The sequence below is a fragment of the Pseudomonas sp. S3_C06 genome (assembly GCF_054667675.1).
Genome location: NZ_CP162747.1, coordinates 863,982 through 921,652 on the forward strand (window position 1 = coordinate 863,982; position 57,671 = coordinate 921,652).

General features: G+C 60.3%; 41 protein-coding genes (2 of these 41 cut by a window edge). 29 read left to right on the forward strand and 12 right to left on the reverse strand.

The window, feature by feature from the left end; all coding sequences use genetic code 11:
• Nucleotides 1-980, reverse strand: the 5' portion of a protein-coding gene (gene pvdQ / locus AB4N44_RS03705) for a bifunctional acylase PvdQ (RefSeq protein WP_460110178.1). Its footprint begins 1,366 nt before the window's first position; the window shows 980 of its 2,346 coding nt (coding positions 1-980); it begins with the start codon at nt 978-980; its stop codon lies off the left edge, out of view.
• A gap of 1,537 nt (nt 981-2,517) precedes the next feature.
• On the opposite strand from pvdQ, the gene AB4N44_RS03710 reads away from it, so the two are divergent.
• Nucleotides 2,518-2,895, forward strand: coding sequence for a fe2+ zn2+ uptake regulation protein (locus AB4N44_RS03710; RefSeq protein ID WP_127927942.1), 378 nt, complete (start codon nt 2,518-2,520; stop codon nt 2,893-2,895).
• A gap of 18 nt (nt 2,896-2,913) precedes the next feature.
• On the opposite strand, the gene AB4N44_RS03715 is transcribed toward AB4N44_RS03710, so the two are convergent.
• Nucleotides 2,914-3,102: a hypothetical protein gene (locus AB4N44_RS03715; RefSeq protein WP_038363103.1), complete on the reverse strand. Its 189-nt coding sequence runs from the start codon at nt 3,100-3,102 to the stop codon at nt 2,914-2,916.
• Nucleotides 3,103-3,260: 158 nt separating this feature from the next.
• On the opposite strand from AB4N44_RS03715, the gene AB4N44_RS03720 reads away from it, so the two are divergent.
• The 6 genes from AB4N44_RS03720 (at nt 3,261) to AB4N44_RS03745 (ending at nt 10,736) form a co-directional block, all read left to right on the forward strand.
• Nucleotides 3,261-3,401 carry a hypothetical protein gene (locus AB4N44_RS03720; protein ID WP_007918111.1) on the forward strand — a complete coding sequence of 47 codons (141 nt, stop codon included), beginning with the start codon at nt 3,261-3,263 and terminating at the stop codon, nt 3,399-3,401.
• A gap of 277 nt (nt 3,402-3,678) precedes the next feature.
• Nucleotides 3,679-4,926, forward strand: coding sequence for an MFS transporter (locus tag AB4N44_RS03725; RefSeq protein ID WP_460110176.1), 1,248 nt, complete (start codon nt 3,679-3,681; stop codon nt 4,924-4,926).
• A gap of 12 nt (nt 4,927-4,938) precedes the next feature.
• Nucleotides 4,939-6,069 carry a LuxE/PaaK family acyltransferase gene (locus AB4N44_RS03730; protein ID WP_460110174.1) on the forward strand — a complete coding sequence of 377 codons (1,131 nt, stop codon included), beginning with the start codon at nt 4,939-4,941 and terminating at the stop codon, nt 6,067-6,069.
• 1 nt (nt 6,070) lies between these two features.
• Nucleotides 6,071-8,467, forward strand: coding sequence for an acyl-CoA reductase (locus tag AB4N44_RS03735; protein WP_460110172.1), 2,397 nt, complete (start codon nt 6,071-6,073; stop codon nt 8,465-8,467).
• 41 nt (nt 8,468-8,508) lie between these two features.
• Nucleotides 8,509-9,810 (forward strand): phenylacetate--CoA ligase family protein, encoded by a 1,302-nt coding sequence (locus tag AB4N44_RS03740; RefSeq protein ID WP_460110170.1) that lies wholly within the window; start codon nt 8,509-8,511, stop codon nt 9,808-9,810.
• Nucleotides 9,798-10,736: a GNAT family N-acetyltransferase gene (locus AB4N44_RS03745; RefSeq protein ID WP_127927952.1), complete on the forward strand. Its 939-nt coding sequence runs from the start codon at nt 9,798-9,800 to the stop codon at nt 10,734-10,736. Before AB4N44_RS03740 ends, AB4N44_RS03745 begins: the two co-directional genes overlap by 13 nt.
• A gap of 60 nt (nt 10,737-10,796) precedes the next feature.
• Here AB4N44_RS03745 and AB4N44_RS03750 read toward each other — a convergent pair whose 3' ends face one another.
• On the reverse strand, nt 10,797-11,324 hold the full coding sequence (locus AB4N44_RS03750; protein WP_127927954.1) for a hypothetical protein: 528 nt from the start codon (nt 11,322-11,324) through the stop codon (nt 10,797-10,799).
• A 380-nt stretch (nt 11,325-11,704) separates the two neighbouring features.
• On the opposite strand from AB4N44_RS03750, the gene AB4N44_RS03755 reads away from it, so the two are divergent.
• The 18 genes from AB4N44_RS03755 to AB4N44_RS03840 all read left to right on the forward strand — a co-directional run bounded on the left by AB4N44_RS03755 (nt 11,705) and on the right by AB4N44_RS03840 (nt 34,981).
• On the forward strand, nt 11,705-13,696 hold the full coding sequence (locus tag AB4N44_RS03755) for a methyl-accepting chemotaxis protein (protein ID WP_460110168.1): 1,992 nt from the start codon (nt 11,705-11,707) through the stop codon (nt 13,694-13,696).
• 323 nt (nt 13,697-14,019) lie between these two features.
• Nucleotides 14,020-14,466 (forward strand): DUF411 domain-containing protein, encoded by a 447-nt coding sequence (locus tag AB4N44_RS03760; protein ID WP_038368994.1) that lies wholly within the window; start codon nt 14,020-14,022, stop codon nt 14,464-14,466.
• The gene (locus AB4N44_RS03765) at nt 14,466-14,900 is read left to right on the forward strand and encodes a YqaA family protein (protein ID WP_460111619.1); all 435 of its coding nucleotides are present in this window, start codon (nt 14,466-14,468) and stop codon (nt 14,898-14,900) included. The genes AB4N44_RS03760 and AB4N44_RS03765 overlap by 1 nt, the downstream gene beginning before the upstream one ends.
• 87 nt (nt 14,901-14,987) lie before the next feature.
• On the forward strand, nt 14,988-16,037 hold the full coding sequence (locus AB4N44_RS03770) for an alpha/beta fold hydrolase (protein WP_127927958.1): 1,050 nt from the start codon (nt 14,988-14,990) through the stop codon (nt 16,035-16,037).
• Between the two features lie 13 nt (nt 16,038-16,050).
• Nucleotides 16,051-17,004, forward strand: coding sequence for a D-2-hydroxyacid dehydrogenase family protein (locus tag AB4N44_RS03775; protein WP_460110166.1), 954 nt, complete (start codon nt 16,051-16,053; stop codon nt 17,002-17,004).
• A 620-nt stretch (nt 17,005-17,624) separates the two neighbouring features.
• Nucleotides 17,625-19,211, forward strand: coding sequence for a glycogen synthase GlgA (gene glgA, locus AB4N44_RS03780; RefSeq protein WP_460110165.1), 1,587 nt, complete (start codon nt 17,625-17,627; stop codon nt 19,209-19,211).
• Nucleotides 19,212-19,229: 18 nt separating this feature from the next.
• Nucleotides 19,230-21,032: a malto-oligosyltrehalose trehalohydrolase gene (gene treZ / locus AB4N44_RS03785; protein ID WP_150752281.1), complete on the forward strand. Its 1,803-nt coding sequence runs from the start codon at nt 19,230-19,232 to the stop codon at nt 21,030-21,032.
• The gene (malQ, locus tag AB4N44_RS03790) at nt 21,029-23,107 is read left to right on the forward strand and encodes a 4-alpha-glucanotransferase (protein WP_460110163.1); all 2,079 of its coding nucleotides are present in this window, start codon (nt 21,029-21,031) and stop codon (nt 23,105-23,107) included. The genes treZ and malQ overlap by 4 nt, the downstream gene beginning before the upstream one ends.
• A complete protein-coding gene (locus tag AB4N44_RS03795; protein WP_460110162.1) occupies nt 23,104-25,872 on the forward strand; it encodes a malto-oligosyltrehalose synthase in 2,769 nt (922 codons plus the stop codon). The genes malQ and AB4N44_RS03795 overlap by 4 nt, the downstream gene beginning before the upstream one ends.
• 27 nt (nt 25,873-25,899) lie before the next feature.
• A complete protein-coding gene (locus AB4N44_RS03800) occupies nt 25,900-26,214 on the forward strand; it encodes a DUF2934 domain-containing protein (RefSeq protein ID WP_127927970.1) in 315 nt (104 codons plus the stop codon).
• Between the two features lie 224 nt (nt 26,215-26,438).
• Nucleotides 26,439-28,598: a glycogen debranching protein GlgX gene (gene glgX / locus AB4N44_RS03805; protein WP_127927974.1), complete on the forward strand. Its 2,160-nt coding sequence runs from the start codon at nt 26,439-26,441 to the stop codon at nt 28,596-28,598.
• A 1-nt stretch (nt 28,599) separates the two neighbouring features.
• Complete coding sequence (locus AB4N44_RS03810) at nt 28,600-29,598, forward strand: acyl-CoA dehydrogenase (protein ID WP_460111616.1); 999 nt, start codon at nt 28,600-28,602, stop codon at nt 29,596-29,598.
• On the forward strand, nt 29,595-30,353 hold the full coding sequence (locus AB4N44_RS03815) for a PIG-L deacetylase family protein (protein ID WP_460110161.1): 759 nt from the start codon (nt 29,595-29,597) through the stop codon (nt 30,351-30,353). The genes AB4N44_RS03810 and AB4N44_RS03815 overlap by 4 nt, the downstream gene beginning before the upstream one ends.
• Nucleotides 30,350-30,949 carry an SAM-dependent methyltransferase gene (locus tag AB4N44_RS03820; protein WP_460110159.1) on the forward strand — a complete coding sequence of 200 codons (600 nt, stop codon included), beginning with the start codon at nt 30,350-30,352 and terminating at the stop codon, nt 30,947-30,949. Before AB4N44_RS03815 ends, AB4N44_RS03820 begins: the two co-directional genes overlap by 4 nt.
• Nucleotides 30,946-31,632 (forward strand): glycosyltransferase family 2 protein, encoded by a 687-nt coding sequence (locus tag AB4N44_RS03825; RefSeq protein WP_150752272.1) that lies wholly within the window; start codon nt 30,946-30,948, stop codon nt 31,630-31,632. The genes AB4N44_RS03820 and AB4N44_RS03825 overlap by 4 nt, the downstream gene beginning before the upstream one ends.
• A gap of 156 nt (nt 31,633-31,788) precedes the next feature.
• Entirely contained in the window at nt 31,789-32,547 is a 759-nt protein-coding gene (locus tag AB4N44_RS03830; RefSeq protein ID WP_460110156.1) for a PIG-L deacetylase family protein, read from the forward strand.
• Between the two features lie 194 nt (nt 32,548-32,741).
• A complete protein-coding gene (locus AB4N44_RS03835) occupies nt 32,742-33,524 on the forward strand; it encodes an endonuclease/exonuclease/phosphatase family protein (RefSeq protein ID WP_123375378.1) in 783 nt (260 codons plus the stop codon).
• A 389-nt stretch (nt 33,525-33,913) separates the two neighbouring features.
• The gene (locus AB4N44_RS03840; RefSeq protein WP_160040321.1) at nt 33,914-34,981 is read left to right on the forward strand and encodes an autotransporter domain-containing protein; all 1,068 of its coding nucleotides are present in this window, start codon (nt 33,914-33,916) and stop codon (nt 34,979-34,981) included.
• A gap of 124 nt (nt 34,982-35,105) precedes the next feature.
• Here the strand turns inward: AB4N44_RS03840 and glgB are convergent, their stop codons facing one another.
• From glgB to AB4N44_RS03855, 3 genes are all read right to left on the reverse strand, one after another.
• A complete protein-coding gene (gene glgB, locus AB4N44_RS03845; protein WP_460110154.1) occupies nt 35,106-37,337 on the reverse strand; it encodes a 1,4-alpha-glucan branching protein GlgB in 2,232 nt (743 codons plus the stop codon).
• Between the two features lie 2 nt (nt 37,338-37,339).
• Nucleotides 37,340-40,681, reverse strand: coding sequence for a maltose alpha-D-glucosyltransferase (treS, locus tag AB4N44_RS03850; RefSeq protein WP_460158182.1), 3,342 nt, complete (start codon nt 40,679-40,681; stop codon nt 37,340-37,342).
• 147 nt (nt 40,682-40,828) lie between these two features.
• Nucleotides 40,829-42,826, reverse strand: a complete 1,998-nt coding sequence (locus AB4N44_RS03855) for an alpha-1,4-glucan--maltose-1-phosphate maltosyltransferase (RefSeq protein ID WP_460110152.1) — start codon at nt 42,824-42,826, stop codon at nt 40,829-40,831.
• Nucleotides 42,827-43,043: 217 nt separating this feature from the next.
• Here AB4N44_RS03855 and AB4N44_RS03860 point away from each other — a divergent pair, with 217 nt between their 5' ends.
• Nucleotides 43,044-43,202, forward strand: coding sequence for a hypothetical protein (locus AB4N44_RS03860; protein ID WP_003224520.1), 159 nt, complete (start codon nt 43,044-43,046; stop codon nt 43,200-43,202).
• Nucleotides 43,203-43,327: 125 nt separating this feature from the next.
• On the opposite strand, the gene AB4N44_RS03865 is transcribed toward AB4N44_RS03860, so the two are convergent.
• Nucleotides 43,328-43,840: an MgtC/SapB family protein gene (locus tag AB4N44_RS03865; RefSeq protein ID WP_077572699.1), complete on the reverse strand. Its 513-nt coding sequence runs from the start codon at nt 43,838-43,840 to the stop codon at nt 43,328-43,330.
• Nucleotides 43,841-43,965: 125 nt separating this feature from the next.
• Between AB4N44_RS03865 and AB4N44_RS03870 the strand changes: the two genes are divergently transcribed.
• The 3 genes from AB4N44_RS03870 to mapR all read left to right on the forward strand — a co-directional run bounded on the left by AB4N44_RS03870 (nt 43,966) and on the right by mapR (nt 47,526).
• Nucleotides 43,966-44,214, forward strand: a complete 249-nt coding sequence (locus AB4N44_RS03870; protein ID WP_455807527.1) for a DUF3203 family protein — start codon at nt 43,966-43,968, stop codon at nt 44,212-44,214.
• A gap of 195 nt (nt 44,215-44,409) precedes the next feature.
• Complete coding sequence (gene ccoG, locus AB4N44_RS03875; RefSeq protein ID WP_460110151.1) at nt 44,410-45,840, forward strand: cytochrome c oxidase accessory protein CcoG; 1,431 nt, start codon at nt 44,410-44,412, stop codon at nt 45,838-45,840.
• A gap of 276 nt (nt 45,841-46,116) precedes the next feature.
• Nucleotides 46,117-47,526 carry a GntR family transcriptional regulator MpaR gene (gene mapR, locus AB4N44_RS03880; RefSeq protein WP_034155962.1) on the forward strand — a complete coding sequence of 470 codons (1,410 nt, stop codon included), beginning with the start codon at nt 46,117-46,119 and terminating at the stop codon, nt 47,524-47,526.
• A gap of 134 nt (nt 47,527-47,660) precedes the next feature.
• Here mapR and AB4N44_RS03885 read toward each other — a convergent pair whose 3' ends face one another.
• From AB4N44_RS03885 to AB4N44_RS03905, 5 genes are all read right to left on the reverse strand, one after another.
• The gene (locus tag AB4N44_RS03885) at nt 47,661-48,407 is read right to left on the reverse strand and encodes an SDR family oxidoreductase (RefSeq protein WP_127928002.1); all 747 of its coding nucleotides are present in this window, start codon (nt 48,405-48,407) and stop codon (nt 47,661-47,663) included.
• A gap of 190 nt (nt 48,408-48,597) precedes the next feature.
• Nucleotides 48,598-50,679 (reverse strand): putative bifunctional diguanylate cyclase/phosphodiesterase, encoded by a 2,082-nt coding sequence (locus AB4N44_RS03890; protein ID WP_127928004.1) that lies wholly within the window; start codon nt 50,677-50,679, stop codon nt 48,598-48,600.
• Nucleotides 50,680-50,980: 301 nt separating this feature from the next.
• The gene (locus AB4N44_RS03895) at nt 50,981-52,453 is read right to left on the reverse strand and encodes an efflux transporter outer membrane subunit (RefSeq protein WP_127928006.1); all 1,473 of its coding nucleotides are present in this window, start codon (nt 52,451-52,453) and stop codon (nt 50,981-50,983) included.
• Nucleotides 52,450-55,557 (reverse strand): efflux RND transporter permease subunit, encoded by a 3,108-nt coding sequence (locus tag AB4N44_RS03900; protein WP_150752265.1) that lies wholly within the window; start codon nt 55,555-55,557, stop codon nt 52,450-52,452. Before AB4N44_RS03900 ends, AB4N44_RS03895 begins: the two co-directional genes overlap by 4 nt.
• A gap of 145 nt (nt 55,558-55,702) precedes the next feature.
• Nucleotides 55,703-57,671: the 3' portion of an MdtB/MuxB family multidrug efflux RND transporter permease subunit gene (locus tag AB4N44_RS03905; RefSeq protein ID WP_160040339.1), read on the reverse strand. It continues 1,133 nt past the right edge of the window; only the last 1,969 of its 3,102 coding nucleotides appear in the window; its start codon lies off the right edge, out of view; the stop codon is at nt 55,703-55,705.

Genomic DNA, 57,671 nt, shown 5'->3' on the forward strand with positions numbered 1-57,671 from the left:
ACCTGCACGGTGACGGTCTGTTTGTTCAACGGCAGAGATTTGCCATCGAGCAGATAGCGTGTGGAATCCTTCGGATCGAGTTGCAGCCGATACAACGTGAAGTGTTTCGACGAGTCGACCGTGTGCGTCCAGGCCAGATGCTGATTGAAGCCGATATTGATCATCGGCAAGCCTGGCAAGGCAGCGCCCATGACATCGAGTTTGCCCGGAATGGTCAGGTGCATCTGATAGAAGCGCATACCGCCAACCCAAGGAAAATGCGGGTTGGCCAGCAACATCCCGCGCCCGTTGAACGAGCGCTCACTGCCCACCGCGACAGCGTTACTGCCTCGATCAAGTGCAAAGCGCTGCTGACGCGCATCGGCCAACTGATAAGCCTGCACGTTGTGTTCGATCCCGGCTGTCGCTTGCGGCGGCGTGGCGCCGGCCAAAGCCTCGGCAAACTGCCCAACGCCGCCCTCGACCAACAGACGGCGGGTCAGCTTCACCAGATCTTCCGGTGCGATCTCACGCACCCACTCACCCTGACACCGTTGCGGCAAACCTTGCTGGCGACGCTCGGCCAGATAACGGTTGTAACCGGCGGTATAGCCTTCGACCAGATCACGCACCTGCGCAGGTTGCGCCTGCCAGAATGCCTTGACCGCTTCAGGCGTATTGAGCCAGGTAAAGAACACATCGCTGACCCGGTTTTCGCGCTGCTCGACGGTGAACTGATCCGGGCCGAAGTAACGGGAACGCTGGCCATTGACCGTCACAATCTCGTTGGCCAACAGGCACAGATTGTCCTGCGCATAGGCATAACCGATACCGAACCCAAGCCCACGCTCGTCCTGCGCACGAATATGCGGCACGCCAAAAGCAGTACGGCGAATATCGGCGCTGATATCCGTGGCCGGGCTGAACGCATGAGCCGAACAACTCAGCCCAAAAACCACGCCGGCCAAGGTCAGTCCGGTTAACTGTCTGGAAATAATCACGCTCGCTCCTGATCGACATGCCAAAGAGCGCATCCGGCGTTAACACGGACCCGCCCTGGAAACACCCACGCGTCCACGCGCAATGAGCCTGTCGAAGAAACGAAGTCAAAGAAAAAAATTTAGACCCTCCAAACGATCCCCCAAACGCAAAATCAAAAGCCCCTCACCCTAGCCCTCTCCCAAAGGGAGAGGGAACTGATCGAGGTGATTGCCAGAGCTACGCCGACCTGAAATACCGAGTTGAACTCAATGAACCAGATCAAAAGCCCCTCACCCTAGCCCTCTCCCGGAGGGAGAGGGCACTGATCGAGGTGACTGCCAGAGCTACGCCGACCTGAAATACCGAGTTGAACTCAATGAACCAGATCAAAAGCCCCTCACCCTAGCCCTCTCCCAGAGGGAGAGGGCACTGATCGAGGTGACTGCCAGAGCTACGCCGACCTGAAATACCAAGTTGAACTCAATGAACCAGATCAAAAGCCCCTCACCCTAGCCCTCTCCCGGAGGGAGAGGGAACTGATCGAGGTGATTGCCAGAGCTACGCCGACCTGAAATACCGAGTTGAACTCAATGAACCAGATCAAAAGCCCCTCACCCTAGCCCTCTCCCGGAGGGAGAGGGCACTGATCGAGGTGACTGCCAGAGCTACGCCGACCTGAAATACCCAGTTGAACTCAATGAACCAGATCAAAAGCCCCTCACCCTAGCCCTCTCCCGGAGGGAGAGGGAACTGATCGAGGTGATTGCCAGAACTACGCCGACCTGAAATACCGAGTTGAACTCAATGAACCAGATCAAAAGCCCCTCACCCTAGCCCTCTCCCGGAGGGAGAGGGAACTGATCGAGGTGACTGCCAGAGCTACGCCGACCTGAAATACCAAGTTGAACTCAATGAACCAGATCAAAAGCCCCTCACCCTAGCCCTCTCCCGGAGGGAGAGGGAACTGATCGAGGTGATTGCCAGAGCTACGCCGACCTGAAATACCAAGTTGAACTCAATGAACCAGATCAAAAGCCCCTCACCCGCTCCTAACCACTCAACAGGATGAGCGTTAGCTCGGCTGCAGCTTTTGATCTGCCGGCCCCTTCGGCAGGCTGAGTGGAGGGATTTATCCGGGGGTGGGAGCACAGCGACCGTTCGACGAAGTCGAACACATCGAGAGGAGGTGCAGCGAAGCAAACCGTAGGCGATGCCCCCGGATAGATCCCGGAATGAAGGAACCCGAGCCACGGCGAGGGCCGAACGCCGGGGCCCAGACCTTTGGTTCCTTTGGGGCGTTTGCCAAAGGGACTCGCTGTAAGAGCGAAACCGCCAGCGGCAACACCCATAACAACGGATATTCACCCAAACCCCCAAGAGCATGGTCGGCCCAAAGGCCGCCAAGCCCAACGCAACTTCAAGCCACAATCACAAGAAAAAGACAAACCCCCGACAAATTTTCTACATTTTTTCTTTCATGATTTGTCGTGCTGATACGTCTTGTCTTAGAGAGCGCAAAAAAACCATCCCGATCAGGCTCTGAAAAGGAGTAATCGCATGTACAACTCGCAACTACCAACGGACGGTAGCCAGGCACCCAAAGGAGTTTCCATGAGCCCCCACGCGAGCGATTTCGGGCAACGCGTCGAGCGTCACGGCAACGAACGCATCCGGCTGCTGCTGAAAAGTTTCGGCCTGCGCACCAGCCTGATTCGTCTGAAAGTCATCGACGCCCTGCTGGTTGCCGCACAAAGCGAGCGACGTCTGGGCGTGCGCGGTGTCCACAGCCAATTGCTGGATCTGGATATTCCGCTGTCCTTCCTCAGTGTGCGCGAAGTGCTCAAACGGCTGTGCGCCGAAGGTGTGATCACCTTCAATGATGACAAGAGCTACAGCCTGCATCCACAGGCTGCGGCCGTCCTCAACAACGATTGAAGCGTGCGGCAAACGCCGTCAAGGCTTGACCTTGCGGCGCATCACGCCGTTGATCACCACCACGATCACCGCTACACCGATGGCGACGAACTGGAATGTCTTCTCCGAAATCATTCCGGCGTTTTGCAGCCAGGACAGGCCAAGCATGATCGCCAGCACCGAAACGGCAATCAGAATCGAATAAATCAAGCGTTGCTTGTGGGTCATTGCGGCTTCCTGAAACGTTGAAATGTATCTGCTTTGTATCCGCTTGCATGCCATGCACTTACCGTTCTACGGGGATGCATCGTGGCAATCGGGGTCTCATGTTACAGCCGATGAAGAGTTTTGGCTTCATGACGGCGTAACCATGAGGAACTTTCAAAATGCTGCGTCGAATCACCTGGCTGATTCCCGTTCTTGCCCTGCTGACCCTGAGTGGCTGCATCATCTTCCCCCACGGTGGCTGGCATGACGATCACCACCGTTACTACCAGGGTGGCCCTGGCTACTACCAACATCGATAGAACAGGATTGTTCGCCCTGCCCGCTTGCCGATAAGCAGATGGCGGCAGGAAATCAACAAGTCCGATCAACTTCAAACAAAGCCCGCCCCGTTGCGGGCTTTTCTGTTTTTGCCGCCGGGTCTGCCACGCTGTCGTAACTAGCGCTTAGCGGCAACTCGGAACCCACAAAACAAGTTGCAAGCATTTGAAATCTAATGTCGCAGCAAAAAAATAGGCCATGCAAGCCCCTGCAACTAGTCTCTGGCAACTTTCCTTTCACTCACTAACAGGGACGTTTATGCAGAGAACACTGATACAAATCGGGCCGCGACAAGTGCTCGGATTTTGTTTTGCGCTAAGCGCTTTTGAACTTCTGACGTATATGGCCAGCGACTTGATCATGCCGGCCATGCTGAGCGTGACAACTGATCTTCAGGCCGATGTGCGGCATGTTCCCAACGCCTTCAACCTTTATCTGATTGGCGGTATCTGCCTGCAATGGCTGATCGGGCCATTGTCCGATCAATGGGGGCGACGGCGGGTATTGCTGAGCGGTTGCGCATTGTTCGCAATGGCCTGCGCCGCTGCGTTTTTCACGAAGAGTATTGAAGCCTTCAATCTACTGAGACTGCTGCAAGGCATGGGCTTGGGTTTTGTGGTCGCGGTCAGTTACCCGGCCCTTCAAGAGGTCTTCTGCGAGGCCGATGCGGTGCGCTTGATGGCGCTGCTCGGCAACATCGCCCTGCTGTCACCGCTGGTGGGGCCGCTGCTGGGCATTCTGTTGTTGCAATGGTTGTCCTGGCGCGAACTGTTCCTGGGCCTGGGCCTTGTATCGTCGCTGGTCTGGCTGGGACTGTTCGTCTACATGCCGGAAACGGTCGGGGTTACGCGCCGCGATGGACAGCTGCAACCCGCGGTGCGTTTTTCCTGGCGCCAGACCTGCCAGCGCTACCGCGTCTTGTTCGGCAATGGCCGATTCCTCGCTGCCTGCCTCGCGCTCGGGCTGATGAGCTTGCCATTGATCGCCTGGATCGGCCTGTCACCGTTGCTGCTGATGCAGTTGCTCGGGCTGTCGCCGGTTGAATATGGCTTGTGGCAGATTCCGGTTTTTTCTGCAGTGATCGCCGGCAACCTGATCCTCGACCGCTTGCTCGCGACTCACTCTTTGCCCCAGCTGATCCGCTTGGCGCTCTGGCCTTTTTGTCTGGGGCTGCTGGCGCTGATCGGCAGCGCGCTGTCTGGCGCTGGCCTGGGCCCGGTGGTCGCCAGCCTGGCGCTGTACGCCGTCGGCCTGGGCATGAGCAATGCCGCACTCTATCGGCTGGCGTTATTTACCAGCGATGACAGCAAAGGCCTGGTCTCGGCGCTGGTCGGCATGATTTCGATTGCCGTGATGGGTGTCGGCGGTTTGCTGATTGCTGCCCTCGGCGGTGGCGCACGCCTCGAACTCTTCGCGCTCTTCGCCGCGTTCAGCGGCCTGTTGAGCCTGCCGTTGGTGCAGGGATTATTAAAAGGCTTACACGCCGATTCCACCGCCGCTCAATAAAGGAATATTGAAATGAATCAGTTTCCCGCCAGCGATGCGCTCTGCGCGTTGCCACACCCCTATTGCCCGGACTCGGTGCCTGCGGGCCTGTTCGATCGGGCCATGACCGAGATCAGTCGATACCATTGCCAGCACACTCCCGGTTACGCCCATTGGCTGAATGCCAACGGTCTCGACGTGGAAGAGCTCGACGCCCTGCAAGACTGGTCAAAACTGCCACCGATTCTGGCCAACTTTTTCAAACAGCAACTGTTGCTCAGCCCGACCGGGGAGAACGCCCTGGAACTGACATCGTCCGGCACCAGTGGGCAGAAAAGTCGCATGCGTTATGACCCGCGCAGTCTGTCCGGCGCGCAATTCATGGTCGAACGAATCTTTAGCCATTACGGCTGGAACTCCGCCGATACGCCGTGCAACTACCTGCTGCTGAGCTATGAGCCGCAGGGCGCCATCACGCTGGGGACGTCATACACCGACCAGTTCCTCTGCCGGTTTGCCCCGGTCAATCGCGTCGCCTACGCCTTGCGCTGCACCGGTGACAGCCACCAGTTCGATCTGTTCGGGGTCATCGCGACCCTGCAATCGTTCGCCGAAGAAGGCTTGCCGGTGCGCATTTTCGGCTTCCCGGCATTCCTTTGGCAGACCTTGCAGCATATGCAGGCTAACGGCGTGCCTGAGCTGAAGCTGCCGGACGATTCGCTGGTGTTTTTTGGCGGCGGCTGGAAAACCCGCAGCAGCGAGGAAATCCCCAAACTTCAACTGTACGGGCGCATCTCCCGGCAACTCGGCATCCCGACAGCGCGCTGTCGAGACGGGTACGGTGCGGTCGAGCACGCGGTGCCTTACATCGAATGTGCCCACCATCATTTTCACGTTCCGGTTTACGCCAAAGCGTACGTGCGCAATCCGCTGGATTTCTCCGTGCAGCCCTACGGCCAGCAAGGCTTGCTGGGATTCGTCTCACCCTACATTTCATCCAGCCCGGCGCACGCGGTAGTGATGAGCGATCTGGCAACGCTGCACCCCGGCGCAAGTTGTGGCTGTGGCCTTGCCTGTGACTGGTTCGAACTGCATGGCCGCGCGGGCACCACTGCCGGCAGAAGCTGCGCTATGGCCGCTGCGCAATTACTGGGGAGTCACTGACATGTACCTGATCAACGGAGAACTGCACGCGGACGTCGACCTCGACAATGCACTGGCACTGCTGCATCAGACCTTGCCGCAACACCTGAACACGCCGCTGGACAGCGCCACCGTACTGACCGCAACCGCCAACTTTGCCCAACATCTGCGCAGCGCCGAGTTGCCGCTGGATGACGCGCAACGCCTGGCGCTGATCGACTTCTGCCAGCCTCGCACTCTGCAAACCAAGCTTGAAAGAGAATTGGGCGATCAAGCCGCAACCCTGCGGCGTCTCGATTATCGGCAATCGCACTTTGAACGCTGGAGTCCGCTGGGTCTGGTGGTCCATGTCACACCGGCAAACGCGCCACTGCTGGCGTGCTGCGCGATGATCGAAAGCCTCTTGGCCGGCAACATCAATTGGCTGCGTCCCAGCCGCAGCGACCACGGTTTGACGGCGCGTGTGCTGCACGCGTTAGTGCAATGCGACCCCAGCGATCAGCTGCGCTATCACGTCGCCGTGCTGCCGGTGGCAACCGAGCAGATCGGTCGTTTGTGCAAAATGGCCAACGGCGTATCGGCGTGGGGTGGCGAAGCGGCGCTGCAAGCGATCCGCCAACAGCTGCCACCCGGTTGTCGCTGGATTGACTGGGGGCACCGCATCAGTTTTGCCTATCTGACGCCGGACGCAGCCTCGCCGCAGGCACTGGAGGCGATCGTCGATGAGGTTTGTCGACTGGATCAACAGGCCTGCTCCAGCCCGCAGTGGCTATTGGTCGATAGCGATGATCCCATCGTTCTTGAGGACATCGGCTGCGCATTGGCCAAAGCGTTCGAGCGGCGTGCCGAGCACTGGCCGGCGCTGGTCCCGACGGTGCAGGAAGCCAGCGAAATCAGCAGCCACGGCATGATGACGCGTTTGAGCAGGAGTTTTTCCGGAGTCACGGCGCAGGTCTGGAGTGCGCCGGGCTGGCGCGTTGTCTGGAGCCACAATGAGATGCTCGCGCCCTCGCCGCTGTTTCGCACGCTGCTGCTCAAGCCGCTGCCACGCGAGCGCCTGTCGCAAACCCTGCTGCCTTGGCGCAACGTGTTGCAGAGCTGTGCGTTGGTGTGCAGCGAAGCACAGATCGCAGAACTGTCGCGGACACTGATTGCGGCGGGCGTCAGCCGAATTGCACCGATCGAGGCGATCCATGACGGCTATGACGGCGAACCCCACGACGGCGTTTACGCGCTGCAACGCCTGAGCCGCCGTGTGTCGGTGAGCGTCGCGGCGACGCAACTGCCCAGCCACATGACCCTTGATCGAACACCTTGTGCGCTGCACCCGACGAACGTGCCGATCACCGACAAAGAAGCGTTTATCGCACGACCGACGACAGCGGCGGCGCAGCTGTTTTTCCGCTCCGGCGGCAGCAGCGGCACACCGGCGTTGTCGGGATTCAGTTACCACGATTTTCAACGGCAAATGCAGGCGACAGCCGACGGGTTGTTCGCGGCGGGGCTCGATCCGGCCCGCGACAAGGTGATGAACCTGTTTTTCAGTGGCGGTTTGTATGGCGGCTTTTTCAGTTTTGCCAAAGTCCTCGAACTGCTGGGCGCCACCCACCTGCCCATGGGCGCCCCCGCCGATGATGACTACAGCGATATTGCACAAGTAATCATCGAGCAGCGTGTGACTGTATTGATCGGCATGCCCAGCACCCTGCATCGCTTGTTCCTCAACGAACAGCAGCGTCTGAGCCGTTATGGCGCGATTGAAAAAGTGTTTCTCGGTGGTGAACACATCAGTGATCAGTGTCGTGAGCTATTGCAACGCTGCGGCGTCTCCAGCATTCGCTCGGCGGTGTACGGCAGTGTCGATGCGGGGCCATTCGGGCATGCCTGCGTCGCCACCGGCGATGGTGTGTTTCATCTGATGGACACCATCCAGCATCTGGAAATCGTTGCCCTGGAGGAGGACGTTCCGGTCGCCGACAATGAAATTGGCCGCTTGCTGTTCACCTCGAAAGCACGCGAGGGCCAACGGGTGCAACGTTATGAAGTCGGCGATACCGGTCGATGGCTGCACGGCGCCTGCGCATGCGGACTGAATTCGCCGCGCTTCGAACTGCTGCAACGGCACGGCCGACTGTTGCGCATCGGCACCGATTTCATTTGCCTGAATGAACTCGCCAGGCACCTGCAAGCACCGTTTCAGTTGCACCTCGATCACGCCCCTGATGGTCTGGAGCGCTTGCTGATTCGCAGCTCCGGCGAGCCTGCCGACATCCTCGGCCGACTGCTGAACTACTCGACGCTGGCCGTTCTGCAGCGCACCGGACTGCTCACGGTTGAAGCGCAAACCTGCGAGCCGCAGCAGTTCTGCAGAAACCGACACAGCGGAAAAATCCCGTCAGTCATCGACGCGCGCCGTTAAGAGCACTATCGCCTACGGCGGCCATCATCCAGGACAACATCATGAACACAACACTTGAGTTAAACGCGCTGGTCGCTTTTGCCCGTGAACATTCAAAGTATTACGCCAGACATTTGCATCACGTTACAGCGCAGGTCAGCACACTGGATGAACTTCCGGTCATCGATCCGCAACACTACTGGGCAACCAGCCAGAACTTCGACCAATGGTCCGTACTGACATCAACGGTTGAGCGCGCACTGGTGTTCAAGACCGGAGGAACATCCAGCGCCGGTAAACTTTCGGCATTTACCCGCGAAGAATGGCAGACACTTGTAAAAGACTTTGGCAGCCATCTCGGCAAACAACTGAATCCCGGAGACCGGGTGGCAAATCTGTTCTTTGTTGGCGATCTGTATGCCAGTTTCATTTTTATCCATGACGCACTGGCGCAGGAAACGGCGGGTGTCACCGAGTACCCGTTTACCGGTGATGTCGACCCTTTTGTGCTGGCAGATTCCATCCATCAGCACCGGATCAACGTGCTGGCCGGTGTGCCCGCGCAATTGCTGGCGTTCGCCGGCGTGCTGGAGCGCCAGGCGCAAACGCTGGTTGAAGTCGAGACCATACTTTATGGCGGAGAAAGCCTGTTCGCCGGTCAATTGCAGTTATTGCAGCGGGTGTTTCCCAACGCGCGGATCGCCTCCATCGGCTACGCCAGTGTCGACGCTGGTTTCATCGGCGCCACAAGCCGCGATTGCGCCTTGGGTGAACACCGGATGCTGGCCAGCCACAGCCTGCTGGAAATCGTCGACGAACACACCGGAGAAGTGATCGAAGAATGCGACCGCAGCGGGCGACTGCTGATCACCAACCTCACCCGTCGGCTGATGCCATTGATTCGCTACCCCGTGGGCGACCTCGCCTGTTGGCGAGAGCCGGCCACGGCGGCCATGCGCAAGTTTGCCTTGCTGGGCCGCAGCGCAAGCAGTCAGCGCGTGCGGGTAAGCAGCCTGACCCTGCTGGTCGAGGACATCACCAGAATCGTCCAGCGCAGCACCGCCAGCGACGACTGGCAACTGGTCATCAGCCAATCGGCAAACGTCGATATCCTGCGTCTGAAGTGGGTGCCCGACGGGCACAACGCCGAAAGCACTGACGCCGGAAAAACGCTGCACCGTGAGTTGATCGAGCATTACCCGCTGATGACGCAACTGTGCGTTGAGGGCCAACTTGAACTGCAGGTTGTCCATTGCACAACCGATGAACTCGCTCGACATCCGCGCTCCGGCAAGCGGCAACGAATCGTCGACCTGCGCATCTACGACACCCAACGCCCGGAGCAACGCCCATGGACGACTTGACGCTGCGCAGCTATCGAAGCACCGACGCCGGAGCTGTCAGCCGCCTGTTCCGGGAAATCTATGGTGATCACTACGTGCAGCCCCACGTGTATTTGCCGTTGATGATCAACCAGAACCATGGCGATGGAAGCTGGCATTCACTGGTGGCGCAGTCCGGCAAAAAAATCCTCGGTCACGCCACGTTATGCAGAAACCCCGGATCGTCCACGGCGGAACTGGCATTGAGCGTGGTCCATCCGTCGACCCGCGGGCAGAACATCGCCACGCAGTTGGGCTCTCGGCTATTGATCCATGCCCAGGCGCTGGGATGCCATGGCGTGACGATCAAACAGGTGACGCAGCATCCCTACACACAGCGCATGGCTGACAGGCTCGGTTTCTGCAGCAGCGGCTTGCTGCTCGACTATTGCCCCTCGCCGTTTGGCGAACCGCTGCCGGAGTCCATCGTCATCGGCTACACGCCGATTGATGGCTACCGACGACCGCTCCCGGCACTGCCATGGCCGCAAAGCTGTGCCAGGTTCATGGAGCATTTGTGCGGGGTATACGGGACACAGGACAAAGAGCCGCCCTGGGTGGGGCCGCAGATCCATGTCGAGCCCTGTACCGGGCGCTATGACGTCATGCTGAAAAAACTCGACAGCAGTCTGCTCAAGCAGCTTCAACGACTGCCTGCCCACTGGTTGATCTCGATTCGGCTAAGACTTGCAAACGGATTTGCCTGTGCCGTGGAGAGCCTGACGGCGATGGGTTTCACCTTCACCGGGATTGCCCCGAATGACCGCTGCGCGGGTTGGCTGGCGTTGTTTCATCGGGGCTATCGCCCGCGCTCGCTGGAGTTACATTGCCCGCACATGCAGCGTTTGCATGATCAGGCGCAATCGCAAATTGCAGCGCACGCCAAGGAGGCGTCGCCGCCGTCTTGAGCAAGGGCCGGCCCATCGGTATCGCCCGTTCAAACCATGAACGGGCGACAACTGATCAGCTTACGCCTTGGCCTTGACGCCCTGATCGACCGGTTTAGGCGCGTTGCCATCACCATAGTTCTTCAGGTTCTGCAGGACGTAGATCGCTTTCTTGAACTCGGGAATCAGGTTTTTGCCGTAGGCATTGCCATTGAGACCATTGTTCTGGATCGCGTCGAGTTGGGTGGCGAAATATTCCAGTGCGTTGAATTTCGCGTCGATGTCTTTGGTCACGCCAAAACGGTCGAACTTGTCCCCGGCGGCTTTCAACGTGAACGAGGTGACCTCGGAGATCAACCCGCGGCTACGCAGCATCTCGCTCAGATTACCCAATTGTTTTACCGAAACATTCGCCGGATCGAAGCCCTTGATCGCTTTGCGCATACCCTGCTTGTCCATTTCGGCAGTGTTCAGCGCGTTGGGATCGTTGCCGACCATGTTGAGCATCTGCTGCACTTTGACGCTCTGGCTGACTTGTTTCTTTGCGCCGGTGTCGCGTACCAGAAGTCCTGCCTTGGCCTGCCAGCCGCCAACGTTACCGATCGTCATGAGAAGACTCCCTGTGAAAAACCATAAAAATTCCGTGGGCAATGCCATCAATGGCCGCGAGTATCAGCGGGCGAACTGATGGCACCAACCTCTTTCTGCACATTTTTACAATTCTTGTACATTCTCGATACAAAAGCAAAACAGCCCGTAAACCTTGACCCAGAGCTGTCATGCCAATGCAACGAAAATGACTTTTTCTCGCGATCAGGCACGTTAGCCACAGCACCTGTATCGGGTCTGATACCGACCAGTCATCGGCACCGGTGTTTTTTAGGACGCCAGTACCTAAAGGTTCCCGGCACATCGACGATACGCTGTGGATACCCGCACTGTTTTACCCCTGCCCCCTAATAAGAAACGCTGCTCAAGGACCGGTCTCCATGCCCGCATTCCGTACTATTTCGGCTCGCTACACGCTGTTTCTGGTTCTGTTCATCCTGCTGCTGTCGGTGTTGACCGTGGTCGGCATCAGCCAATTGGTTGCCCCCAAACTGCGTCAGACCGAAGAACAGGTGGTCCTCAACCGCATCGCCGAAGTGGCCGAGCAGATTCAGGGCGAGTTGAACAAAGTGCAGGCGCAACAGCGCAGCATCACCCAGACGATTCCGCTGCTCGATAGCGCCGCCATCGACACGGTGTTGCCAGGCCTGGTCGATCAGTACGGCGAGTTGAAGGTGTTCGGCGGTGGGATCTGGCCGCTGCCGGGGCAGCGTGAGGCTGGGCGCAACAAATTCAGCACGTTCTGGCACCGCGATGCCTCGGGCAAACTGGCGGTGAATACATACTGGAACAGCGACGCTGCCCCCAACTATTACGACCAGAGCTGGTACAAGGGCGGCATGGCCACACCACGCGGCCAATGTGCCTGGGCGGCCGCATACAAAGATGACGCCAGTGCCGAGCCGCGCACCAACTGCGCCATGGCCATCCAGAAAAACGGCAGTGCCTGGGGCGTGTCGACCATCGACGTCACTCTCGGCTTCTTCAACGATCTGGTGGCGCGCAAGGAAAAAGACCTCAACGCCGAAATGCTCATCGTTGAAGCCGACGGCAAGATCATCAGTAACAGTTCACGCATCAGTGGCCCGATCGTGCTGAAGAACATCAGCGAACTGGCCGCCACTTCAACCTTTGCCAGCCAGGTCAAAGCCGGCCTGCAAAACCGCGATCAGGCTCAGCGCGTCGAGTTCAACAACAACGGTGATGCCAGCACCTTCTTCATGCGCCCGATTGAAGGCACGCCGTGGTTCCTCGCCACCGCCCTGCCGACAAAAATGCTCACGGCCCAGCGTGATGACGTCCTCAGCACCCTGAGCCTGTTGCAGATTCCGCTGGTGATCCTGCTGGTGCTGTTGCAGGTCTACGCGATTCGTCAATTGGTGCAGCGCATGAAAGCGTTGAAAGCCAACATCGACTTGCTGTCCAGTGGCGATGCCGACCTGACCCGACGCATTACCATTCGTGCCGAAGATGAACTCGGCGCCATCGGCCATTCGGTCAATACCTTCATCGCCTATCTGCAAAACATGATCGGCGAAGTCACCCAGGCCACCGGGGCCATGGCGTCGAGCCTCGACAACCTGCAACGCACCTCGGCGCACACCAGCCAGATTCTGCTGCGTCACGCCTCGGAAACCGATCAGACCGTTACCGCCATCACCGAGATGAGTTCGACGGCAGAAAGCGTGGCGCAGAATGCCGCCGAAACCGCCGCGTTCACCCAGCGCGCCAATGAAAACGCCGACCGCTCGCGCGTGGTCGTAGGCGAAGCGACCAACAGTGTCGTGGCGCTGATTGACGAAGTGGCCAGCGCTACACATAAAGTCGAAAACATGCAGCAGGACGCCCAGCGCATCACCGAGATCCTCGGGGTCATCGGTGCGATTGCCGGCCAGACCAACCTGCTGGCGCTCAACGCCGCCATCGAAGCGGCACGTGCCGGTGAACAGGGCCGGGGCTTTGCCGTGGTTGCCGATGAAGTTCGTGCCCTCGCCGCCCGCACGCAGGCCAGCACCTCGGAGATCAACGAGATGTTGACGCGCCTGACTCAAGGCGTGAGCTCATCGGTCAGCGCCATGGAAAACACTCAAGCCAGTTGCCAGTCCGCCGCCGATGCCACCGCACGGGTCAACTCGGGTCTGGATGAAATGGCCGGTTCGGTCAGCCATATCAACAGCCTCAGCACCCAGATCGCCACCGCCGCCGAGCAGCAAAGCGCGGTGACCGAAGAGATCAACCGCAGCATGGTGCAGATCCGTCACATGGTCGATGAGCTGGTGCAGAGCGGCAAAGCCAGCGAACTGAATACCCGCCAATTGCTCGAAGCCAATAGCCGGGTGAGCGCGATCATGGGGCGTTTCAAAGTCCGCTGATTCATGCAGGAATTTCTGCCAACCCGATAACCCCTGTGGGAGCGAGCCTGCTCGCGAAAGCGTCCTTTCAGTCACTGCATCCAGTGCCTGACACACTGCCTTCGCGAGCAGGCTCGCTCCCACAGGGTTCGACGGCGTTCACACCATCGCCAGATTGGCCACCTGACAACTTTGTCATCTCGCGCTCAGCAACCTGTCAGCCTTGATATACGATCATCCTGCCAGCCTGCCTTGCAACAACTGGAAACATTGCGTTGATGCCTGGCGGAAAAAACCGTTCAAAATGCGTTCTTTTTGACCGTCACCCGAGCCGAGGATCCGCTATGCGAACCCACCTGCGTCTGGTCGCCCTGAGCGCCCTGTTCATTTCCTCCCTGGCCCAGGCCGCCGATCTGATCCCGATCGAAGTGCACCGCGATGCCAACTGCGGCTGCTGCAAAAAATGGATCAGCCACCTCGAAGCCAACGGTTTCAAAGTCGACGATCACGTTGAAAGCGACATGAGCAGCTTCAAGCAACAACATGGCGTTCCGCCGCGTCTGGCCTCGTGCCACACCGCAATCATCAACGGCAAATTCGTCGAGGGCCATGTGCCGGCAGAACAAGTGCTGGCCCTGAGCAAGCGTGACGACCTGCTCGGCGTGGCCGCACCGGGCATGCCGATGGGTTCGCCGGGCATGGAAATGGACGGCATGAGCGATGCTTATCAGGTCATCGGCCTGAAGAAGGATGGCGCTGATGTAGTGGTGGCGGACTACCCGGCCCATTGATCGGCGCGGCTTACTTCGGGCTGTTCCTTGCCGCGTTCGGTGCAGCGACCTTGTTGCCGTTGCAGTCCGAAGCATTGCTGGTCGGGCTGATCGCCAGTGATCGCTACTGGCTGTGGGGATTGCTGGCCGTCGCGACGCTGGGCAACGTACTCGGCTCGCTGGTCAACTGGTGGCTGGGCCGTGGCATCGAGCGTTTTCAGGATCGGCGCTGGTTTCCGGTCAGCCCCGCGCACATGGCTAGGGCGCGCAAACACTATGAGCGCTACGGGCATTGGTCGTTGTTGCTGAGCTGGTTGCCGATCATTGGCGACCCGCTGACGCTGATTGCCGGCGTCATGCGTGAACCACTCGGGCGTTTCCTGTTGATTGTCACACTGGCCAAAGGCGCCCGTTATGGTGTGCTGGCCATGCTGACCCTGGGCTGGCTCGGTTGAACGATCAGGCGCAGGCATTGCCTGTGTTTAACGTCGCCATAATCCAGCCGTTCCAGCATCGGCCGATTTCAAACGGAGTTTGACCTTATGTCTGTCACGTTTTCCCGTTGGCTCCCCTCCCTGTTCCTCTGCGCCGCCCTGCCCTTGTCTGCGCAGGCTGCCGCGCCAGCCGAAGCAACGCCTGAAGGCCCGGCCTACGGTCCCGAACTGCAAGGCTTCGAATACCCTTACACGCTTAAACACTTTGCGTTTCAGTCTCAGGGCAAATCCCTGCAAATGGGTTACATGGACGTCGCCGCTCATGGCAAGGCCAATGGCCGCACCGTGGTGCTGATGCACGGCAAGAATTTTTGCGCAGCCACCTGGGACAGTTCGATCAAGGCCTTGAGCGAGTCCGGTTACCGGGTGATCGCGCCGGATCAGATCGGCTTCTGCACCTCGAGCAAACCCGACAATTATCAATACAGCTTCCAGCAATTGGCGACCAACACCCAACAATTGCTCAAAGCGCTGGGCATTCAGAAAGCCACGCTGCTCGGCCACTCCACCGGTGGCATGCTCGCCACCCGCTATGCCTTGTTGTTCCCGGAACAGGTCGAACAATTGGCATTGGTCAACCCAATCGGTCTGGAAGACTGGAAAGCCCTTGGCGTGCCCTATCGCACGGTGGATCAGTGGTATCAGCGCGAACTGAAAGTCAGTGCCCAAGGCATTCGCGACTATGAACGCACCACCTATTACGACGGCCGCTGGAAACCGGAATTCGACCGTTGGGTAGACATGCTCGCCGGCCTGAGCAAAGGCCCGGGCAAGACGCAAGTGGCGTGGAACTCGGCGCTGATCTACGACATGATTTTCACCCAGCCGGTGTACTACGAATTCAAGGACCTGAAGATGCCGACCCTGCTGCTGATCGGCACCTCCGATACCACCGCCATCGGCAAGGACCTCGCGCCGCCTGAGGTAAAAGCGAAAATCGGCCATTACGAAGTGCTCGGCAAACAAGTGGCCAAGCTGATTCCGCAGTCGACGCTGGTGGAATTTCCCGGCATGGGCCACGCGCCGCAAATGGAAGAACCGGCGCAGTTCCACAAAGCTCTGCTCGACTGGCTGAATACATCCAATCCCGTTCGTTGATGAGGTAAGGCTGATGGCGGTGCAGATTGCAGTAATCGATGACTGGCAGGACGTGGCCCGCGATGTGGTCGACTGGTCAGTACTCGATAGCCTTGGTGAAGTGACGTTCGAGCATGATTACCCGGCCGACAACGCCACACTGGCCGAGCGTCTCGGCCGGTATCAGGTGATCTGTGTGATGCGCGAGCGCACGCGGTTCGATGAAGACCTGCTCAAGCGCTTGCCCAATCTCGAATTGCTGGTCACTGGCGGCATGCGCAACGCGGCGCTGGACATGCAGGCCGCCGCAAAACTGGGCATCAAGGTCTGCGGCACCGACAGCTACAAGCATGCCGCGCCGGAGTTGACCTGGGCGCTGATCATGGCAGCGACGCGTAATCTGGTGAATGAGGCCAACTCCCTGCGCGCAGGCCATTGGCAACAGGGTCTGGGCGGCGACCTGCATGGCAAGACCCTCGGGATTCTCGGCCTGGGCAGCATTGGCCAGCGCGTCGCGCAGTTCGGTCAGGTGTTCGGCATGCGGGTGATTGCCTGGAGCGAAAACCTCACCGTCGAACGGGCTGAACAGGTGGGCGTGACGTACGTGAAAAAGCAGGCACTGTTCGAGCAGGCTGACGTGTTGTCGGTGCATCTGGTGCTCAGCGAGCGCAGTCGCGGTCTGGTCGACGCGCAGGCGCTGGGCTGGATGAAACCGACGGCCCTGCTGGTCAACACCGCGCGCGGGCCGATTGTCGATGAAGCGGCGCTGATCAAGGCGTTACAGAAACAGCAGATCGCCGGGGCGGCGCTGGACGTGTTCGAACAGGAGCCGCTGCCGGCCATGCACCCCTTTCGCACACTCGACAATGTGTTGGCGACGCCGCATGTCGGGTATGTCAGTCGGCAAAACTATGAGCAGTTCTTTTCGCAGATGATCGAGGATGTTCAGGCTTGGGCGGCTCGGGATCCGGTTCGCCTGTTGAATTAAGTCATACCGTAATCGCGGCGGTGTCATGGCCATCGCTTTCGCGAGCAGGCTCGCTCCCACATTGGATCTGTGCCAGGAACAGATTTTCTGTCCACTGAAGATCCCCTGTGGGAGCGAGCCTGCTCGCGAAGGGGCACTCACTGTCTCCCCATCAACAAACTGCCCGCACCACAACAGTGCAACCGCCCTCCTCGCTAGCACAGAATCGTGACCGCCCAGTCACCGTTTTGGCCCTCCCTCGCAGAAAAACCTGCACTTCGTCGGTGCGTTTCCCCCTCAAAAGTTCGGTTTGCGCGGCGTGCCAACCGATTGTCGAACAATTTACCCATTTGCTCTGGCCCGCTCTAGGATCTGGCCTAGACTGGTTTTTTCGGGGTACGACCTGTCGGTCACATTGCGGAAAAAAACTCGAAACTTTTGCGCAAAGCGGCGGGTCATCTGAAAGGCAGGGCCAAAGCGACTGGTGCAATCCTTGCAACGGCCCGTTCACCCATTCTGCTTGCGCGTGTTGGGTAGCGTTTGCTCACCGATGCGTGGCGCGTTTGCGCCCGGCCACAGGATTTGGCCATGGACATCGCTTGTTCAAGACAAGAATCAGATCAACGATACGGGAGATTCATATGATCAGTGCGGCATTGGATATTCAGGGAGAGCGTGCTCAGCAGGCGGTTGGTGAATCGAGCACCGTCAGTGTTCCCGGCAGCCGACAGATCAACGTCCCCGGCACCAAAACGCTGACTCCGGTAGCGAGCCAGAACCCCAACAAGAAAAAAGTGTTGTTCGTGACGTCGGAAATCGCCGACCTGGTGAAAACCGGTGGTCTGGGCGACGTCTCCGCTGCCCTGCCCCGCGCGATGGCCCATCTGCACGATGTTCGCGTGCTGATCCCCGGTTATCCGCAAGTGATGCACAGCGAGAATCCGATCCACATCATCGGCGAACTCGGCGGCCACGCCGCATTGCCACCGTGCAAGATCGGGCGCATGGACATGCCGGACGGTCTGGTCATCTACGTGTTGATCTGCCCTGAACTCTACGAGCGCGAAGGCTCGCCCTACGGCGCCAACAACGGTCGCGACTGGCCGGACAATCACATTCGTTTCGCCCGTCTCGGCCTGGCCGCTGCCGACATCGCCGCCAACCTCGCACAAATTCACTGGTGCCCGGATCTGGTGCACGCCCATGACTGGCCGGCCGGCCTCGCCCCGGCTTATATGCACTGGCGCGGGCAGCGCACGCCGACCCTGTTCACCATTCACAACCTCGCCTACCAAGGCGTGACCAGCCTCGGTTCCTGCCCTGAACTGGGGATTCCCAACCATGCCCTGCAGCAGGAAGGCATGGAGTTCTACGGCAAGATGTCGTTCCTCAAGGCCGGCATGGCCTATTCGAGTCACATCACCACGGTCAGCGCAACTTATGCGCAGGAAATCACCACCCCGGATTTCGGCTGCGGCCTCGACGGCTTTCTCGCCGCCAAGACTCAGCAAGGCTTGCTCAGCGGTATCCCCAATGGCATCGACGAGAGCTGGGACGCCGCCACCGATCCGCACCTGTTCGCACCGTTCGCCATGGGTGACTGGGAAGGCAAAGCGGTCAACGCCGCGCATGTGCGTGAACTGTTTGAATTGAATTACTCAGCAGGCCCGTTGTTCGCCGTGGTGTCGCGACTGGTTTATCAAAAAGGTCTGGACCTGACGATAGCGGTATCCGAGTACATCGTTAAAAACGGCGGCCAGATCGCCATCATCGGTCGTGGCGAACCGGAAGAGGAACAAGCCATGCGGGAACTGGCGCTGCGCTTTCCCGGGCAGATCGGCGTGCGCATTGGCTTCAATGAAACCGACGCCCGTCGGATGTTCGCCGGCAGCGATTTCCTGCTGATGCCCTCGCGTTACGAGCCTTGCGGTTTGAGCCAGATGTACGCCCAGCGTTTCGGCTCGCTGCCGGTGGCGCGCAACACTGGCGGGCTGGCCGACACCATTGAAAACGGCGTCACCGGTTTCCTCTTCGATGAATCCACCGCCGAAAGCTATCAGGAAGCCCTCAGTCGCGCGTTCAAGGTCTTCGCTTTTCCCGAACTGCTCAATGCCATGCGTTGCCGGGCGATGGCTGCACCGTTCAACTGGTGCAAAGCGGTTGAACCGTACGCCGAACTCTACGAACAACTGGTGGCCAAGGCGCTGGGTAAAGCTCACCACAAATAACCAGGGAGGTTCACCACGATGCCGTTACGGTCTACTGAAACCTGGCCCCACGGCGCGATCATGCTGGACGCCGAACACACACAGTTCGCGCTGTGGGCGCCGGATGCTTTTTACGTCAGTGTCGAACTTGAAAACGGCCAGTCTCTGCCGATGTTGTCTCAGGCCGACGGCTGGTTTGTAATCAAGGCCCGCTGTCCGGCGGGCACCCGCTACCGCTACAACATCGACGGCGAACTGGAGGTGCCCGACCCGGCCTCCAGAGCACAGGATGGTGACCTCGACCGCCACAGCGTGGTGGTCGATCCGCTGGCTTATCAATGGCGCCACAGTGCCTGGCACGGTCGGCCGTGGAGCGAAGCGGTGATCTACGAGTTGCACGTCGGTGCGCTCGGTGGTTTCGCTGAAGTCGAACAGCATCTTGCGCGCCTCGCGGGTCTGGGCATCACCGCCATCGAACTGATGCCTCTGGCGCAGTTCCCCGGCGACCGCAATTGGGGCTACGACGGTGTTTTGCCCTATGCCCCGCAAGCCTCCTACGGCACGCCGGAACAACTCAAGCACCTGATCGACAGCGCCCACGGTCATGGCTTGGCCGTCATTCTTGATGTGGTCTACAACCACTTCGGCCCTGACGGCAATTACCTGCACCGTTACGCCAAAGGCTTTTTCCGCGAGGACAAACACACGCCGTGGGGCGCGGCGATCGATTTCCGCCGCGACGAAGTGCGCGAATTTTTCATCGAAAACGCGTTGATGTGGTTGCTCGAGTATCGCTTCGACGGACTGCGCCTCGACGCCGTGCATGCCATCGAAGACCCGGACTTCCTCACGGTAATGGCCCAGCGCATCCGCGCGCAGATCGACCCGAGCCGGCATGTCTGGCTGACCGTGGAAAACGAACTCAACCAGTCGAGCCTGCTCGAATACGACTACGACGCGCAGTGGAACGACGACGGCCATAACGCCCTGCACGTCCTGCTCACCGGCGAAACCGACGCCTATTACGCCGACTACGCCGCGCAACCCACCGAACAATTGGTGCGTTGCCTGAGTCAGGGGTTTGTGTTCCAGGGCCACATCACCCGCCATGGCGAACCACGCGGCGAGCCCAGCGAACACCTGCCGTCGACCGCGTTCGTGCTGTTTCTGCAAAACCACGATCAGATCGGCAACCGCGCGTTCGGCGAGCGCCTGCATCATCTGGCCGATCCGCGCGCCGTGCAGGCAGCGACGGTGCTATTGCTGCTGTCACCGATGATTCCGCTGATGTTCATGGGCGATGAATTCGCCGCCGAACAGCCGTTCCTGTTTTTCACCAGTCACCACGGCGAACTGGCGGAGTTGGTACGCGAAGGCCGGCGCAACGAATTTGCCGCGTTCAGTGCCTTCACCGATCCGCACAAGCGTGAACGGATTCCCGACCCGAATGCCGAAAAAACCTTCCACACCTCGCAGCCAAGGTTGATTGGCCATGGCAGTGCAAAACAGCAGGAAAGCCTCGCGCTGTACCAGAAGCTTCTGCAATTTCGCCATCAATACATCATTCCCCATCTGTCCGGCACGCAAGCGCTCGGCGCCCATATGCTCGGTTATGGCGCGGTCAGTGCACGCTGGCGCCTGGGCAATGGCAGTGAGCTGCGAATTGACCTGAACCTCAGCGACACGCCAGTGGTCAACCCTCCACAGACCGAGGCCGTGTGGTTGTTTCAGCAGCCACCCACCGTCGATCTATCGGAATCGGGCGTACTGCCCGCGTATTGCGCGCTTGTCAGCCTCACGGCCGCAACCCCTTTGCAACCTCTGGATGGAGAGCGCCTATGAGCGATGCGCAACTGGAAATTCTCGCAAGCCGCGCCGGCCTTGCCGTCGACTGGATCGACGCCAACGGCCGCCCGCAAAAAGTCGCTCCGGCGGTGCTGCGCAATGTGCTTATCGGCCTCGGTCACCCTGCCAGCACGGCGCAGGAAATCGACGCCAGCCTGCTGGAACTGCAAGCGGTACAACAAGACCGCCATCTGCCGCCGCTGCTGACCAGCGATGTCGGGGTCGGCCTTGATCTGGGGCGTTACTTTGCGCCTGAAACCCCGTGTGAAATTCACCTTGAAGACGGTTCACGCCTGACCCTCAAACTGGATAGCGAAGCGGTGTTGCCGGGGCTGATCCCGGTCGGCTATCAACAAGTACACATCAGCGATCAGTATTTCACCCTGGCCGTGGCCCCGGAGCGCTGCTTCAGCGTCGGCGATGCGGTGGGTAATCCGATTCCCCGCGTCTGGGGCCTGAGTGCGCAACTGTATGCCTTGCGCCGCGCAGGCGACGGCGGCTTCGGCGACACTCAAGCACTGGAAGACCTGGTCCGTGTGGCCGGTGAGCGCGGCGCCGATGCCGTGGCGATCAGCCCGTTGCACGCGATGTTCAGCGCCGATACCGGACGCTACAGCCCTTATTCGCCGTCCAGTCGGCTGTTCCTCAATTCTCTGTATGCCGCACCGGGCGCGATTCTCGGTGAACGCGCCTTGCGCGATGCCATCGACGCGGCAGGTCTGACTGAACAGTTCGCGCAACTCGAAGACCTGAAACTGATCGACTGGCCGAGCGCCGCCGACGCCAAGCAAAAACTCCTGCAAGCCTTGTACGAAGGCTTCATCGCTGGTGACCACCCGCTGCACCCGGACTTCGCCAGTTTCCGCCATGCCGGCGGTGAAGCACTGGAAAACCACTGCCGTTTCGAAGCAATTCAGGAAATGCGCGCCGCCCGTGGCGAAAACCTCGACTGGCGGCAATGGCCGGAACACTGGCACGACCCGCGCGGTGCCGCGCTGGAAGCGTTTGCCGAGGAATACGCCGAGCGCATCGGCTACTTCGCTTTTTGCCAATGGCTGATCCACCGTTGTCTGGAACGCGCGCAAACCGCCGCACGCAGCGCCGGCATGGGCATCGGCCTGATCGCCGATCTGGCGGTGGGCGCCGACGGTGCTGGCAGTCAAGCCTGGAGTTTTCAGGATGAACTGCTCGCCTCGCTGACCGTCGGTGCGCCGCCGGACATTCTCAATCGCTCCGGGCAAGGCTGGGGGATTTCCGCGTTCTCGCCGGAAGGCCTGATCCGTAATGGTTTCCGTGCGTTCATTGACATGTTGCGGGCAAACTTCGCCCATGCTGGCGGCTTGCGAATTGACCATGTCATGGGCCTGCAGCGGCTGTGGGTGATTCCCAACGGCTCGGCACCTGCCGATGGCGCGTATCTGTATTACCCGGTCGATGACTTGCTGCGGTTGCTGTCCCTTGAGTCGCATCGCCACCAGGCTATCGTCCTCGGCGAAGACCTCGGCACCGTGCCTGATGGTCTGCGCGAAAAGCTCATCGCCCGCTCCATGCTCGGCATGCGCGTGTTGCTGTTCGAGCAGGACAACACCCATTTCAAACCAATCCTCGACTGGCCGGACAACGCGCTGGCAACGACCAGTACCCATGATCTGCCAACGCTCAACGGCTGGTGGCATGGCCGCGATATCGACTGGAATGCTCGATTGGGTTTTGTCGACGCCAACGGTGAAATCGAATGGCGGCATCATCGTCAGCGTGAGCGCGAAGGTTTGCGCAGCGCCTTGAGCCAGGACCCGCAAAACTTTCGCGAGGAATCCCACGAGGCCGATCAAGTGGTCGATGCCGCTGTGCGCTTCCTCGGCCACACCCGCGCGCCATTGGTGCTGTTGCCGCTGGAAGATGCGCTGGGCATCAACGAACAGGCGAATCTGCCGGGTACCATCGACACCCATCCAAACTGGTCGCGGCGCTTGCCCGGCACCAGTGAGGCGCTGCTCGACGGCGCCGATGCGGCGCGACGTCTGGAGTTGCTGGCCTGTGCGCGTCTCCAGGCTGCCGAGCGTGACCAATGAATCAAACGCTTATCCAGCCCCTGCGGGCGACCCTGCGGCTGCAATTTCATAAAGGTTTCAGCCTCGAACAAGCGGTGCCGTTGGTGCCGTACTTTGCCCGGCTCGGCATCAGCCACATTTATGCCTCGCCGCTACTCGCGGCGCGGGCCGGTTCCATGCACGGCTATGACGTGGTCGATCCGACCCAAGTCAACCCGGAGCTTGGCGGCGAGCCGGCGCTTCGGCGTTTGGTCAGCACCCTGCGCGAACACAACATGGGGCTGATCCTCGATATCGTCTCCAACCACATGGCCGTCGGTGGCAGCGACAACCCGTGGTGGCTCGATCTGCTGGAGTGGGGGCGGCTGAGCCCTTACGGTGAGTTCTTCGATATTCAGTGGCACTCGCCCGACCCGTTGATGGAAGGCCAATTGTTGCTGCCGTTTCTTGGCAGCGATTACGGCGTCGCGCTGCAGGACGGCACTCTGAAACTGCTGTTCAACCCACACACTGGCAGCTTTTACGTCGAGCACTACGACCATCACTTCCCGATCTGCCCGAATGACTACGGTGAGTTGCTCAAATCCGCAGACGTGCTGAAACCGCTGGCCGATCGCTTCAGCACCCTCAGTTATCAGACCGATGCCCACTCGCTGGCGATGCCGCTGAAAGAAGAGTTGCGGCAACTGGCGACGGATCCGTCAATCGCTGCAGCCATTGACAACAACCTGAAGCATTACGACTCAACCAGCGAAGAAGGCTTCCACAAACTGCATCAGTTGCTGGAGCGTCAGAGCTATCGCCTGGCCAGTTGGCGCACCGCAGCGGATGACATCAACTGGCGGCGCTTTTTCGACATCAACGAACTCGGTGGATTGCGCGTTGAACGTCCGGCAGTGTTTGAGGCCACCCACGGCAAGATCTTTCAGTTGATCGCTGAAGGGCTGGTCGACGGCTTGCGCATCGACCACATCGACGGCCTCGCCGACCCGCGTGGCTATTGCCGCAAACTGCGCCGGCGTGTCGATCTGCTGGCACCCGGCAGGCACTTGCCGATCTACGTCGAGAAGATCCTCGGCGCCGGCGAAACCCTGCACCGCGACTGGGCGGTGGACGGCACCACCGGTTATGAATTCATGAATCAGCTGTCGCTGCTGCAGCACGATCCCGATGGCGAACACGTACTCGGTGACCTCTGGCAACGCCGCACCGAACGGCCGGCTGCTTTCATCGAGGAAGCGCAACTGGCGCGCCAGCAGATCCTCAACGGTTCGTTGGCCAGCGATTGCGAAAGCGTCGCCCAAGCGCTGCTGCAAGTCGCCCGCGATGACCTGATGACTCGCGACCTGACACTCGGCGCGATCCGCCGGGTGTTGCAGGCGTTGATCGTGCATTTCCCGGTATACCGCACCTACATCAGCGCGATGGGTCGCTCCGAACAGGACGAAAGATTTTTCCAGCAGGCCATGGACGGTGCGCGGCAAACCCTCAGCGAAGCCGATTGGCCGGTACTCGACTGTGTCGCTGCGTGGCTCGGTGGCACGCCATGGCGGCACAAACCGCGCGGGCGTTCACGCAAAATCCTCAAACACGCCTGCGTACGCTTTCAGCAACTGACTTCACCGGCGGCGGCCAAAGCCGTGGAAGACACCGCGCTGTATCGCTCGGCCGTGCTGCTGTCGCGCAATGACGTCGGCTACAACACCGAGCAGTTCAGTGCCCCGGTCAGCGACTTTCACGCGGTCAATCAGCAACGGCTGAACGAGTTCCCCGACAACTTGCTGGCCACCGCCACCCACGATCACAAACGCGGTGAAGACACCCGCGCGCGTCTGGCCGTGCTCAGCGAGCGCAGTCATTGGTATGCGGAGCAGATCGAATTGTGGCGCGCCCTCGCCCGTCCTGTTCGGGTTGACGATCAGATGCCTTCGACCGGCGATGAGCTGATCCTCTATCAAGCGTTGCTCGGCAGTTGGCCGTTGCAATTGCGCGATGACGATCAGGCAGGAGCAGCCGACTACGCCAAACGTATCTGGCAATGGCAGCAGAAAGCCCTGCGTGAAGCCAAGCTGCAAAGCAGTTGGAGCGCACCGAACGAAGCCTATGAAAACGCCGCGCAGGCGTTCACCGAAAAACTCCTCACCGGAGAGGAAGGCGAACTGCTGCGCGCCGCGCTGAGCAAGACCGTCAACAGCATCGCCGCTGCCGGGGCGCTTAATGGTTTGGCGCAAACCTTGCTGCGCATGACCGTGCCGGGGGTGCCGGATCTGTATCAGGGCAACGAGTTCTGGGACTTCAGTCTGGTCGATCCGGACAACCGCCGGCCGGTGGATTACGCCGCTCGTGAACACGCCTTGCAGGAGCCATTACCACCTGTGGAGTTGCTGGCGAACTGGCGTGACGGACGCATCAAGCAAGGCTTGATCGCCCAAGTGCTGAACCTGCGTGTCGAGCATGCCGAGTTGTTCCGCCGGGGCAGCTACCAGCCCCTGGAAGTGCTCGGCAGTCAGGCGCACAACGTGCTCGCGTTTGCCCGTGAGCACGAGGGCAAGCAGGCCATCGTGATCGTGCCGATCCGTTGCGCAAACTTGCTGGAAAACGGTGCTGTACCTCAGGTCGATGCGCTGCGCTGGGGCGATACGCGGGTGGTTTTACCGTTCGCCGCCTCTGACACAAACCTGAAGGGACTTTTTTCAAGCACAGCAGTCACAAAAAACAGGGAGCTGAATATCAGCGACGCGCTGGGGGATGTCCCGGTCAATCTCTTTATCCAACACTTAACGTAAGCACGAGTTCAGTTCAGGAGCATTGCGATGAGTACCGACGATAAACGCATTCGCGAATTCGCCTATCAAATCTGGGAATCGGAAGGTCAGCCCGACGGTCAGGAAGCACGCCATTGGGAGATGGCGCGCAAACTGGCTGAAGCAGAAGCGCTGGCGCCGAAGAAGCCACCGAAAGCCGCTGGCAGCAAAACCGCGGGCAAGACTGCCGAGGTCAAAGCGCCGGCCGCCAAACCGAAACCGGCGGCCAAGGCCAAACCGGCCAGCGCCGCCAAAGTGATTCCCCCGGGCGAAAAAGCCGCTGAGAAAAAGCCCCGAGCGCCGCGAAAGCCTTCGGCGATCTGACGCTAACCGGATTATTGAACTGAATGAATGTGTGGCGGGTTCGCTCGCCACCGAGGGCGCGTTCGTCCTCAAGAAACCCACCAATCCCCTGTAGGAGTGAGCCTGCTCGCGATAGCTATCTGACATTCAACATTGATGTCGCCTGATAGACCGCTATCGCGAGCAGGCTCACTCCTACAGGGGGATGTGTAAGCCCAGAAATTACCCGTTTTGCAGGAGCAATCATGACCCGTCCAAAAAAAGCCGAGCCCACCGCGCACGCCGAGCCGTCGAGAATCCGTGAAGGCCTGCCCTTCCCGCTCGGTGCGACCTGGGATGGGCTGGGGGTCAACTTCGCGCTGTTTTCCGCCAACGCCACCAAAGTCGAACTGTGCATCTTCGACGACGCCGGCGAAGTCGAACTGGAGCGCATCGAACTGCCGGAATACACCGACGAGATCTACCACGGCTACCTGCCCGATGCGCATCCGGGGCTGATCTACGGCTACCGTGTCTACGGCCCTTACGACCCGGCCAACGGTCACCGCTTCAACCACAACAAATTGCTTATCGATCCCTACGCCAAGCAACTGGTTGGCGAACTGAAATGGTCGGAAGCGCTGTTCGGCTACACCATCGGCCATCCCGACGCCGACCTCAGTTTCGATGAACGCGACAGCGCGCCTTTTGTGCCCAAATGCAAGGTCATCGACCCGGCGCACACCTGGGGCAATGACCACCGCGTCAGCGTGCCGTGGGACAAGACCATCATTTATGAAACCCACGTGCGCGGCATCAGCATGCGCCACCCTTCTGTACCGGAGAACGTGCGCGGCACCTTCGCCGGGTTGATGGTCGACGATGTGCTTGAACACATCCGCAAGCTCGGCGTGTCGACGGTCGAGCTGCTGCCGATCCACGCCTTCGTCAACGACCAGCATCTGCTGCACAAAGGCATGACCAATTACTGGGGCTACAACAGCATCGCCTTCTTCGCCCCGGACCCGCGTTATCTGGCCAGCGGCAAGATCGCCGAGTTCAAGGAGATGGTCGCGCACCTGCACGAAGCCAACCTCGAAGTGATCCTCGACGTGGTCTACAACCACACCGCCGAGGGCAACGAACAAGGCCCGACCCTGTCGATGCGCGGCATCGACAACGCCTCCTACTACCGCTTGATGCCCGACGACAAGCGCTTCTACATCAACGATTCCGGCACCGGCAACACGCTGGACCTGAGCCACCCGTGCGTGCTGCAAATGGTCACCGACTCGTTGCGTTACTGGGCCAGTGAGATGCATGTCGACGGTTTCCGTTTCGACTTGGCAACCATTCTCGGCCGCTATCACGATGGCTTCGATGAACGTCACAGCTTCCTCGTCGCCTGCCGCCAGGACCCGGTGCTGCGTCAGGTGAAAATGATCGCCGAGCCGTGGGACTGCGGCCCCGGCGGTTATCAGGTGGGTAACTTCCCACCGGGCTGGGTCGAGTGGAACGACAAGTTCCGCGACACCGTGCGCGCCTTCTGGAAAGGCGACGACGGTCAGGTCGCCGATTTTGCCAGCCGCATGACCGCCTCCGGTGAGATGTTCAATCAGCGTGGGCGGCGGCCGTATTCGTCGGTGAACTTCATCACCGCCCACGACGGTTTCACCCTCAACGATCTGGTCTCGTACAACGACAAGCACAACGAAGCCAACGACGAGAACAATCAGGACGGCAGCAACAACAACCTGTCGTGGAACCACGGCGTCGAAGGCCCGACCGACGATCCGGAAATCAATGCCCTGCGCCATCGGCAGATGCGCAACTTCTTCGCCACCCTGCTGCTCGCCCAAGGCACACCGATGATCGTCGCCGGCGACGAATTCGCCCGCACCCAGGACGGCAACAACAACGCCTATTGCCAGGACAGCGAGATCGGTTGGGTCAACTGGGACCTCAGCGAGGACGGCAAGGCACTGCTGAAGTTCGTCAAACGTCTGATCAAGTTGCGCCTGACCTATCCGATCCTGCGTCGCGGGCGCTTCCTGGTCGGCGAGTACAACGAGGACATCGGCGTCAAGGACGTCACCTGGCTGGCACCGGACGCCACCGAGATGACCACCGAACACTGGCACGACGCGCACAACCGTTGCCTGGGCATGCTGCTCGATGGTCGCGCCCAGGAAACCGGGATTCGCCGCAAAGGCGCGGATGCGACGCTGCTGCTGGTGGTCAACGCGCACCACGACATCGTCAACTTCACCTTGCCGGAAGTACCCGACGGTGGTTTCTGGACATGCATGGTCGACACCAATCAGCCGTCGATTCGCGGTCAGGAACGCTTCGAGTTCGGTCACCAATACTCGGTCACCGGGCGCTCGCTGCTGCTGTTCGAACTGCAACGTGATGAAGAAGATTGATATGGATCTGCACAGTTATCTGACCCGACGTCCAGCGGATTATCCGCACACCGCAGCCCTCGGCAATTGCCTGCGGGCGCTGGTCGAGGCCGGGCTGGATCGCCTGCCGCTACCGGGCAGTGGCCACACGCTGGAGCGTTTTCAGTGTTTGGCGGAGGTCGGCGGACATGATCTGGGCTTGTGCAAACTGTTCGAAGGCCACACCGACGCACTGGCGATCATCGAGCAATTGGGCGGTACGCCGACACCGGGCAGCACTTGGGGCATGTGGGCAGCGGAACCGCCGCAAGCGCGGGTCAAGGTCAGTCCGGCCGGGCACATGGTCGCGCTGCACGGACGCAAGGCGTGGTGCTCCGGCGCCGCCGTGCTCAGCCATGCCTTGCTCACCGCGTGGGATGCCGATGATCAGCAACAACTGGTGGCCGTCGCCCTCGACCAACCGGGCGTGACCATCACCGAGCAAGGCTGGCAAGCCGTGGGCATGGGCGCCACCGGCAGCGTTGAAGTGCTGTTCGACGGCGCCGAAGCACAGGCCATCGGCAACCCCGGCGACTATCTGCAACGTGCGGGTTTCTGGCAGGGCGGGATCGGCATTGCTGCATGCTGGTACGGCGCCGCGCGGCAAATCGCCGAAGCGTTGCGCAGCCATTGTGGACAACGCCCGGAACCCCACGCCCTCGCCCATCTCGGCGCAGTCGACAGTGCCTTGCAGGCGGCCGTCGATGTGCTGCGTTTCAGCGCCCTGCACATCGATGCACACCCCGAGGACAACGCCGAATTGCTCGCCCGTCGGGCCCGCGCGGTGGTCGAGCAGTCTGCCGAACAGGTGATGCGTGAGGTTGGTCGCGCCCTCGGTGCCGGACCGTTTTGCAAGGATCGTCACTTTGCCCGGCTCAGCGCCGACCTGCCGGTGTTCTTGCGTCAGAGTCATGCCGAACGTGATCTGGCGGCGCTCGGGCAAATGGTTGCCGGGCAATCCGCGGAGGCATGGGCGCTATGAAAATCAATCCGATTGTCGGTCAGGGCACGAGCCTGCATCAATGGCAGGCTTCGCGGCATCTGGCGGAGCTGGACAGCATCGACATCCTCAGTCTGGTGCCACCGGGCGCACGGGCAGTCATTGTCGCGCCGCACCCGGACGACGAAGTGCTCGGCTGTGGTGGCTTGCTGCAATTGCTCGCGGCTGCTGGCCGGCCTTTGCAATTGATTTCGGTGACCGACGGCAGCGCCAGTCACCCTGGTTCCAGTCGCTGGCCGGTGGAGCGACTGAGCGTGGTGCGCCCACAGGAATCTGCCGAAGCGCTGCGCCGACTCGGTCTGCCGATGCATCGCGTGAAGTGGCTGCGCGGCGGCTTCACCGACACTCAGGTCGCGGCGCAGGAAGCCGAACTGGTCGATTTCATCGAGCGTCACCTGCGTCCCGACGACGTGCTGTTCACCACGTGGAGCGAGGACGGCCATTGCGACCACGAAGCCGTCGGCCGCGCCAGTGCCGAAGCCGCGCGCCGGGTCGGTGCGAGCTGCCATGAATTGCCGGTGTGGACGTGGCACTGGGCAACCCCGGAAGACGCCTTCGTACCGTGGCAACGGGCGCGCAAGATTCTCCTGACGCCAGCGCAAGTCGCACGCAAGCGCCACGCGGTGTACGCCTTCGCCAGTCAACTGGAAGGCGACCCTGACGCCGGACTCGGCCCGGTGCTCGCGCCGTATGTGCTCGATCGCCTCTTACAGCCCTTCGAAGTGGTGTTTCTATGAGTGTCGAGGATCGCTATTTCGACGGCCTGTTTGCCGGAAACGACGACCCGTGGGCGTTCCGCGAACGCTGGTACGAGCAGCGCAAACGCGCGATCACCCTCGCCGCCCTGCCGCGTCCGCACTATCGGGCGATCTTCGAACCGGGCTGCGCCAACGGCGAGTTGAGCGCCGAACTCGCCGCCCGTTGCGATCGCTTGCTGTGCTGCGACACTGCCAGTGCCGCAGTGACCTTGGCGCGCACGCGTTTGAGTCTGTTCGAACACGCCGAAGTGCGGCAAAACCGTCTTCCCGGCGACTGGCCGGAGGAAAAATTCGACCTGATTGTATTTAGCGAGATCGGCTACTACCTCGACGGCGAAGATCTGACAGAAGTGATCCGTCGGGCCAGTGATTGTCTGACTGCCGGCGGCCAGTTCCTCGCTTGTCACTGGCGTCCGCCCATCGACGGCTGCCCGCTGAATGCCCGGCAGGTTCACGACCTGATCCACGAAAAACTGCAGCTGCCACGGCTGGTTTTGCATCAGGAAGCGGACTTCATTCTTGAGGTGTGGAGCCGTGAACCGCGCTCGGTGGCGGCACTGGAGGGTTTGCGATGATCGGCATTCTGATCCCGGCACACAACGAAGAAGACCTGCTCGACGAATGCCTCAGCGCGGCCATGCGCGCCAGCCGGCATGGCTTGCTGGCCGGCGAGCGCGTCGAAGTGCTGGTGGTGCTCGACAGTTGCACCGATCGCTCGGCGCAGATTGTCAGCGGCTATCCGGTGCTGAGCCTGCACATCGACGCGCGCAATGTCGGTCAGGCCCGCGCGGCTGGCGCACAGCTGTTGCTGGAGCGCGGCGCGCGCTGGATCTCCTGCTCGGACGCCGACAGCCGCGTCGCCGATGACTGGCTGGTGGCACAACTGGGGTTGGGTGCAGACGCAGTCTGCGGTACCGTCACCGTCGAGCACTGGCACGAGTCATTCGATGCCGCGGCGCAAATCCGCTACCACCGGCATTACCGTGCCTGCGATGGCCATCGGCATATCCACGGCGCCAATCTGGGCATCAGTGCCGACGCCTATCGCTGGGCTGGTGGCTTCAAACCGCTGGCGTGCGACGAAGATGTGCAATTGGTGCGGGAGCTGGAACTCGACGGCGCGAACATCGCCTGGAGCCATCGCCCGCAAGTGCTGACCAGCGCTCGCTTCGACAGCCGTGCGCGCGGTGGCTTTGGTGACTATCTGCGAAATCTGGCACAGATAGAGCAAAAAAAAGCGGATCAGATTGATCTGTGACGCGACGAATTTAGCTTCATGAGCAATACTCTGCTGCGCGGCAATCCAGGGTTTGGAGCGTCGCTGGGCAATCAACCAGCCTTCACGGGTCGGTAGCGTCGGGCAATCACTGTCACGCGCACGACTGAGGGCGAGTCAACACAAGGACGTCATATCATGAAACCGTTAACCCTCAGCGACAGCAGTTCGCCGGCGCAAATCTGGAACAGCGCCGCGCAACTGGACAACATTCCCGTCATCAATACCCGCAGCCTGGTGCCCGACGGCGCCCGCGCCGTGGTCATCGCGCCGCATCCGGGTGATGAAGTGGTCACCTGCGGCGGCCTGCTGCAATTACTCTCCAGCCTCGGTCATCCGCTGCAATTGCTCTCGATCACCGACGGCAGCGCCAGCCATCCGGGTTCGCGGCAATGGTCGGAAAAACGCCTTAGCGTATTCCGCCCACAGGAAAGCGTCGAAGCCCTGCGCCGCCTCGGCCTGCCGATGCACAGCCTGAAATGGGTGCGCGGTGGCTTCACTGACAACGCCCTGTGCGAACAACAGGCGCAAGTAACCGAATTCATCAGCCGCTACCTGCGCCCCGGCGACGTGGTGTTCAGCACCTGGCGCGGCGATGGCAACGACGACCATGAAGCCGTGGGCCGGGCCAGTGCGCAAGCGGCTGAACAGGCCGGCGCGACCTTTCATGATGTACCGGTGTGGGCCTGGCACTGGCCTGAACGCGACCAGCAACTGATCCCTTGGGAACGCGCGCGCAAACTGCGCCTCGACACCTGGACCGTCGCGCGCAAAAGCCACGCCACTCACGCCTACGCCAGCCAGCTCAACGGTGAACCGGCGATCGGCATTGCGCCGATGCTGCCGCCGGTGATTCTCGAAAGAATGCGCCTGCCCTACGAAATCGTGTTTGTCTGACGCCGTTTCGGGTGGGAGCGAGCCTGCTCGCGAACGCGGTGGTTCTACCAACTCATGTATTGGATTTGCCGACGCCTTCGCGAGCAGGCTCGCTCCCACAGGAATTGGGTTGTCATCAACCATGATTTGCAAGGAACTGCCGCCCCTCCCCGTCAGTCGCATGAACAAGTGGCCCGCAATCCAGAGGAGTGAACGTGTCCAGCGATCCCAAGCGTCATGTTGTCGACGCGCCCGTCATCCATCGTCTCAGGGTGCTGACGGTCAACACCCACAAGGGCTTCACCGCGCTCAACCGGCGCTTCATCCTGCCGGAACTGCGTGAAGCGGTGCGCAGCACTTCGGCCGATCTGGTGTTTCTGCAGGAAGTGGTGGGTGAACACGAGCGGCATTCGAGTCGTTACAACGAATGGCCGCAAACCTCGCAATACGAGTTTCTCGCCGACAGCATGTGGAGCGATTTCGCCTATGGGCGCAACGCCGTCTACCCCGACGGCCACCACGGCAATGCACTGCTGTCGAAATACCCGATCCGTGAGTACCGCAACCTCGATGTGTCGATCACCGGCCCTGAACGCCGTGGCCTGCTGCACTGCGTGCTCGATGTGCCGGGGCACGCCGAGGTCCACGCGATTTGTGTGCACCTGAGTCTGCTGGAAAGCCATCGGCAATTGCAGCTGCAACTGCTTTGTCAGTTGCTCGAATCCCTGCCTGATGATGCGCCGGTGATCATCGCCGGCGATTTCAATGACTGGCAGCTGCAGGGCAATGTCGCCCTCGCCCGTCGCGACTATCTGCACGAAGCCTTCGAGCGTCACCACGGGCGCCCGGCCAAGACTTACCCGGCGCGTTTTCCATTACTGCGACTGGACCGGATCTACCTGCGCAATGCCAGCAGTCATGACCCACAGATCCTCGGTAACAAGCCGTGGACGCATCTGTCCGATCATCTGCCGCTGGCCGTCGAAGTGCACCTGTAGCCGCAATAGTGACAGCAATGCAGGACGCAATGAGGCAGCTCGTTCGTTGGTTGAAAGTTACCGACAGACCATCTGTCGGTAACTGAATGCCTCTGGGTCGGGGCTTTCGTTGCGTTTTTCCATACAAACAACCACTTAGTTATGTGCAGAAAAACAAACGCTTGCAAAGCCCGTTTTGCTACTACCGCTCATCGTTCAATTTCTTGACGGGCACGCTCGACTCTTCTTATCTCTACCTTACTACCCCCGGAATCACTACCCGGGACGAGCCTTCGGACACTCGCGAAATCGAGCGGTCAGAGTTCGCCCCGCTCCATTCGGTCGCCCCTCGTTCGGGGTAGGAGAGACGCCACACAGAGAGAATGCATGCGCCTGCAAGGTAGACCTCCATGAAAACTTCAATAAGCCCACGCGAGATCAAAATCACTTTCTGCACAGTGTCGAGTTCAATCTTGCTGTGCTCATCCATGGAGGCGCAGGCCGGTTCTGCGGCGGATGAAACGACCCCGTGGTATCGCGCGGACGTGCCGGTCATGACCTTGCCCGCCACCGTCATTACGCCCGGCCCGCAACGCTTCAGTCCACGCCCCGATCTGCAAGGCACGCGCCTGATCACCGAAGACCTCGCTCCGTCAGCCTGGGATGAGTTGTACGGCAGAAGCGCCCGGCAGGCACAGACCGACGTGCTGTCGTCAGGTTACGCGACACCCGGCAGCGGCGACTTCAAAGGCCCCGCCGTGCTGACTCTGCAAAGTGGTAGCCATACCCAGAAAATCGGCCTGATTGGTGGTCTCAACCAGATTCAAGCCAATGGCAACGGCCCGCTTACCAGCCGCGCCCTGGCAGACCCGAACAGTGACACCCTCAATCTGCAAGGCCAAAGCCTTGGCGCCTATTACAGCCTGATCGGCGCCCAGGGCTGGCACGTTGATTTATCCGCCAGTGGCGGCCGGGTCAGCGGCTTCAGTCGCAACGGCCAAGGCGCGCGGCAAGCCACCGAAGGCAGTGCCATGACCTTCTCGGTCGAAGGCGGCTTCCCGATTGGCTTGAGTGAAAACTGGGTGGTGGAACCGCAGGCGCAATTGATCAATCAGCGCATCACCCTCGACACGCCCTACGCCGGTTCGGGCAATGCCTCTTCCTCCGATCTGACAGCGTGGAGCGGCCGCGTCGGCGCACGCTTGAAAGGCAGTTACGATTTGAATGGTCTGCCGGTCGAACCCTATGTGCGCACCAACCTCTGGCACACCGTTTACACCGGCAATACCGTGACCCTGGATCAGGTCGACAAGATCAGCAGCAGCCGCAAATCATCCACTGTTGAGTTGGGATTGGGCCTGGTGGCGCGGGTGACGCCGGCGGTGAGTCTGTATGTCAGTGCCGATTACAGCAGTGATGTCGATGACAATGATTTGAACGGGATCATTGGCAGCCTTGGAGTGCGGATGCGTTGGTGAGCGCTGAGCCGGATTTTGAAGGTGTCTGAACTGGCGCCTTCGCGAGCAGGCTCGCTCCCACATTTGGAATGTATTTACCCTGTGGGAGCGAGCCTGCTCGCGAAGGCAGCGACGCGGTCTCGGATCAACCCTCCGGTTTGAGGATCAACACCGCCAACGGCGGCAGATTCAGTTCCAGCGACAACGACTGGCCATGGCTCGGCACTTCCTCGGTAAACGCCCCGCCGCCATTGCCGTAATTGGAACCGGCATAGGTGTCGGCATCGCTGTTAAGCAGCTCAGTCCAGCGCCCGGAAAACGGCACACCGACGCGATAGGCCTGACGCGGCACCGGCGTGAAGTTAGCCACCACCAGCACCGGTTTACCGTCCTTGCTCCAGCGCAGCCAGGCATAAACGCTGTTGATCGCATCGTCGCCAATCAACCACTGAAAGCCCTGCGGTGCGTCGTCCTGATCGTGCAGCGCCGGCTCCTCGCGATAGAGCCGATTGAGATCGCCAACCAGTTTCTGCACGCCTTTGTGCTCGGAGTACTGCAGCAGATACCAGTCCAACTGCTGATCGTGATTCCACTCGCGCCACTGGCCAAATTCGCAGCCCATGAACAACAGCTTTTTGCCCGGATGCGTCCACATGAAACTCAGATAGGCGCGCAGGTTGGCGAATTTCTGCCAGCGATCACCGGGCATCTTGTCGATCAGCGAATGCTTGCCGTGCACCACTTCGTCGTGGGAAATCGGCAGGATGAACCGCTCGGACCAGGCGTAGACCAAGCCAAAACTCAACTCGTTGTGATGATGCGCGCGGTACACCGGATCCTGCTGAATGTAATGCAGCGAATCGTGCATCCAGCCCATGTTCCACTTGTAGGCGAAACCCAGTCCACCTTGCTGCGTGCTTTGGCTGACACCCGGCCACGCGGTGGATTCTTCGGCGATCACCAGCGCGCCCGGCGCTTCCAGCTCAACCACATCGTTCAAGTGCCGCAGAAAATCGATGGCTTCGAGATTCTCGCGGCCACCGTGGCGGTTGGGCACCCATTCGCCGGCCTTGCGCGAATAGTCGCGATAAAGCATCGACGCCACCGCATCGACGCGCAGACCGTCGACATGGAAATGCTTCAACCAGTGCAGTCCGGAGGCCAGCATATAGCCGTGCACCTCGGTGCGCCCGAGGTTGTAGATCAGCGTGTCCCAATCCTGATGGAAGCCTTCCAGCGGATTGCCGTACTCGTACAGCGCGGTGCCGTCGAACTGCGCCATACCGTGAGTATCAGTGGGGAAATGTGCTGGCACCCAGTCGAGGATCACACCGATCTCCGCCCGGTGGCAGGCGTCGACGAATTCGGCAAACTGCGCCGGGGAGCCATAGCGCGCGCTCGGCGCGAATTGCGAAAGCAATTGATAACCCCAGGAGCCACCAAACGGGTGCTCCATGATCGGCATCAGTTCGATATGGGTAAAACCCAGTTCCTTGACGTACGGGATCAACCTTTCAGCAAGTTCCGGCCAGGTGTACTGGCGCGCCACTTCGCCCAGATCGTCCAGCTCGCATTGCCAGGAACCGGCATGCAGTTCATAGATCGACAGCGGCGCCGAGTGTTTCTGCCGGTCGCGTCGGCTGCTCATCCAGTCCTGATCTTGCCAGTCGATTTGCAGCGGCTCAGCGACTTTCGACGCGGTATCCGGCGGCAGGCTGGTAGCCAGCGCCATCGGGTCGGCCTTGAGCGGCAGAATCCCGTGAGCGCCGAGAATCTCGTATTTGTACAACTCCCCCGCTTGCAGGCGCGGGATGAACAACTCCCAGACCCCCGACGGGTGACGCAGGCGCATTGGATGGCGACGCCCGTCCCAGACGTTGAAATCACCGACCACTGACACGCGTCGGGCATTCGGCGCCCACACGGCGAAACGCACGCCGTCGACACCATCCACGGTTTTCAGCTGGGCGCCGAGGCACGCACTGAGGTCGCGGTGATTGCCCTCGGCGAACAGATACAAATCCATTTCACCGAGCAGTTGACCGAAGCTATACGGGTCTTCGGCGACTTGCTCGCCGCCGGCCCAGCGCGTGCGCAACTGATACGGCCGCGCCTGATCGAAATGACCGACAAACAGCCCCGGCGTTTCGGTCTGCTCCAGTGGACCGCGTTCTTCGCCGCTGTCCTTGTCCAGCACCACGACACTCAACGCACCCGGTAGATAGGCGCGAATGAACTGCCCGCCAGCGCCATCGCCGTGCGGGCCAAGAATGGAAAAAGGATCGTGATGTTCAGCGCGGACCAAGGCGTCGATATCTTTCGCCGAGGGCAGCAATGCTTCTTTGACCTGACCCTGTTCCTTGTTCGAGAAACTCATGACTACTCTCCACCAAGATCGGAAAAGGGTTTAAGCCCCGTCAATGACCCGTACAAACCATGCAACGGCACGGGCAGCCACGTGGGGCGATTTTCGGCTTCATAGGCCACTTCATAGGCCGCCTTCTCCAGGCCAAACAACGCCAAAGCGGCGTCGGCACCTTCAGGATCTTGCCAGGCATGATCAAGACTAGCTGCCGCACGGCGATATGCCTGAACAAATGCCTCACGGGCCTCACGCAGATAACGCTCGGCGACCAGACGCCGCGCGGTTTCAGACTCAGCGCTGTGGTCGACGTTGTGCACGTTGATGGTCATCGCTGCCGCGTAATCGAACGAGCGCAGCACGCCGCTGACATCTTTGTACGGACTGTGTTTGCCACGGCGCTCGCTCAATGGCCGCGCCGGCTCACCCTCGAAGTCGATCAGATAGGCATCGCCCTTGATCACCAGCACCTGGCCCAAATGCAGATCGCCATGGACGCGAATGCGCAAACCGCCGACGGCTTTTTTCGCCAGATCCTGCACGTGGGCGAGAATGGTTTTCTTCTCGTCGACCAGCCTCTTCACCAGTTTCTGATCCGCTGCGCTGAGTTCGCCCTGATGCTGCTTGAGCAGTTTCAAGGCGTGCTCGACCTGGGCCACGACATCCTTGCCCGTCGCCTGCATGTCCTTGGCCGTCGACACCTGCGGCGCGAAGTCGGCATTGTCGGTAGGCGCGGCGAGCACCTTGTGCATCTCACCCAGACGCTGACCGAGCATGCCGGCAAAATCCCTTAGCTCACCGAGGGCGTTGTAATGCTGTTCCTGCTCGGACATGGCATCGGCCAGCTCATCACGCAGCGCCCGTTCGAGGTTGTTCTGCGTCCATTCCCACGCATCGCCCTGATTGCTCAAGTAACCCTGAGCGATCATCAGCAAGTTGTCTTCGCCCTTGCCATCGCGACGGATCACCGAGCCGAGCAGCGGAGAGATATTGGCAAATCCGGCCTCGGTCAGGTAAGCGCTCATCTCCAGTTCCGGGTGTACGCCAGAAGCGACTTTACGTATCAGCTTGAGCACCATGCTGTTGCCGATCACCACCGAGCTGTTCGATTGCTCGGCGGACAGATAACGCACTTCCGACTCGGCACCGAGGCCGAGTTTTTCCAGATGCGGCGTCGGTGCAAAGCGGATTTCACCCTCATTCGACTCCAATACCGTGTTGTTCTGCATGCCTTGCAGCACCGCACGAATAAACGCTTCGAGGCTGAACGCGTCGGTGATCAGACCGACTTGTCGTACACGGCGTACACGGGACAAGGCCAATTGCTGCGGCAACGCCGGGCCGACCTGATCCTCGGAAATGAAACCGAACGGCAGTTGATAACGACTGGTCTGCCCACCACTGGTGACTTCGATTTCGCTGAGCAGCACCGGATGCTGCGCATCGCCAAATCGTACGCCGTAGGCAAGATGTACCTTGTCGATGGCTGCATCCTTGCCGGCGAACCAGCGGCGGTTCTGCAGCCAGCTCGGCAGAATGCTCTGCTCCAGCGTCGTCCGTGACGGCGCTTCGAGCAGTTCTTCCATGCGTTTCTTCAACACCAGCGTGGTGAAGTCCGGCAGGCTCTGCGCCGGTTCGACGTGCCAGCTCGGCATCTGGTTTTCCGCGGCCAGTGCAAACCAGTAGAAACCGTACGGCGCCAGGGTCAGGAGGAAATTCAACTGACCGATCGGCGGGAAGGCATTACCGCCGAGCATCTCCACCGGCACCATGCCGACGTAGGCCGACAGGTCCAGTTCCACCGCTTGCGCACTGCGCGAAACGTTGGCCACGCAGAGGATGATTTCGTGTTTGCCGTCGGCATCGGTGAATTCGCGGGTGTAGGCCAGCACGCGACGGTTGTTCGGTGAAAGCATCTTCAAGGTGCCACGGCCGAAGGCCTTGGACTGCTTGCGCACCGCTAGCAGACGGCGGGTCCAGTTCAACAGCGAATGCGGGTCGCCCGACTGGGTTTCGACGTTGACCGACAAATAACCGTACTGCGGATCCATGATCGGCGGCAGCACCAGACTCGCCGGGTCGGCGCGGGAGAAGCCGCCGTTACGGTCGATCGACCATTGCATCGGCGTGCGCACACCGTCGCGGTCGCCGAGGTAGATATTGTCGCCCATGCCGATTTCATCGCCGTAATACAAGGTCGGCGTGCCGGGCATCGACAGCAGCAGACTGTTGAGCAATTCGATGCGGCGGCGATCACGTTCCATCAGTGGCGCCAGACGCCGACGAATGCCGAGATTGATCCGCGCACGGCGGTCAGCGGCGTAGTAATTCCACAGATAGTCACGTTCTTTGTCAGTGACCATTTCCAGGGTCAGCTCATCGTGGTTGCGCAGAAAGATCGCCCACTGGCAGTTGGCAGGGATTTCCGGGGTCTGGCGTAAAATGTCGGTGATCGGGAAGCGATCTTCCTGGGCCAGCGCCATGTACATGCGCGGCATCAGCGGGAAGTGAAACGCCATGTGGCATTCGTCACCGTTAAGGCCCGCGGCATCGGTATCACCGAAGTACAGCTGGGTGTCTTCCGGCCATTGGTTGGCCTCGGCGAGCAGCATGCGGTCGGGATAGTTGGCGTCGATTTCTGCGCGGATCTGTTTGAGGACGTCGTGGGTCTCGGGCAGGTTCTCGTTGTTGGTACCGTCACGCTCGATCAGGTACGGAATCGCGTCGAGGCGCAGACCGTCGATGCCCATGTCCAGCCAGTAGCGCATCACCGAGAGCACGGCTTTCATCACTTGCGGGTTGTCGAAATTCAGGTCCGGTTGGTGCGAATAGAAACGGTGCCAGAAGTACTGGCCGGCGACCGGGTCCCAGGTCCAGTTGGACTTTTCCGTGTCGAGAAAAATGATCCGCGTGCCGTCGTACTTCTGATCGTCATCCGACCACACATAGAAGTCCCGCGCCGCCGAGCCGGGTTTGGCCTTGCGTGCACGCTGGAACCACGGGTGCTGATCGGAGGTGTGGTTGATGACCAGCTCGGTGATCACCCGCAAGCCGCGTTTGTGCGCTTCGGCGATAAAGCGCTTGGCGTCGGCCATGGTCCCGTAATCGCTGTGTACGCCTCGGTATTCGGCAATGTCATAACCGTCATCGCGACGCGGCGAGGGATAGAACGGCAATAGCCAGATGGTATTGACGCCGAGGTCGGCGATGTAATCGAGTTTGGCGATCAGGCCGGGAAAGTCGCCGATCCCGTCATTATTGGAGTCGAAAAACGATTTGACGTGAACTTGATAGATCACCGCGTCCTTGTACCAGAGCGGGTCTTTGATGAAGGTGGCTGCCTTGGGTTTCTTCGCCATGTGAAACTCCTGCTGAATGCTTTAAAAGCGCCCCACGATGATCGTTCCCCCGCTCTGCGTGGGAATGCCGCCATGGACGCTCTGCGTCCGTTTCTGGGACGCGGAGCGTCCCGGGATGCATTCCCACGCAGAGCGTGGGAACGATCATTACGTAGCGGTGATTCGCCAGATGCCGAACGGCTGATACGCCGGGTCCAGGCGCATGAACTGGTATTTGCCGTGCCAGTCCCAGCGATGCCCGTTCATCAAGTCCTCGCCATGGGTCGTCGCGTCATCGGGCAGGCCCATTTCCCACAGCGGCAATTCGAAATTCGCCTCCTGCACGTTATGCGGATCGAGGCTGACCGCGACCAGGATGAAATTGCTGCCGTCAAAACTGCGCTTGCCGAAATACAGAATATTGTCGTTCCAGGCGTTGTAGACCTTCAGGCCCAGGTGCGTGTGCAACGCCGGGTTCTGCCGACGAATGCGGTTGAGCTGGGCGATCTCGGCAATGATGTTGCCGGGCGCTGTGAAGTCGCGGACGCGGATCTCGTACTTCTCCGAATCGAGGTATTCCTCCTTGCCCGGCACCGGGGCCGCCTCACACAGTTCGAACCCCGAATACATGCCCCACAGCCCCGAGCCCATGGTCGCCAGCGCCGCGCGAATCAGAAACCCCGGGCGCCCGGATTCATGCAGGAACGCCGGGTTGATGTCCGGCGTATTGACGAAGAAGTTCGGCCGGTAGCATTCGCGCCACGGCGATTCATTCAGTTCGGTGAGGTACGTGGCCAGTTCGTTTTTGGTATTGCGCCAAGTGAAATAGGTGTAGCTCTGTGTGTAGCCGACCTTGCCCAGACGCGCCATCATCGCCGGCGTGGTAAAGGCTTCGGCGAGGAAGATCACTTCCGGGTACAGCGCCCGTACATCAGCGATCAGCCACTGCCAGAACGGCAGCGGTTTGGTGTGTGGATTGTCGACGCGGAAGATCTTCACGCCCTCTTCGACCCAACCAATGACGATGTCACGCAGCTCGATCCAAAGGCTCGGAATCGCGTCCGGCGCATAGAAGTCGACGTTGACGATGTCCTGATATTTCTTCGGTGGGTTTTCCGCGTATTTGATCGTGCCGTCCGGGCGCCAGTTGAACCAGCCCGGATGCTGTTTGAGCCACGGGTGGTCCTGGGAACACTGGATGGCGAAATCGAGGGCGATTTCCAGGCCATGATCGGCGGCAGCGGCGACCAGTCGACGGAAGTCGTCGCGGGTGCCGAGTTGCGAGTGGATCGCCTCGTGACCGCCCTCCTCACTGCCAATCGCATAAGGGCTGCCCGGATCATCGGGGCCGGCGGTCAGGGAATTATTGCGGCCCTTGCGATGGGCGCGACCGATCGGGTGGATCGGGGTGAAGTACAGCACGTCGAAGCCCATGTCCTGAATCATCGGCAGACGCGAGTGCACGTCGTTAAAGGTGCCGTGGCGGTGGGGATCGTCGGTGATCGAGCGTGGAAACAGCTCGTACCAACTGGCGAACTCGGCCAGCTCACGCTCGACGTCCATGGGGAATTCGGCGCTGACGCTCAAGTAAGCCCGGTGATCGGCCTCGGCCATCAGTTGCGCACTGCGCGAGTGCAGAAACAGCGCAACTTGCTCGGTTTCGAGCAGCCCGGAGAGTTCATGGTGCAACGCTGCGAGCTGTTCGCTCAGTTGGCCTTCGCTGCGTTCAGCGGCCTGTTGCACCATGCTGCGGCCTTCTTGCAGCTCGAGCGAAACGGGCACGGCAGCGTTGTGCTTCTTCTCCAGTTCATACTGGAAACTGGCGAATTGATCGATCCACGCTTCGATGCAATACAGGTAGCGCCCCTGATGTTCAGGGCGGAACTGGCCTTGCCAGCCGTTATTGCCCTGATCGGTCATCACTTCGCTTTGCCAGGTCTCCTCGCCTTCCTCGCGCCAGCGGATGCGCACCGCGAGTTTGTCGTGGCCGTCGGCAAACACTTTGCTGGTGACCACCACTTCGCGGCCGGCAATCGACTTCACGGCGAACTGCCCGCCATCAAGCGTCGGCATGGTGTTTTCGATGACAATGCGCGGCAGCAGCAGTGCCTGCGACAGCGGCATGTGCGGGTTGTAGCTCAGTTCCGAAGGTTTTTCAGCAGTCATTGAGCATCTCTCCTTAACGCCCCAAGGACGCTCTTGTGCCGGATCAGTGTTCACAACGAAGCACCTGCCCCGAAATGAACTCACTTAGGTTCCGAGCGACCGGCGCCGGGAAAAGTTCAGATGAAATTGCCGTGTCAGAAAAGCGGATCGAATTGCGCGCAGGGTGGTCAATCCACTTAAGCACTTCTCACGCCATGTGCCACACGGAGGTCTACAGATGAACATCCCGATCCCGGCGGAAACGCCCGATCCGAACATCGACAAACCCACTTTGCCCGAGACTGAGCCGCAACCGATTCCCGAGCAGGAACCACCTGGCACCACGCCACCGCCGAAAGAAGAACCACCAACGACGATGCCACCAGTCATCGTCTGACTGATCGTTCCCACGCTCCGCGTGGGAATGCAGCCCGGGACGCTCCGCGTCCCAAAGCGGACGCGGAGCGTCCATTGAGGCATTCCCACGCAGAGCGTGGGAACGATCAACGTGGCAACGATCAGTCAGTGATCATCAGTCTTCTCCTCTTCTTTTTCGAAGAGTTTTACGATGCGCGGCATCACGCTGAAAATCCCCAGCGCCAGAAAGGTACTGAGCAGCGCCGTGGCTTCCCGGCCAAGGCCGGCAGCGACACCAATGGCCGCCGTCATCCACAGCCCGGCAGCCGTGGTCAGACCTTTGACATGGCCCTCATCGCCTTCCTTGTTTTTCAGGATAGTCCCGGCACCGAGAAAACCGATCCCGGCAATCACCCCTTGCACCACGCGACTCATCGCATCGGACTCGGCCCCGGACGTCTGCGGCACCAGTACAAACAACGCCGCCCCCAGCGCCACCAACATATGCGTGCGCACCCCTGCAGCCTTGCCCTTGTGCTCACGCTCGAACCCGAGAATGCCGCCCAGAATCGCCGCCATCAGCAGGCGCACGGTAATGCGCGTCAATTGCGAAGCATCGCCAACGTCGGCGAACTCCGCCTGCAGGGTTTCCCACACTTCATGCCACCACGCGTTCATCGTGCAGTCCTTGTTATTGGGTCTATAGAGGATGGACAGCGGCGACCATTAATCAGTTGCGCAGAACGATCGGCGCAGCGTGCGCCCTAACCTTGCAGACCTCCCTGAAAAAAAGGACTGTTCCTATGCCTCTTCGAGTCGATGAATCCAACCCCGAGCAAAAAGTGTGTTTTTTCCCCGTTGAACATGGCGAGGAAATTCGCATTTGCGACACCCTGGAAGTCAGGACGGACAGCGAAAAAGCCATGTCGTTCGTGGAAATAGAAGGCCGCCGCGTTTACATCACCGAGGCAGAAGCCGACGAATTGACCGTCGCAGGCGCCAAGGACGGCCGCAAGCATTTGAAGGCCGACGAGAGTGGTTCGGTGATTTGACTGACCTTGATCAACACCCCGCGCAAACGCCTGCGATAGGCGTTTGCGCCCGTGTCTGCGGGCTGCTTCAAGTTGTCGCAGGCGTTGCGCAGAAACGCATCTGATCCGCTTTTTATTGAAATAGCTGAGTCTGTTATGCAAACAGATCGGCGCTCATAGTGCTCTGGCCTGATGGAGGCTGATGAGCGAATAACCATGAGCGAACAAATCCCCGTCCGAACCGTAGAAGCATCTCCAACTATCAAAAGTGTGCCCGCACGCCCAATGAAGGCGACGGCCAGGTCCAGCGACAACCAGATCCACACCCGCAGCTTCACCGGCCTGTTCCGCACCCTGCGCATGAGCGGCGCGGGTTTTCTGTTCGTGTTGTTTTTCGGCACCGTGTGGCTGAACTGGGGCGGGCGTCAGGCAGTGCTCTGGGATCTTTCCGAAAGCAAATTCCACATCTTCGGCGCGACGTTCTGGCCGCAGGATTTCATCCTGCTCTCGGCGCTGCTGATCATTGCCGCGTTCGGCCTGTTCGCCATCACCGTGTTCGCCGGCCGGGTCTGGTGCGGCTACACCTGCCCGCAGAGTTCGTGGACATGGATCTTCATGTGGTGCGAGAAGATCACCGAAGGCGAACGCAACCAACGGATCAAACTGCAAGCCGCGCCGTGGAACCTGAACAAACTGGCGCGCCGTGCGGCCAAGCACACCCTGTGGCTGGCGATCAGCGTGCTGACCGGCCTGACCTTCGTCGGTTATTTCACCCCTATCCGGCCATTGGCCGAAGAATTGCTGACCCTGCAAATTGGTGGCGTCAGTCTGTTCTGGGTGCTGTTTTTCACCGCTGCCACCTACATCAACGCCGGTTGGTTACGTGAGGCGGTGTGCATGCACATGTGCCCGTATGCGCGGTTCCAGAGCGTGATGTTCGACAAGGACACCCTGGCGATTTCCTATGACGTGGCCCGTGGCGAAAACCGTGGCCCGCGTAAACGCGACGTGAAACCGCTGGAAGCAGGCCTGGGCGATTGCATCGACTGTCAGTTGTGCGTGCAGGTCTGCCCGACCGGCATCGACATTCGCGATGGCTTGCAGATGGAGTGCATCGGTTGTGCCGCGTGCATCGATGCCTGTGACTCGATCATGGACAAAATGAATTACCCGCGTGGTTTGATCCGCTACAGTTCCGAGCGCGAATTGCAGGGTGGCAAAACCCATCTGCTGCGCCCGCGTTTGATCGGCTACAGCGTGGTGCTGGTGGCGATGATTGGCGCGCTGGCATTGGCGCTGGTGGAGCGGCCGATGGTCTCGCTGGACGTGACCAAGGATCGCGGCTTGTTCCGTGAAAACGGTCAAGGCCAGATCGAAAACATCTATAGCCTCAAAGTCATCAACAAGACCCAGCAACGCCAGGACTACAACCTGACGCTGGTGGATGGCGATGGCTTCCAGCTGCAAGGCAAGACCGAGATGAGCCTGGCCCCGGGAGAGATTGTCGATGTGCCGGTGTCGGTGGCGATGACCACGGAACGTCCGGCCAGCAGCTCGCAGACCTTGAGTTTCAAGATTGCCGACAGCGATGAGCCTGAAATTTATAGCGTGGCGAAGAGCAGGTTTGTTGCGCCGATGAATCGTTGATCCCTTAGAATCCGCTCCCTCACCCCAGCCCTCTCCCAGGGGTAGAGGGGGCCGACCGAGGTGTCTGTCGCTATACATCGACCTGACAGACCGAGTCGATTATGGATTCAGCAAAGCACTTTCCGGCCGAGTCGATTATGGATTCAACAAAGTACTTTCAGGTCGGTGTAGTTCACAAGCATCCCGCAATCAGTCCCCTCTCCCTTTGGGAGAGGGTTAGGGTGAGGGGCAGTTCCCCTGACACACCTCATCATCAACCAGCACCAAGGCTCCTCGATGAAACGCTACGAAAAATTCGCCGACGACATCGCTGAACTGATCCGCTCCGGCGTGCTTGGCCCCGGCCAGCGCGTGCCTTCGGTGCGTTACGCCAGCCAGACCTACGGTGTCAGCCCGTCCACGGTGTTCCAGGCCTATTACCTGCTCGAACGCCGCGGCCTGATCCGCGCGCGGCCGCGCTCCGGTTACTTCGTCAACACCCACGCGCCGAGCCCGTTTTCCGAGCCGGTGATCAGTAGCCACGTCAACGATTCCACCGAAGTCGACGTCAGCGAACTGGTGTTCTCGGTCCTCGATTCGATCAAAGACCCGAGCACCATCCCCTTCGGCTCGGCATTCCCCAGCCCGACGCTGTTTCCGCTGCAACGCCTGTCGCGCTCGCTGGCCAGCGCTGCCCGCGAGATGGATCCGCGCATGGTCGTCACCGACATGTCGCCGGGCAATCCGCAACTGCGCCGGCAAATCGCTCTGCGCTACATGGTCGGCGGCCTGATGCTGCCGATGGAAGAACTGCTGATCACCAACGGCGCCCTCGAAGCGCTGAACCTGTGCTTGCAAGCCGTGACCGAACCCGGCGATCTGGTGGCAATCGAGGCCCCGGCGTTCTACGCCAGCCTGCAAGTACTGGAACGGCTGAAACTCAAAGCCGTGGAAATCCCCGTGCACCCGCGCGATGGCATCGACCTCGGCGTGCTAGCGCAAACCCTGGAACGCCATCCGATCAAGGCCTGCTGGTGCATGACCAGTTTCCAGAACCCGATGGGCGCCACCATGCCCGAGGCGAAGAAACAGGAACTGGTCGAACTGCTGCGCCGCCACCAAGTGCCACTGATCGAAGACGATGTCTACGCCGAACTCTATTACGGCCAACAGGCACCGAAACCGGCCAAGGCCTTCGACACCGAAGGCCTGGTGATGCATTGCGGCTCGTTCGCCAAAAGCCTGGCCCCCGGTTACCGCATCGGCTGGGTCGCCGCCGGGCGTTATGCGCAGAAAATCGAACGGCTGAAACTGATGACCTCGCTGTGTGCCTCGATGCCCGCGCAGGCAGCGATTGCCGACTATCTGCAACACGGCGGCTACGACCGTCACTTACGCAAATTGCGTTACGCCCTCGAAGAACAGCAAAGCGCGATGCTCGCCGCGATTGCCCGTTATTTCCCGGCGCAGACGCGGGTCAGCCAACCCGCAGGTGGTTACTTCCTGTGGCTGGAATTGCCACCGCAGATGGATTCATTGAAGCTGTTTCAGATGGCACTGGCGCAAGGCATCAGCATTGCCCCGGGGCCGATTTTCTCGCCGACGCAGCGGTTCAGGAACTGTATTCGTCTGAACTATGGCAGCCCTTGGACTGAGGATTCGGAGAAGGCTATGGAGACGTTGGGGCGGATTGTGCGGTCGTTCTGACAGTCCTGTGTTGCTTGGGCTATTGCCTTCGCGAGCAGGCTCGCTCCCACCTTGGATTTGTGCCGGACACAGAACCAATGTGGGAGCGAGCCTGCTCGCGAAGAGGGCCGACCTGGCAACGAAATGTTCAGGGCTTAACGCCCGCCCCCCAAATCAACAAACGTCCCGGTCGCATACGACGCCTTGTCCGACAACAACCAGACAATCGCCTCCGCCACCTCATCCGGCCGGCCGCCACGGGCCATTGGAATCGCCGACTCCAGCTTGCTGACCCGATCCGGATCGCCGCTCAAGGCATGGAAATCGGTATAGATGTAACCCGGACGCACCGCGTTGACGCGAATTCCCTCGCCCGCCACTTCCTTGGACAAACCGATGGTGAAGGTATCGAGTGCACCTTTGGACGCGGCGTAATCGACGTATTCGTTCGGCGAGCCGAGACGCGAAGCCACCGACGACACGTTGACGATGCTGCCGCCCTGCCCGCCGTGCTTGGGTGACATGCGCAGGATCGCGTGCTTGGCGCAGAGGATCGGTGCCAGGACATTGGTTTTCATGATTTTGAGGATACGGAATTCGGACATTTCGTCGACTCGCGACTTTTGTCCGACGGTGCCAGCGTTGTTCACCAAAGCGGTGACGCGGCCCAGTTCGCTGTCGACCCGTTGGAACAGCGCGATCACCTCGTCTTCGATGCTGACATCGGCCCGCACCGCGATGGCCTGTGCACCCAAGGCACGGACTTGCTCCAGCACGCTTTGCGCAGCCTGTTCATCCGACTGATAGTTGATGCAGATCCGATAGCCTTGCCCGGCAGCCAACAGCGCCGTCGCGGCGCCAATTCCGCGTCCGCCACCGGTGATCACAATGACTTTATCCATGCTGGCCTTTCCCCCAAATGCACACGTAACAGTCGGGGGGAAGAATAACCGCCATTGGCGGGTTTTGCATGGAGTCTGTGGTGTCTGGGCAGACGCCTTCGCGAGCAAGCTCGCTCCCACACTGGATTTGTGCTCCACGCCGCCCCCCTGTGGGAGCGAGCCTGCTCGCGAAGAACGATAACGCGGTCGATCAGACCACCGCTAACTGCTCACCCCGCGCAATATCCTGCATGAATTTTTCCGCCGGCATCGGATGCCCCAGCAGATACCCCTGCAACGAATCACAACCCAACTGCGTCAGAAATTCCTGCTGCACGCCGGTTTCCACGCCTTCCGCGACAATGCGCAAACCGAGCGCCTGCCCCAACGCAACAATCGCCGAGACAATCGCCGCATCGTCGCTGTCATGCTCAAGATCGCGCACAAATCCACGGTCGATCTTCAGCTCATTGGCCGGCAAACGCTTGAGATACATCAGACTGGAATAACCGGTGCCGAAGTCATCGATCGACAGATCGACGCCCATGTCCGACAACTCCTGCAACACCGTCATGCTCGCATCGGCATCGCTCATCGCCGTGGTTTCGGTGATTTCCAGGGTCAGGCTGTTGGCCGGCAAGTGGTGGGTGGCCAGCGCCTTGGCCACGCTGCGTACCAGCCCTGTGTGGCAAAACTGCAACGCCGACAGATTCACCGCGATGCGCCAATCGGTGTAACCGAGCACGTACCACTCGCGCATCTGCCGGCAGGCTTCGTTGAGCACCCATTCACCGATCGGAATGATCAGACCGGTTTTCTCGGCCAGTTCGATGAACTTGTCCGGCATCAGCATGCCGTGGGTCGGGTGCTGCCAACGCAACAGCGCTTCAGCGCCGACCGGACGGCCATTGGCGGCATCGAACTTGGGTTGGTAGTGCAAGCTGAACTGGCTGTGCTCAAGTGCCGCACGCAGGTCCTGCAACAACTGCAACTGCTTGCGTGCGTTGTTGTTCATCGAGGCATCGAAAAAACTGTAGCCGTTTTTGCCGCCGCCCTTGGCGTGGTACATCGCTGCGTCGGCGTTCATCAGCAGTTCCTGCGCGTTCTGGCCATTGCCCGGATACAGGGCGATGCCGACGCTGGCGGAGATCTGCAAGTCATGCTCGGCGACGCGGAACGATTGCGCGATCAAGCCGACCTGACGGGCCGCCAATCCCAAAGCGTCATTGGGTTCGGTGAGGCGCACCAACAACACGAATTCATCGCCACCGATCCGCGCCAGCGTGTCCGGGCCGCGCAAGTCTTCACGCAGACGCAACCCCACTTCACGCAGCAACTGATCGCCCATGTGATGACCAAACGCATCGTTAACCGGTTTGAAGCCGTCCAGATCGATGAACATCAAGGCAAAACAGCCGCCCTGCTCATGGACCTTTTTCATTGCCTGATTAATGCGGTCGTCCAGCAGCATGCGGTTCGGCAGCCCGGTCAGGGTGTCGTGCAGGGCCAGCTGGGTGAGTTCGCGGTTGGCCACGGTCAACGAGTGCGCGAGATCGGCGGTGCGCGCTTCGAGGCGCGCGTCGAGAATCGAGGTCAGCAAGGCAATCGACAGCACCGCCAACGTGGTAATCAACACCAGGCTGTCGAGGCCATTGCCTTTCAAGCCATTGACGGTGGCGCCACAGAAACTGCCATCAGGGAATTGCGCAGCAGCCATGCCGGTGTAATGCATGCCGACAATCGCGATGCCCATGATGATCGCCGCGCCGCCGCGAATCAGACGCACATAGGGAGAATGCTGACGCAAGCGGAAGGCGATCCACAGCGCCGCCGCCGACGCACCGACGGCAATCAGCAACGAGGCGCCGAACAGCGTCGGGTCGTAATCAATGCCGGGCGTCATGCGCATCGCCGCCATGCCGGTGTAATGCATGGCGCTGATCCCGCTGCCCATGATCAACGCACCCAATGCCAGTTGCAGCATTGGCAGTTTCGGCTGGCTGACCAGCCACAGCGCGAACCCGCAGGACAACACGGCGATCAGCAGCGACAGCACGGTCAGACTGATGTCATAGCCGAGATCGATCGGCAGTTTGAAGGCGAGCATGCCAATGAAATGCATCGACCAGACGCCGATGCCCATGGCGAACGCTCCCCCCGCCGTCCAGAAATGCACGGCACGGCCCTTGGCCGTGGCGATGCGACCGGTGAGGTCGAGCGCGGTGTAGGAAGCGAGAATCGCCACGCATAACGAAATGAAAACCAGGGTGGAGGAATAACTACCGATGAGCATGGGATTTCTCGTGGCCACCCAACGCGGATTGCGTCCGTTCCCGGTCGGGCAAATGCGGCGATTGTACTGATTGCACAGAAGAACGCACTGACAAAGTAAGCAATTGGCCATCAAGCCGATGAAACGCTTGTTCGATCGTCCGACAAGGCTCTGGCCCGGCGCTCACGCCTTTACACGATCGTTCCCACGCTCTGCGTGGGAATGCCTCAGCGGACGCTCTGCGTTCGGCTCTGGATGGGACGCGGAGCGTCCCGGGCTGCATTCCCACGCAGAGCGTGGGAATGATCAGTGAAGCCAGCCTTCAGCGGGTGTTATCGCTGACATCCAGTTGCCCATCCCAACCGCCGCCCAGCGCGGCAATCAATTGCACGCTGGCAATCAAGCGGCTTTGCAGAATGTTCAGCACGCTGCGCTCGTTACTCAACGCCGTGGCTTGCACCACCACCACATCGATGTAGGCAATCAGCCCGGCCTTGTACTGGTTTTCCGTCAGGCGCAGGGAGTCGCGGGCAGCATCGAGGGCTTCCTGGCGCACCGCCGCTTCATCCTCGTAAACCTTGAGCTGCACCAGATAGTTTTCCACCTCGCGGAAACCGTCGAGCACGGTCTGGCGGTACTTGGCCACGGTCTGGTCATACACCGCTTCGGTACGATCGACTTCCGCCGAACGAATGCCGCCGTCGAACAGCGGCAGCGCCAGTTTCGGCCCGACCGACCAGAAGCGGTTCGGCAGGCTGATCAGGTTCTGCGAGGTACTGCTGCTGTAACCGCCGCTCAGGCTCAGGCTCAGATCCGGGTAATACGCTGCTTTGGCCACACCGATGTTGGCGTTGGCGGCGATCACCGAACGCTCCGCCGAAGCGATGTCCGGGCGCCGTTCCAGCAACTGCGAGGGCAAGCTCAACGGCACCTGCGGCAGCTTGGGAATGGTCTGCACTTCAGCAATGTTGAAATCCGCCGGTGCTTGACCGGTCAGTACGGCAATCGCATTTTCGAACTGCGCGCGTTGCCAGATCAGGTCAACCAGATCGGCCTGGGTGCTTTTCAGTTGCGTCTGCGCCTGGGCCACCGCATCCCGCCCGGAAACGCCCGCGCGGTATTGGTTCTGGGTCATTTTCAGCGAGCGTTCGTAAGCGGCAACCGTGGCTTCGAGCAGCCGTTTCTGCTGATCGATCACCCGCAATTGCAGGTAGTTCTGCACCAGCTCCGACTGCTGACTCAGACGCATCGCCGCCAGATCGGCAAAACTGGCTTGGGCGCTGGCCTCATCAGCCTCAAGCCCACGGCGCAACTTGCCCCACACATCGGCTTCCCAACTGACGCCCAGTTCAGCGTTGTAGGTATCACGGATGCCGCTGGAGGAACTGCTCAGACTCGAACTGCTGCTGCCGGTGCCTTGGCTGGAGCGGGTTTTACCCAGGCTCAGATCGACACTCGGGTAAAACGCCCCGCGAGCGCTGCGCACCAAAGCCTGCGCTTGCCGGTACTGGGCTTCCGACTGCGCGACGGTCTGGTTGGCATTGTTCAGGCGTTCGATCAAGCCGTTGAGCTGCTGATCGCCGTACAACTCCCACCACGCACCCCGGGCCAGCGAGTCGCTCGGGTTGGCCTGGGTCCAGCCCTCGGCTTCCTTGTACTGGGCAATTTCAGCGGTCTGCGGACGCTGGTAGTCCGGGCCGACAGCGCAGGCACTGAGCATCGCCACGCACAGCGACAGGCTCAGCAGACGCGAGCCGCGCACAGTGGCCAGATTGAAAAGCGAACGGTCAGTCATAGCGGAGTTTCCAGAGCGGCGTCAGTACGCACGCCACGCCATTTGTTGAAACGATGGCGCAGCTTGTCGAGATAGAGGTAAACCACAGGCGTGGTGTAAAGCGTCAGTACCTGGCTGAAAATCAGTCCACCGATGATGGTCAAACCGAGCGGCTGGCGCATTTCCGCGCCTTCGGCCCGGCTGAGCAGCAACGGCAAGGCACCGAGAATTGCTGCCAGCGTGGTCATCAGAATCGGCCGCAGGCGTTGCAGGCAGGCGCTGCGGATCGACTCCAGCGGCGACAGGCCTTGATGACGCTCCAGTTGCAACGCGAGGTCGATCATCAAAATGGCGTTTTTCTTCACCACGCCAATCAGCAGGAACAACCCGAGCAACGAGATCAGGCTGAACTCGCCGCCCAGCGCATAGATCGACAGCAACGCGCCGACACCGGCCGACGGCAGGGTCGACAGAATCGTCAGCGGGTGAATGTAGCTTTCATACAGCACGCCCAACACCAGATACACCGCCAGCAACGCACCCAGAATCATGAACGGCTGGCTCTTCTGCGTCGCGGCAAAAGCGTCGGCGGTGCCGGCCATTTTCGCGATGACGTCTTCCGGCAGGCCGAGCTTGGCAATCGCCCGCTCGATGGCAGCACTGCCCTGCTCCACCGTCACGCCTTCGGCCATGTCGAAGGAAATGTCTTCGGAGGCAAACTGGCCTTCGTGGCTGACGCGGTCGTCCTCCAGGCTGTTTTCGTAATGAGCGAAGGTCGACAGCGGCACCCGCGCACCGTCAGCGGTGATCACCTGCACCTGCTTGAGCGTCACCGGGTCCTGGGCGTATTTCGGATTGACCTCCATCACCACCTGATACTGGTTGAGGCTGTCGTAGATCGTCGAAATCTGCCGCTGGCTGTAGGCGTTGTTCAACACCGAGGTAACCATGTCCATGTCGACACCGAGGCGTTTGGCCTGATCGCGGTCGACAATCAGCGTCACTTGCTGGGCGCCTGCTCCCTCTCGGGCGTCAATGGCCGTCAACTCCGGCAAGGCCCTTAACGCGGTAACCACTTTCGGGTACCACTTGCGCAACTCGCTCAAATCACCGCTTTGCAAAATGTAGCTGTACTGCGAGGTGGTCTGTTCGCGGCCGCCGCCAAATTGCAGATCCTGATCCGCCATCAGCATCAATTGTGCACCAGGGACCTTGGGCATTTCCTTGCGCAGGCGTTCGATGACCTTTTGCGCATTGAGCTGGCGTTCCTTGATCGGCTTCAGACGTACCAGCATGAAGGCGTTGTTGGTGCCGTTGCTGCCACCGATGAACCCGGCGACGCTTTCCACTGCTTCGTCCTTGAGCACGGCACGGCGGAAGATTTCCATTTTCGGCTGCATCACACTGAACGACAGGCCGTCGTCACCGCGCACGAAACCGATCAACTGGCCGGTGTCCTGCTGCGGCATGAAGGTTTTCGGCACCACCACGTACAGCGCGACGTTCACGCCAACGGTGATCAGCAGACTGAGCAAGGTCAGACGACGATGGCGCAACACCCAGTCGAGGCTGCTGGCGTATTTGCCAACCATCCAGTCGTTGGTGCGGCGGCTCCAGCGTTGCAGACGGTTCTCCTGCCCCGGCGTGTGCGGCTTGAGCCAACGGGCGCAGAGCATCGGCGTCAGCGTCAGGGAAACCACCAGCGAGACGACAATGGCTGCCGCCAGGGTGATGGAAAACTCACGAAACAGGCTCTCGACGATGCCGCCCATGAACAGAATCGACAGGAACACCGCGACCAGCGAAACGTTCATCGACAGCAAGGTGAAACCGACTTCCTTGGCCCCGAGGTACGCGGCCTGCATCGGTTTGACGCCTTCGTCGATGTGCCGGGAAATGTTCTCCAGCACCACGATGGCGTCGTCCACCACCAGTCCGGTGGCGAGAATCAGCGCCATCAGCGACAGGTTGTTCAGCGAAAATCCGTAGAGGTACATCACCGCAAAGGTGCCGACCAGCGACACCGGCACGGCCAGTGTCGGAATCAGCGAGGCGCGGAAGTTCCCAAGGAACAGGAACACCACCAGAATCACCAGTGCCACGGCAATCAGCAGCGTCATCTCTGCTTCGTGCAGGGTGGCCTTGATCACCGGTGAGCGGTCCATGGCCAGATTCAGCTTCACGCTGGCCGGCAACACGGCTTGCAGGGCCGGCAACTGCGCTTTGATCTCGTTGACCGTCTCGATGATGTTGGCGCCGGCCTGACGGTTGATCACCAACAGCACCGCCGCGTCATCGTTGAAGAAACCGCTGTTGTAGCGGTCCTCGACACCGTCGCTGACCTTGGCCACGTCCTTGAGGCGCAACGCCGCGCCGTCGGCATAGTGGATGATCAGTGATTCGTAATCCTTGGCTTTTTCCAGTTGGTCATTGGCCTGGATCTGCCACAAGCGCTGACCGTCCTCGACCGAACCTTTTGGCCTGCGCACGTTGGCATCGGCGATAGTCTTGCGCACATCGTCGAGCGCCACGCCGTACTGGTTCAGCGCTTGCGGTTCGAGTTCGATACGCACCGCCGGCAGTGAACTGCCGCCGATCTGCACTTCGCCAACGCCCTGCACTTGCGAAAGGCTCTGCGAAAGAATGGTCGAGGCCAAATCGTAGAGCTGGCCTTTTTCCAGCACATCGGAGGTCAGCGACAGCACCATGATCGGCGCTTGCGACGGGTTGACCTTTTTGTAGGTCGGCATGCTGCGCATACCGCTCGGCAGCAGGTTGCGCGACGCGTTGATCGCCGCCTGCACTTCCCGCGCGGCGCCGTTGATGTCGCGGTCGAGGTCAAACTGCAGAATGACCCGGGTCGAACCCTGACTGGAACGGCTGCTCATGGTGTTGACGCCGGCAATCGCGCCGAACGAGCGCTCCAGCGGCGTGGCCACGGTGGACGCCATGACCTCCGGGCTGGCACCGGGCAGGCTCGCCTGCACGACGATCACCGGGAAATCCATTTGCGGCAGCGGCGCCACCGGCAGCAGGCCGAAGCTGACACCGCCGAGCAGCATGATCGCCAGGCTCAGCAGCATCGTCGCCACGGGACGCTTGATGAAAGGACCGGAGAGGTTCATCGAACGCGATCTCCGCCTTCACCGCAGATCCCTGTGGGAGCGAGCCTGCTCGCGAATGCAATCTTGTATTCAACAATGATGTTGCCTGATAGGCCGCTTTCGCGAGCAGGCTCGCTCCCACAAGGGATGTGTGATGCTCGCGAAGTCATACCGACACCTCTTCAGCATCCGCATTGGTCTTGCCAAAGCGTCGCCCGAGGCGGTCGAAGTACAGGTAGATCACTGGCGTGGTGAACAGCGTCAGCACCTGGCTCACCAGCAGACCGCCGACCATCACCAGACCCAGCGGCTGGCGCAATTCAGCCCCGGAACCGGTGGCGAGCATCAACGGCACCGCACCAAACAGCGCCGCCAGCGTGGTCATGAGGATTGGCCGGAAGCGCAGCAGCGCGGCCTGATAGATCGCCTGCTCCGGCGCCATGCCTTGGGTGCGTTCAGCATCGAGGGCGAAGTCGATCATCATGATCGCGTTCTTTTTCACGATACCGATCAACAGGATGATGCCGATGATCGCGATCATGCCCAGGTCATTGCCACTGAGCAGCAACGCCAGCAAGGCACCGACCGCCGCCGACGGCAAGGTCGAGAGAATGGTGATCGGGTGAATGTAGCTCTCGTAGAGCACGCCCAGCACGATGTACATGGTCACCACCGCCGCCAGAATCAGCAGCAAGGTGCTCGACAACGAGGCCTGGAAGGCTTCGGCCGCACCCTGGAACTGGGTCTGCACGCCAACCGGCATGCCGATGTCTTTCTGCACCTGCTCGATAACGTCGACCGCATGCCCCAGCGCTACACCGGGCGCCAGGTTGAATGACATCATCACCGCCGGGAACTGGCCGATATGGGTGATCGCCAGTTGCGCCTGACGTTCTTCCACATGGGCCAGGCTCGACAGGCGTACCTGCGCGCCATCGGTGGTCTTGACGTGAATCTGGTCCAGCGCCTGCGGGCCGATCTTCTCCCCGGCCTGAGCTTGCAGTACCACGCGGTACTGGCTGGCCTGGGTGTAAATCGTCGAAATCTGGCGCTGGCCAAAAGCGTCGTACAGCGCATCGGTGATGTTCGCCACCGAGACGCCAAGGCGTGACGCCGCATCGCGGTCGATCACCAGATACACCTGCAAACCCTTGTCCTGCAAATCACTGGCAACGTCGGTCAGTTCCGGACGCTGGGCCAACGCTTCGACCAGACGGCCGCTCCACTGGCTGAGCAGTTCGGAGTCCGGCGAGGACATGCTGAACTGATATTGCGTGCGGCTGACGCGGTCCTCGATGGTCAGGTCCTGCACCGGCTGCATGAACAGACGGATACCGACCAGTTTGTCCAGTTGCGGTTGCAGGCGCGCAATCACTTCAGTGGCGCTCAGATCGCGATCGCCGTGGGGCTTGAGGTTGATCAGCAAGCGCCCGCTGTTGAGCGTGGCGTTATCGCCGTCGACGCCGATGTAGGACGACAGGCTCTGCACCGCCGGATCTTCGAGAATGATTTTCGCCAGTTCCTGTTGACGCTCGCCCATCGCCGCGAAGGAAATCGACTGCGGCGCTTCGGAAATGCCCTGAATCACCCCGGTGTCCTGTACCGGGAAGAAGCCCTTTGGCACGACCATATAGAGGAACACGGTCAACGCCAGTGTGCCGATAGCCACCAGCAGGGTCAGCGGCTGATGCTTGAGCACCCAGCGCAGCATCCGACCATACTCGGCGATCATCCAGTCGATGACAGCACCGCTGGCACGGTAGAAACGGCCCTGCTCATGTGCTTCCGGCTCACGCTTGAGCAAACGCGCGCACATCATCGGCGTCAGGGTCAGCGAAACCACCAGGGAAATCAGGATTGCCACGGCCAGGGTGATGGCGAACTCGCGGAACAAGCGCCCGACTACGTCCGCCATGAACAACAGCGGAATCAGTACCGCGATCAGCGACAGGGTCAAGGAGATCAGGGTGAAGCCGATCTGCTTGGCGCCCTTGAGCGCGGCTTGCATCGGGCTGTCGCCCTCTTCGATGAAGCGCGCGATGTTCTCGAGCATGACGATGGCGTCGTCGACCACAAAACCGGTGGCAATGGTCAGGGCCATCAGGGTCAGGTTATTCACCGAGAACCCGGCCAGG

What these genes read in the sequence shown, in the direction of transcription:
- AB4N44_RS03860 (WP_003224520.1), top strand. Translation starts at nt 43,044, where the DNA reads ATGAACATCCCGATCCCGGCGGAAACGCCCGATCCGAACATCGACAAA.
- AB4N44_RS03740 (WP_460110170.1), top strand. Translation starts at nt 8,509, where the DNA reads ATGAACACAACACTTGAGTTAAACGCGCTGGTCGCTTTTGCCCGTGAA.
- AB4N44_RS03800 (WP_127927970.1), top strand. Translation starts at nt 25,900, where the DNA reads ATGAGTACCGACGATAAACGCATTCGCGAATTCGCCTATCAAATCTGG.
- AB4N44_RS03775 (WP_460110166.1), top strand. Translation starts at nt 16,051, where the DNA reads ATGGCGGTGCAGATTGCAGTAATCGATGACTGGCAGGACGTGGCCCGC.
- AB4N44_RS03760 (WP_038368994.1), top strand. Translation starts at nt 14,020, where the DNA reads ATGCGAACCCACCTGCGTCTGGTCGCCCTGAGCGCCCTGTTCATTTCC.
- glgA (WP_460110165.1), top strand. Translation starts at nt 17,625, where the DNA reads ATGATCAGTGCGGCATTGGATATTCAGGGAGAGCGTGCTCAGCAGGCG.
- glgX (WP_127927974.1), top strand. Translation starts at nt 26,439, where the DNA reads ATGACCCGTCCAAAAAAAGCCGAGCCCACCGCGCACGCCGAGCCGTCG.
- AB4N44_RS03795 (WP_460110162.1), top strand. Translation starts at nt 23,104, where the DNA reads ATGAATCAAACGCTTATCCAGCCCCTGCGGGCGACCCTGCGGCTGCAA.
- AB4N44_RS03770 (WP_127927958.1), top strand. Translation starts at nt 14,988, where the DNA reads ATGTCTGTCACGTTTTCCCGTTGGCTCCCCTCCCTGTTCCTCTGCGCC.
- AB4N44_RS03820 (WP_460110159.1), top strand. Translation starts at nt 30,350, where the DNA reads ATGAGTGTCGAGGATCGCTATTTCGACGGCCTGTTTGCCGGAAACGAC.
- AB4N44_RS03715 (WP_038363103.1), bottom strand. Translation starts at nt 3,102, where the DNA reads ATGACCCACAAGCAACGCTTGATTTATTCGATTCTGATTGCCGTTTCG.
- AB4N44_RS03895 (WP_127928006.1), bottom strand. Translation starts at nt 52,453, where the DNA reads ATGACTGACCGTTCGCTTTTCAATCTGGCCACTGTGCGCGGCTCGCGT.
- AB4N44_RS03855 (WP_460110152.1), bottom strand. Translation starts at nt 42,826, where the DNA reads ATGACTGCTGAAAAACCTTCGGAACTGAGCTACAACCCGCACATGCCG.
- AB4N44_RS03865 (WP_077572699.1), bottom strand. Translation starts at nt 43,840, where the DNA reads ATGAACGCGTGGTGGCATGAAGTGTGGGAAACCCTGCAGGCGGAGTTC.
- treS (WP_460158182.1), bottom strand. Translation starts at nt 40,681, where the DNA reads ATGGCGAAGAAACCCAAGGCAGCCACCTTCATCAAAGACCCGCTCTGG.
- AB4N44_RS03890 (WP_127928004.1), bottom strand. Translation starts at nt 50,679, where the DNA reads ATGCTCATCGGTAGTTATTCCTCCACCCTGGTTTTCATTTCGTTATGC.
- glgB (WP_460110154.1), bottom strand. Translation starts at nt 37,337, where the DNA reads ATGAGTTTCTCGAACAAGGAACAGGGTCAGGTCAAAGAAGCATTGCTG.
- AB4N44_RS03885 (WP_127928002.1), bottom strand. Translation starts at nt 48,407, where the DNA reads ATGGATAAAGTCATTGTGATCACCGGTGGCGGACGCGGAATTGGCGCC.
- AB4N44_RS03725 (WP_460110176.1), top strand. Translation starts at nt 3,679, where the DNA reads ATGCAGAGAACACTGATACAAATCGGGCCGCGACAAGTGCTCGGATTT.
- malQ (WP_460110163.1), top strand. Translation starts at nt 21,029, where the DNA reads ATGAGCGATGCGCAACTGGAAATTCTCGCAAGCCGCGCCGGCCTTGCC.
- AB4N44_RS03750 (WP_127927954.1), bottom strand. Translation starts at nt 11,324, where the DNA reads ATGACGATCGGTAACGTTGGCGGCTGGCAGGCCAAGGCAGGACTTCTG.
- AB4N44_RS03730 (WP_460110174.1), top strand. Translation starts at nt 4,939, where the DNA reads ATGAATCAGTTTCCCGCCAGCGATGCGCTCTGCGCGTTGCCACACCCC.
- AB4N44_RS03840 (WP_160040321.1), top strand. Translation starts at nt 33,914, where the DNA reads ATGAAAACTTCAATAAGCCCACGCGAGATCAAAATCACTTTCTGCACA.
- AB4N44_RS03815 (WP_460110161.1), top strand. Translation starts at nt 29,595, where the DNA reads ATGAAAATCAATCCGATTGTCGGTCAGGGCACGAGCCTGCATCAATGG.
- treZ (WP_150752281.1), top strand. Translation starts at nt 19,230, where the DNA reads ATGCCGTTACGGTCTACTGAAACCTGGCCCCACGGCGCGATCATGCTG.
- ccoG (WP_460110151.1), top strand. Translation starts at nt 44,410, where the DNA reads ATGAGCGAACAAATCCCCGTCCGAACCGTAGAAGCATCTCCAACTATC.
- AB4N44_RS03810 (WP_460111616.1), top strand. Translation starts at nt 28,600, where the DNA reads ATGGATCTGCACAGTTATCTGACCCGACGTCCAGCGGATTATCCGCAC.
- AB4N44_RS03745 (WP_127927952.1), top strand. Translation starts at nt 9,798, where the DNA reads ATGGACGACTTGACGCTGCGCAGCTATCGAAGCACCGACGCCGGAGCT.
- AB4N44_RS03720 (WP_007918111.1), top strand. Translation starts at nt 3,261, where the DNA reads ATGCTGCGTCGAATCACCTGGCTGATTCCCGTTCTTGCCCTGCTGACC.
- AB4N44_RS03755 (WP_460110168.1), top strand. Translation starts at nt 11,705, where the DNA reads ATGCCCGCATTCCGTACTATTTCGGCTCGCTACACGCTGTTTCTGGTT.
- AB4N44_RS03900 (WP_150752265.1), bottom strand. Translation starts at nt 55,557, where the DNA reads ATGAACCTCTCCGGTCCTTTCATCAAGCGTCCCGTGGCGACGATGCTG.
- mapR (WP_034155962.1), top strand. Translation starts at nt 46,117, where the DNA reads ATGAAACGCTACGAAAAATTCGCCGACGACATCGCTGAACTGATCCGC.
- AB4N44_RS03735 (WP_460110172.1), top strand. Translation starts at nt 6,071, where the DNA reads ATGTACCTGATCAACGGAGAACTGCACGCGGACGTCGACCTCGACAAT.
- AB4N44_RS03870 (WP_455807527.1), top strand. Translation starts at nt 43,966, where the DNA reads ATGCCTCTTCGAGTCGATGAATCCAACCCCGAGCAAAAAGTGTGTTTT.
- AB4N44_RS03825 (WP_150752272.1), top strand. Translation starts at nt 30,946, where the DNA reads ATGATCGGCATTCTGATCCCGGCACACAACGAAGAAGACCTGCTCGAC.
- AB4N44_RS03830 (WP_460110156.1), top strand. Translation starts at nt 31,789, where the DNA reads ATGAAACCGTTAACCCTCAGCGACAGCAGTTCGCCGGCGCAAATCTGG.
- AB4N44_RS03710 (WP_127927942.1), top strand. Translation starts at nt 2,518, where the DNA reads ATGTACAACTCGCAACTACCAACGGACGGTAGCCAGGCACCCAAAGGA.